This window comes from Bacteroides gallinaceum, assembly GCF_030373775.1.
GTDB classification, from domain to species: domain Bacteria; phylum Bacteroidota; class Bacteroidia; order Bacteroidales; family Bacteroidaceae; genus Phocaeicola; species Phocaeicola excrementipullorum.
Genome location: NZ_JAUDEN010000014.1, coordinates 1 through 57,671, shown reverse-complemented (window position 1 = coordinate 57,671; position 57,671 = coordinate 1). Strand labels below are relative to the sequence as shown.

The following is a 57,671-nucleotide window of genomic DNA, read 5'->3' as shown; positions in this document are numbered from 1 at the left end:
CTGCCATAGTTTTCTTATTTACCTTTTTGTTCTTCTTTTTGTCATAAATCAGTCTTCCAGACACCCTTGTCTGAAAGAGCACCCAAAATTAAGGTATTCCATTAACAGAAGCAACAATTGTTCATTAAAAAATACAGACGGCACAAGGCTTTTAAGCCTTATTGAACTAAAGAAAATTAAAATTGACAAGATTCATCCCTTTCTGTCCGCACGAAATACGGAACAGAAACGGCTGCTTTGAGATTAGTTTGCAGGAATCAGTCGGGGAATCCGGACGACTGTACCTACGGGCACATTGTCTGGATCGGGAATGTTTTTTCTGTTATATCTTGCAATATAAGGCCACAGCTTGCGGTTTCCGTAGAAACGCTGAGCCACTTTTGCTAGTGATTCTCCCCTGCGCATGACGTATTCTGCGAGCGTTTCTTTCATCTCATATTTTACGGTGTCAGACAACGGCTTGTTTTCTTTTGCCGGTATAGCGGCCTGCTCAGGTGCCGGCTGCTCCGAGGCGCTTTCCGGAACATACTCTAACGCCAGGGTGTCGCTGCTTGCGCTTTCATCCATTCCCGTTTCCTGGCCTTCAATGTATCTTATGACAGATTCCGGAATATACCTTCTTCCCGACACCAAAGCCCATACGATACTTCCTCCCAGCAGCACGCCGGCCAGCAATATGACAGCCAGCATACACCAGGGGATGCGAGGCTGTTTTTCCTGTTTTGGCTTTTCGGCTGCATCCGCTTCCGGAGCTGTTTCAGAAACAGGAGTTTCTTCCGGCTCACCCTTCTCGCGCACCGGTTCGTCCATATCGTCAAAATGTACCCCTTCTTTTAGTTCCACCGATTCAAATTGGGAAAAAGGCCTGTTGATTAAACTGCGCAATGAATCATCCGGAACAAAAGAAACGTCAGAATCGATAAGTTTAAATGTGCCCAGTCCCTTGATTTTTACATACTTGTCCTGAATAAGTGCATTTTTGACGGCTGCAAAAAAAGTGCCGGCGAATGCATCGCTTCCATTCTGCGGCATCAAGCAATGCATTTCGGCAGGAGCAGCGCCTGACTGAAACTCAGACTTAAAGACAAGGTTCAAGCTCGGAGGAACCAGATAGCGTTTGCCTGTGACGGGATCAACCGTAATGTGTTCAAGCGTTTTTTCCACTTCAAACAAGCCGAGCCCTTCCACAGCCACGGTTTTTCCTTCCTGCAAATCCATCGTCATTGCATCTATCAGAGAAGCCACCGAATGTGAAGCTTCCTCTTCCGTATATCCCAAATGCCGGGACAGCTCGCCTATCAGTTCTCCGTTGTTCATACCCTTATTCAACTAGCGTGGCATACAGATCGAAATCGTCCGCATCCACGATCTTGGCCATATGGAATGATCCTGTGTGCAGCAGATGGCCATCGGCTGCCTTTATCAGGACTTCCGGATCCACTTCCGGCGAATCAAACTCTGTCCGTCCGATATAGTATTCTCCCTCCTTGCGGTCTATGATAACCTTGAATGTCTTTCCTATTTTCGCATGGCTCAGTTCGCCTGATATTTCCTGCTGAATAGCCATCAGTTCGTCCAGACGTTGCTGTTTCACTTCCTGAGGAATTTCGTCTTTGTAGTGTCTGGCCGAATAAGTGCCTTCTTCTTCCGAATAGGCAAACGCACCCATACGGTCAAACCGCACCTTCCGCACAAAGTCCTTCAATTCATCAAAGTCCTGTTCGGTTTCTCCGGGATACCCCACCATCAGTGTAGTACGCAGGTGAATGCCCGGCACTTCTTTCCTGAACCGCTCAATCAGCGCGTAAGTTTCGGCTTTGGTCACATGCCTCCTCATTTTCGACAGCATATTGTCACTGATATGCTGGAGCGCGATATCCATGTATTTGCATACGTTGTCGTTCTCCCTCATCACCCTGAATAAGTCTTCGGGGAAATGAGCCGGATAAGCATAGTGCAGGCGGATCCATTTCACGCCCGGAATCTGCGCCATGCGTTCGATCAGCTCCGGAAGCATCTGCTTTTTGTAGAGATCGACTCCATAATAGGTCAGTTCCTGCGCAATGACCTGAAACTCTTTTACTCCCTCTGAAACCAAAAGCTTGACTTCCTCGAGAATTTCTTCCATCGGCCTTGAAACATGATGTCCGGTTATGATAGGAATGGCACAATAGGAACACTTCCGGTCACAGCCTTCCGATATTTTCAGATAGGCGTAGTGTTTCGGTGTAGTCAGATGCCGTTCAACCGCAAGTTCCGGACGGAAAGCCTTACCCAGATCACTGATCAGCTCATTCCAGTTGAACTTCCCGTAAAACTTGTCTACTTGGGGGATTTCCATCTGAAGATCTTTCAAATAGCGTTCCGAAAGACAGCCCATCACATACAGCTTCCGCAGCCTGCCTTCCTCTTTTGCCTGGCAGAACTCCAGAATCATGTTGACAGATTCTTCCTTTGCGTCACCGATGAACCCGCAAGTGTTGATTACGGCAATCTCCCCTTGCGGACGCTCACTGTCGTGAGTCACCTTATATCCGTTTGCTTCGAGCTGCTTCATCAGCTTCTCCGAATCCACCAGATTCTTTGAGCAGCCCAAAGTGATGATGTCAATTGTGTTTTTTCTCATTTTTCCGTTGTTCCAAATAATGAATCCACGAACTCACGGCGCCGGAAAATCTGCAAGTCTTCTATTCCCTCGCCCAGTCCGATGTATTTTACCGGAATCTTGAACTGGTCGGAAATGCCGATAACGACACCTCCCTTAGCTGTTCCGTCTAGTTTAGTAATAGCCATTGCGTTTACCTCTGTGGCCAGCGTGAACTGCTTGGCCTGTTCAAAGGCGTTTTGTCCTGTCGAACCGTCGAGCACAAGCAGCACTTCGTGCGGAGCGTCGGGAACAACCTTCCGCATTACATTTTTGATCTTGGTCAGCTCGTTCATCAGTCCCACTTTGTTGTGCAGGCGTCCAGCCGTATCAATGATAACCACATCCGCGTTGTTGGCGGCGGCAGAACTGAGCGTGTCGAAAGCCACGGAAGCCGGATCAGCTCCCATTTTCTGTTTGATGACGGGCACTCCCACACGTTCTCCCCAAATCATGAGCTGTTCTACAGCCGCGGCACGGAATGTGTCGGCTGCTCCCAGATAAACCGACTTTCCGGCTTTCTTGAACTGGTAAGCCAGCTTTCCGATGGTGGTGGTCTTTCCCACCCCGTTGACTCCGACAACCATAATTACGTATGGCTTTTTGCCGGCAGGAACGCTGAAATCGTCCGCGTCTACCGTATTGTTTTCCGTAAGCAGCGCTGCAATTTCCTCCCGAAGGATATTGTTGAGTTCCTGCGTATTCACATACTTGTCCTTCGCCGCCCTCGCTTCGATGCGTTTGATAATCTTCAGCGTGGTTTCCACCCCGACATCAGAGGTTATCAGCACCTCCTCCAGATTATCCAGCACCTCATCGTCTACTTTTGACTTTCCGGCTACGGCACGGGCTATTTTTCCGAATACACTTTCTTTTGTCTTAGACAAACCTTTGTCTAACGTTTCCTTCTTTTCCTTGGAGAAAAAACTAAAAAATCCCATACAGTTGTCTTTTTATATTAGCGATACAGCATGTATCATACCGCAAAGATAAGCAAAATACACATATTTTAGAACAAATCGGCACAAAATTAAGATTATGCCCTGAGAATTAAAAAAAGGCATGCCCTGCTGGGGACATGCCTTTTTCATCTCGGCGTATGTTTGCCTGATAATTATTTCTTCAAGAATTCCTGTACTTTTTCGTTAGGAACCATCTGTTCATCAAAAATATAAGCGCCTGTTTTCGGAGACTTAACCATTTTGATAACCTTCGTATAAGAACGACCTTCCTTTCCGGTCTGGAGGGTTGCGACTGTTTTCTTTGCCATAGTCTCTTATTATTTAATTTCTTTATGAACTGTTACTCTTTTCAAAATAGGATTGTACTTTTTCAGTTCCAATCTTTCAGTGGTATTTTTTCTATTCTTAGTTGTGATGTAACGAGAAGTGCCCGGCATACCACTATCCTTCATTTCGGTGCATTCAAGGATTACCTGTACTCTATTACCTTTAGCTTTCTTTGCCATAGTCTTTCTCTTCTTTTAATTAACCAATAACTTTGATGTCTTTCCAATTGCAGAAACCTTTGGCAACCGCATCGTTCAGCGCAGCGTCAAGGCCCTTCTTGTTGATAATACGCAAGCCGTTAGCACTTAATTTCAAGCTAATCCAGCAATCTTGTTCTACATAGTAGAATTTCTTTGTAAACAAGTTCACATTGAACATTCTTTTTGTTCTTCTTTTTGAATGTGAAACATTGTTGCCTACAGAGGCTTTTTTTCCGGTAATTTGACAAATTTTCGACATTTCTATCTAGTTTTTATAGTTTTATTTCATGGTTCCTTAAAACGGAGTGCAAAGTAAGCCATTTAAATTGACATACACAAGTATTTTGCAAACAAAATACACTTTTACTCCTCATTTTCTTGCTTTTGACACAATTCGAGCAACAACTGCAGGGTTTTTGCCGTTGCAGCCTGTATGTTTTTGTCACGTCCTTCATCGTCTGTGAGCTTGGCGGTCAACACCTTTTCTTTGTTTCCGGCGGCCACCCAAATTGTCCCCACGGGTTTGTCGGGCGTTCCCCCTCCCGGGCCGGCGACACCCGAAGTGGCTACGGCATAATCCGTATGAAGCACTTCCATCGCTCCGTTTACCATTTCGACTACAGTTTCTTCGCTCACGGCTCCTTTTGCTTCGAGCGTTTCTTTCTTCACGTGCAGAAGCTCTTCTTTCACTTCGTTGGCGTAAGCCACCACCCCGCCTTTATAGAAACGAGAACTTCCCGGAACCGCTGTAATGATGGCGGCCACATTGCCGGCCGTACAGCTCTCGGCTGTAGACAGCGTGAACCCTTCTTTCCAGAAGTATTCACTGATCAACTTGCTTAATGTTTTGGTTTCTACTGACATAAACGTATGTTCTAAATAAGTTTTACTTTATTGTCACCCGCGAGTATGCAGGTGCGTCTATCGGGCAAAATTCCTTGTCCTGATACTTGAAATAGCCGGTTATGGCAATCATTGCCGCATTGTCGGTGGTATATCCGAACTTCGGGATGAAAATGTTCCAGCCATATTTTTCGGCATGGGTACGGAACGCGTTGCGCAGCCCGTTGTTGGCCGACACTCCTCCTGCCACGGCCACCTCCTTGATACCCGTGTCTTTCACAACTTTGCGGAGCTTGTCCATAAGAATGTCGACAATGGTCTTTTCCAGCGATGCGGCAAGGTCGGTCTTGTGATGTTCCACAAAGTCGGGATCTTCTTTCACCCATTCACGCAGCGAATAAAGAAACGAGGTTTTCAGGCCGCTGAAGCTATAGTCATACCCCGGTATGTGCGGTTTGCTGAATGCAAACGCTTCCGGATTTCCCTGGCGCGCCAGTCTGTCGATAATCGGCCCGCCGGGATAGCCAAGCCCCATCACCTTCGAGCATTTGTCGATTGCTTCTCCTGCTGCGTCGTCGATGGTCTGGCCGAGCACCTGCATGTCGTTGTACGCATTCACGCGGATGATTTGCGAGTTGCCCCCCGACACGAGCAGGCAGATGAAAGGAAATTCCGGCTGATGAGGTTCTTCGTCCTTTTCCTTTATGAAATGTGCCAGGACATGCCCTTGCAAGTGGTTGACTTCGATCATCGGAATACCCAATGCCCGCGAAAATCCTTTGGCGAACGAAACGCCGACGAGCAGAGAGCCCATCAGTCCGGGACCTCTGGTAAATGCTACGGCGCTGAGTTCTTCCTTTGCCACTCCTGCACGCTTCAGCGCCTCGTGCACAACCGGCACGATGTTCTGCTGGTGCGCGCGCGAAGCAAGTTCGGGCACTACGCCCCCATATGATTCATGCACCGCCTGGCTGGCTATGACGCTCGACAGCAATACGCCGTCTTTGATGACTGCAGCCGAAGTGTCGTCGCACGATGATTCTATACCTAATATTATAATGCTCATTGTTTTTAATATGTCAAGATTTCAACACCATTTTCCGTCATCACAAAAGTATGTTCCCATTGCGCGGAAGGCAGTTCGTCTTCCGTCACCACAGTCCAGCCGTCTTCTTCATCAATGAACACCTCCCACGTGCCCATGTTGATCATCGGCTCGATCGTGAACACCATGCCTGGAACAAGCAGCATGCCGGTACCTTTCTTCCCGTAGTGCTCAACGTCTGGTTCTTCGTGAAACTCAAGTCCGACCCCATGTCCGCACAGGTCGCGCACCACTGAAAATCCGTTTTTCTTCGCATGCTTTTCAATCGCATGCCCCAAATCGCCGACAAACGAGAAAGGCTTGGCAGCCTCCATCCCTATTTCCAGGCATTCCTTAGCCACCCTTACCAGCTTTTCTTTCTCGGGAGTTGTTTTTCCGATAATGAACATGCGCGAAGCATCGGCATAATACCCGTCAAGAATCGTCGTGCAGTCAACATTGATGATGTCGCCTTCCTCCAGAATCTCCTCGTCGTTCGGTATTCCGTGGCACACCACTTCGTTGATTGAAGTGCAGCAGCTCTTCGGAAAGCCTTCGTAGCCCAGACATGCCGGAATGGCTCCGTGGCTCACCGTATAATCGTACACGAGCTTGTCAATCTCAGCCGTGCTCATTCCTGCGTGTATTTCTTTCTCTACCAGATCAAGAACGGCCGTGTTTATCACGCCGCTTCTCCGTATGCCCTCAATCTGTTCGGGCGTCTTGATCAACTCACGCGACGGCACAAGGTGTCCTTTATTCTGAAACGACAGCACTTTCTTGTCAAGTTCGGTGAGCTCGGCTCCTTTGGGAACCCTCCAGTTTATCTTGCTTTTTCTCATACATTTCTATCAAATGGTCATGCAAAGTTATAAGAAAAAAATGGAATAAAAGCCTAATCTCATGCAAAAACGAGGCGACCCGGCCAAAAATCCGGCGGATAATGAATACACAAAGGGATGAAGGCTCACTTTCAGGATTCCATGTTGCAGACATGTTTCGGCAACGACGCGGGATTAGTCTATTTCAAACATATAATGTCCCAAATGTATGATATGGCAAATTCTATTTCTAAATAATTATTTAAATTCTTGCAATAATGGAAAATTGTTTTTATTTTCGCTATGTCAATAACAAATTACAACAAACTACAAAATTTTCAATCTATGATGAACAAGAATCAAATCGGAGAAAATGCAGGCATTGTATGGAAGCTCCTTTCCGACAATGCACATTGGGACTATGAGAAGCTGAAGGATGCTTCCGGATTATCCGACAGAGACTTGAATGCCGCCATCGGCTGGCTTGCACGCGAAGACAAAATAGACTTCGACATTGACAACGGTCACGACAGACTATTCCTTCACGTAAATGTCTATATCGGCTAAATAAAAAGGGTATGCCGGCCGAGGGGAAGGGCTTCGGGCATACCCTTTTCTTTTTGTTGTTTCAGATGATTTTCTTCACCGTGACTCCGGGGAAGTCATGGAGGAGAAGGAGCAGCAGCCCTTCTTCATCCAGTTGCTTGGCTTTTATGACAAGCGTTACGCTATACTTCATCTTTCCGTTTTCCACCACTTTTTCCATTTCATACGATGAGATGCGGAAGTTCTTTCTGCTGAAGTCAGACGACACCTGCTTTACCACATCTTCATTGTCTGCAATGAATTCCACGATCATGTTGCGCATGCCGAGGCTCTTGAAACACCTGCTCAGCACTTCCAGACCAATCAACGCGAGCACGGTGGCCGCCACTCCGATTCCATACATGCCGGCTCCGATCGCAAGGCCGATGCCTGCCGTGGCCCATATGCCCGCCGCCGTGGTCAGTCCCCTGACGATCTGTTTCTGAAGCAGTATGATCGTTCCTGCCCCGATAAAGCCGATTCCGCTCACCACTTGCGCGGCGATGCGGCTCGGATCCAGGCGCACCAGATCCTTTTCGAGCACGTCGGCAAATCCGTACTGCGAAACGATCATCATCAGCGCACTTCCCAAGGCCACCAGAAAGTGCGTGCGGTAGCCCGCTTCCTTGGCGCGGTACTCACGTTCAAGTCCGATCAAAACTCCCATTACTCCTGCCACAAACAGGCGGAGGATAAAGTCTGCATAAACGTTCATAAGTCTATCTTATTTGAGTTGTTTCGAAAGATACGAAAAAAAATGCAGAATCCATCCGTGTCTGCCGGTAAAAATGAGTGCCGACTGAAAGCCGAAGTCATTCGGCATCCTGCGCCCGGAGGTGGATAATCTCAAAAAGTTTTTATAACTTTGCCCCACTTTTCCAAAAACTGAACAATGTACATATTCCGATCCATACACGAAATAATCAATACCGTCGCCGCATCCAGGACGCTGCTTACCGAAATGTTCGAGAAACGGAAAACCTTATCTTTCCGCTATTCCGATGCGCTGGCACTCCTGAAAGACGACGAAAACCGGCTGAAGCTGCTTCTTGAAAAAGAAGTGATACGGCAGAACGGAAACTTCGTGGAACTGGACGCACGGTTCATGGACTTTTTTGAATTGCTGCTAGAAGCGAACGAGGAAATCAATACGGCGGTTATCGACGAGAACATCGAATACCTGCACGAGCTGATGGACTATTACGCCAAGGAGCGGATTCCTTCCCGGAAGGAAAGCTACGTGCGGAATATCAAGATAACGTTCCGGAAAATCGCACGCACCACAATCCGGAACATCATGAACCTGCAGACCAGCATAGACCACGCGTTCAAACACGAGCCCACATACCAGATAAAAATCGCAAAGCTGGAAAACCTCGACAAGAAGCGGATCAACATACAGCGGCTCATCGACACGACCGAAAACCTGATCCTGCACGACGAAAGGAAATTCTTTCAGGAGGCCACGGACGAGGAGCTGAAACGCATCCTGCTCGAACTGAGAAGCGAACTGCAGCTTTCGGCTCACAGCCTGATACGGGCGCAGCAGGACATCATCAACTACCTCAACCAGATAAAGAGCCAGGTGATTCTGGTAGAAAAGATCAGAAAGGTGAAATACCTGCACGACACGTTCGAACTTCGCGCCAAAAGCAACCTTACAGAGGTGGTGGAACGGGAACATTCGGTGCTGCTGGAAGGCAATCCGCCGTCTTCGTTCAAGCTCTCGCTCGGATATTTGAGCGGCGACGAGGCACGCCCGGTGATTCTGAAGGTGCTGAAGAATCTGCAATACCGTGAAACCGCACGCAGCAACGAAGCGGGAGCTTTCAGCGAAGAAGATATGGAGGCCGCCGCCGTCTATCAGGAAGCCATCGATCTCGATGAAACGGCAGGCTGTTATATCCAGGCGCAAGCACAGGCTTTATGGAATCATCCGGAGAAAGATCCCGAAGATTTGTTCTCTTTCCTCATGCGTTATTCTTTTCCGCGTGAAGTGGACGACCGGGAACGCACGACGCTGTTCTGCCAGATCGTTTCGCTCTACGAAAACCAGTTGCGCATTACCGACCGGTACGGCGTGTACAAAGAATACGAATATGCCAAAGTATATCCGGCATAATCTTTATATCGACTTATTCAAACAACATCAATGGAACTGAACATTAGAATTCCCGACCATACATCCGCCATTTTCGACTACCTGCAAAAAGGGCAGTTTGTCTGCTCGAACAGTTGCAGCGAGTCGGTCCGCGACATGTATGACATGATTGACGACGATTACGACGCGCTTTCGCTGTTCTTCTCTCAGATAGGCTATACGCTGGAGCGAGGAAACGAATACTTTTATTTCTCACGCACGGAGCCGAGGGCTACGCTCGAACAGAAAATCCTGAGGGCTTACTATTGGATTGATGTGCTCGACCTTTTCAAGACCTATGATGAAACGTTCGGCGCGGGGTTCCGCTTCCAGCCCGAACAGATTCTGGTGGAGGCAAACATCAACGCCACGCTGCAGAACAAGCTCGACGGCATGAGAAAGCATTTCTCTGACAGAGATGTGCGGAAGGAGGTGCTCGACAACATAATCCGCCTGCTTGTCAAGGAATCGTTCATCGAACTGGAAAACGAGAAGAACAACACCTACAAGGTGCTGAGCTCGTGGCATTACCTGGAGCGACTGATAGAAAGCATTCAAATTTATGATGACACAGAAGAAGACAATGAGAAACCTGAATAGAATCATATTTATAAACAGTGCAAACATACCGTATGCCGACGATATCTATCTGGACGGCAACGTGCATTTCATCGGAACGCAGGGCGTGGGCAAGAGTACAGTTCTGCGGGCCATCCTTTTTTTCTATAACGCCGACACACAGAAGCTGGGAATCCCGGTGGAGAAGCAGAGCTATACGGAATACTATTTCCCTTATTCAAACTCGTATATCGTGTATGAGGTGGCCACAGAGCATGGCTTCTTCTGCATTCTCAGCTTCAAGTCAATGGGAAGGGTCTGCTACCGCTTCATCGACTCTCCGTACCGCAAGGAGTTCTTTATCGATGAGAACCGGACGGCATACAGCGGAACCGACCGTATCCGTGCCGCCCTCGATCAGGCTGAAGTGGACTATTCGCGCATCATCTACACGTACGATGAATACAGGAACATTCTGTACGGAAACGGAAGCGACCCCGAAATGGACCGTTATGCGCTGATGGAAAGCAGGCAGTATCAGAATATTCCCCGCACCATACAGAATGTGTTTCTCAACTCCAAGCTGGATGCGGAGTTCATCAAGAAGACCATCATTTCTTCGATTAACGAAGACGAAACGGCCATCGACCTGAACACGTACAAGGAGCATCTGAAGAATTTTGAAACGCGGCTGCATGATGTGGAAGAATTCCAGAAACGCGAAACGCAGAAACTGGTGAAAGAAATCACTTCTCTTTCACGTCAGGTGTCGCGCCAGCAAGCTGCCCTGGCACAAGGATGCCGCGAACTTGCCGCAGCTCACCGCAATGCGGTGGAGGCACTGCCGCAATGGACGGAAAAGAAGCGGAAGGCCGAAACCGAACGGAACGGATTCATCGCACGCCGGACAATGCTCCAGGAACAGTCGCGCCAGCGTTGCGACAAGATGCAGGAAGAACTTGCCGTGCTGAACAACGAATTGCAGAAGGCGGTGAAAAAGGAGGAAGAATACGCAGTCCAGCAGATCGGATCGGTCATCGAACGTTCGGCAAGAAAGGATGAATGGAAAAACCGGAGGCAGGGACTCACCGAAGAACAGCGCATACTGACTTCGCATTATACGGAAATATCAACCAAATACAAGTCGCTCGTTCAAAACCTCGACCAGCAGTGGAACAAGATTCACGAGGCGAAAATCAGGCAGATCGAAGAATTGAACAACGACAGCAACAGGCGGATCGAAGAGGCACGCCGCCAATATGAGGCGGATACGGAAGCGGTATACCAGAAATTCGAGGAGCTTTCGCTCCAGCTGCATCCCGAAAAGAGCGCCGGACAGAATGAACTGACTGCCCTGAACTATCAGATGGAATTGTGCAGGAAGGAACGCTACTTCGAAAAAGAGCAGGAAGAGCTGAAACACCGCATCCAGTCGTACACGGGGCTTCATGCGAGCAAGCGCAACCGCATTGAAAATTCTCAGCTGGTCATCAAGGAGCTTACCTTGCAGTGGGAAGAGGAGCTGCAGAAAGGGCTGAAGGAGAAAGACGAGGAGATGATGCGCCTCCAGGCCGAGCAGCATAGCCTGCGCCCGAGAGTGGACGAGCTTGAGGTGTTTCTGAGGAACAGCAAACGCACGCTGCAGGGATGGCTCAAGGAGCATAAGAAAGGATGGGAGGACAACATCGGGAAACTTTGCGACGAATCCATCCTCTGGCAGACTGATCTGGCTCCGCAACTGGCGGCAGACGGCGGGAACTCATTCTACGGCATCAATCTCGCGCTTGACGCTGTAGACAGGCACATCAAGTCGATCAACGATTATCAGGCGGAAAAAGAAGCGGGCGAATGCAGGCTTAAGGAAATAGCTTCTGCCGTCGGTCGCCTGCAAGAGGAAAAAGAAATGCTGGCCGACCAGTTGAAGGCTAAGTACCAGCCCAGAATCAAGGAACAGAAAGACATCATCAGCCTTCAGGAATATGAGATTGAGAAACTGGAACAGCAGTACCAGCAGGATATGCTTGACCTGGAGGAATGGAAGAAAAAGGCAGAGGCCGAATGCGGAAAGAAACTGGAGGCTCTGCAGCAGAAAAAGACGGGACTGGCGGCAGAATTGAAGCGGATCGACGAAAAGCTGGGAGGACTGAACGAAGAAAAGAGCAGGGAGCTTAACCGGCTGAAGCAGGAATGGAACGCGCTTCAGCAGCGCATCGCCGGTGAAAAGCAGCGGCTCGCGGAGTCGGTCAAAAAGGAGGACGAAGATGAAAAGAGGCGCATCAGCGCGGAGAAGGCGGAATACGAGTCGCAAATGAAGCAGGAACTCCATTCGCAGGGGGCTGATACGGAACGCCTCCAGCAGATAGCGGGGCAGCTGCAGGACATCGACCGGGAACTGCTTTTCATCAAAGACCATGCCGCGCTCATCATCGAGTACCGGAAAGACAAGCGCGACCTGATCGACAACATTCCGGAATGGAAGCGCAGGCGGGACGCGCAGAAGCAGGAGCTTCACCTGGAGAAAGAAAATCTGAAAAAGGAAACGGCATCGCTTCAGGAAGATATAGACCGGCTGGACAAAGAGGCGCAAGCGGCCGAACAGGAAGAGGCGCGTCTGCTTGCCGACCAGGAGGCTTTCGGCAAGATCCCCGCATACGACTGGTTCAAGGCGCATCAGGATATTTTCAGCGAAGACAGCCGTTATCCGGGAAGCACGGCCGTACCCCAGAAGTCATGCACAGAGCTGATCGCCGAACTGAACCGCGCAGACAACCAGTATCTTGTGCTGCAGAACCGTTTGCGCAAGGAGGTGAATCTCTTTACCGGACATTTTGACGAAGACAATACGTTCAAGTTCCAGACCAAATTTACCGACGACTGGGAATATGTGCGCTTTGCCGACGAGCTTTATGATTTTGTGGAAGAGAACAAGATCAGCGAGTTCGTGCGGCGCATCAACAACGAACACTCGGACATCTTCAAGCGGATCAGCATGGACGCTTCGATGCTCACAGCTTCGGAAGATGACATCCAGCATCTGATCGGCATGGTGAACAAGGGTTTCCAGACCTGCAACTTTGTAGGTGTCATCCAGTGCATCGAGATGAAAGTGGAAGAAAGCAGCAACCGAGTTGTGAACAGCCTCAGGGCGATCCACAAATACTATTCGGAGCATGCCTACGACCTGATCCCCGGCACCAACCTGTTTTCGTCCGAGAACGAACAGCTGGTGAAGCAGGAAGCCATCGCCCTGCTCCGCGATTTCATCAAAGAGATCCATGCCTGCCGGTATGATTCCGTCCGCCTGTATGATTCGTTTGAGCTGCGTTTCCGCATCATCGAGAACGACAATGACACAGGGTTTGTAGAGAAACTGTCGAATGTGGGATCGGAAGGAACGGACATTCTGGTGAAGGCAATGATCAACATCATGCTCCTGAACGTGTTCAAGGAAAGCGCATCGAGAAAGTTCAAGGACTTCAAGCTGCACTGCATGATGGATGAAATCGGGAAACTGCATCCGAACAACGTGAACGGTATCCTGAGATTTGCCAACGACCGGAACATCATCCTCATCAACGGTTCGCCTACCGAACTGAACAGGGATGCCTACAAGCACGTGTATCTGCTCACCAAGGGCGCGCAGAGCAAGACACGCATCGTACGCCTGATCTCCGACCAGAAATTGTAGTTGTCCGGAAAGGCCCGCGGATTTGCGGAAACCGGGGCAAAAGACGCAGCTTTTCCGAAAACAGTCTTTATCTCCAGTCTGGAGATATGTATCTTCAAGCTGGAGATGCATGTCTTTAGGCTGGAGATTTGCATATCCAAGCTGGAGATAAAGATTCCCTGAAAAATTATTTTCTTCTCCAAAAGCCTGCATTCTTATTTTTATTCTTATATTTGCAGACGACAAAACAAAGGGGTGCCCTACCGGACGGGCTGAGATCATACCCTACGAACCTGATGCGGTTAGTACCGACGAAGGGATTGTTCGCTAAAGTTTCTTTTCTGATTTTCCCGTCCTTCTGCGCCTCTTTGCAGTTTTCATCCTTAAACCCAACTGATTATGAAAGTATTGGTAAATAACAAAGAAACGGAACTGGCGGAAGGAAGCACCGTTGCCGACCTGGCCCGCCAGCTGGAACTGCCGGCTCAAGGAGTGGCAATCGCACTGCACAACCGCATGGTGCCGCGCACGCAGTGGGAAGAACAGACATTGCAGCCGGGCGACAGCCTGGTGATCATCAAAGCTGCATGCGGAGGGTAGAAAATGGAACTTCAGTTCATTACACATTTCACCGCCAAGTATTCTTATTCTGACTCGGCACGCATTGCCCTCGAAGGAGGGTGCCGGTGGATTCAGCTGCGCATGAAAGACGCGGATGTGGAAGAAATCGAAAAAGAAGCGCTGCGCATCCAGCCGCTCTGCAGGGAATATGGCGCGACATTCATCCTTGACGACCAGGTGGAACTGGCGAAAAAGATACATGCCGACGGCGTGCATTTAGGAAAGCATGACATGCCGGTTGCCGAAGCGCGCAGGATGCTCGGAAAAGGCTACATCATCGGAGGAACGGCAAACACGTTTGAGGACGTGAAGGCGCACGCTGAAGCCGGAGCCGACTACATCGGATGCGGACCGTTCCGCTTTACCACAACCAAGAAGCAGCTCAGCCCGATTCTCGGACTGGACGGATACCGCGAAATCATTGCGCGCATGAAAGAGGAGGGAATCTCCCTGCCTGTCGTCGCCATCGGAGGAATCACCTATGATGACATCCCGGCTGTCATGCAGACCGGCGTGTCGGGCATTGCCCTGAGCGGCTCCATCCTGCGCGCGGAAGATCCTGTGGCCGAAACGCGCAGAATTGTTTCGCTTGTCAGCCAGACAGCAATCTGAACAAACAACAACAAAACATAAACAGATAACCGAAATGAAAAATTTAGTCATTGCCGGCAAGGAATTCGGCTCACGCCTGTTCCTTGGAACCGGAAAATTCAACTCCAATGAAGTGATGGAAAAATCCATCCTGGCTTCGGGAACAGAAATGGTTACCGTGGCCATGAAACGTATCGAACTTGACAACAAAGACGATGACATGCTGAAGCATATCGTACATCCGCATATCCAGCTGCTGCCCAACACATCGGGCGTGCGCACTGCTGAGGAAGCTGTATTCGCCGCCCAGATGGCACGCGAGGCGTTCGGCACCAACTGGCTGAAGCTGGAGATTCATCCCGATCCGCGCTACCTGCTGCCGGATTCGACCGAAACGCTGAAGGCTACCGAAGAATTGGTGAAGCTGGGCTTCGTTGTGCTCCCCTACTGCCAGGCTGACCCGACTCTGTGCAAACGCCTGGAGGAAGCCGGCGCGGCTACTGTGATGCCGCTGGCCGCACCGATCGGCACAAACAAAGGACTGCAGACGCGCGACTTCCTGCGCATCATCATCGAACAGAGCAACGTGCCGGTGGTTGTTGATGCCGGAATCGGCGCTCCGAGCCATGCAGCCGAAGCAATGGAGATGGGCGCGGCGGCCTGCCTCGTAAATACAGCCATAGCTGTGGCCGGAGATCCGGTGGAAATGGCAACAGCCTTCAAGGAAGCAGTCATTGCCGGACGCCGGGCATACGAAGCCGGACTGGGAATCCAGACAGAAAACTTTGAGGCTTCGGCTTCATCTCCACTCACCGCATTCTTAAACGATTAACGATAACCTTCAAAATCTCTCCGATATGGAAAAAGACAACAGAGCCTACGCACATGCAGAGAAAGCCTACATGCAGGGAACAATATTTCCGTTTGTCAAGGTGGGCATGCAGAAAGTGAACCTCACCCCTACCGTTACCGTAGTGGACGGAAAGAAAGTGACAACTCCCAATGCGCCGGTCTATGTGTATGACACGAGCGGACCGTTCAGCGACCCGAACATTGAGGTCGACCTGAAAAAGGGATTGCCCCGCATGCGCGAAGAATGGATCATTTCGCGCGGTGACGTGGAACAGCTGCCTTCCGTCACCTCAGCATACGGCAAAATGCGCCGTGACGACCCGTCGCTGGACCACCTGCGCTTCGAGCATATCGCCCTGCCCTACCGCGCAAAAGCCGGCAAGTGCTGCACGCAAATGTATTATGCGAAACAGGGCATCGTGACTCCGGAAATGGAATACGTGGCCATACGCGAAAACATGAACTGCAAGGAGCTGGGCATCGACACTTATATCACTCCGGAATTCGTGCGCGACGAAATCGCGGCAGGACGTGCGGTGCTGCCTGCCAATATCAACCACCCGGAAAGCGAACCGATGATCATCGGACGGAGCTTCCTCGTGAAAATCAACACAAACATCGGAAATTCTGCCACAACTTCAAGCATCGACGAAGAAGTGGACAAAGCGGTGTGGAGCTGCAAGTGGGGAGGCGATACGCTGATGGATCTTTCTACAGGCGACAACATACACGAAACGCGCGAATGGATTGTGCGCAACTGTCCCGTGCCGGTAGGAACCGTACCTATTTATCAGGCACTGGAGAAGGTGAACGGCAAAGTGGAAGATTTGACTTGGGAGATCTACCGCGACACGCTGATCGAGCAGTGCGAGCAGGGAGTAGACTATTTCACCATTCACGCAGGCATCCGCCGGCATAACGTGCATCTGGCCGACAAGCGTCTTTGCGGCATCGTGTCGCGGGGAGGTTCCATCATGAGCAAATGGTGCCTGATACACGACCGCGAATCGTTCCTCTATGAACACTTTGATGACATTTGCGACATCCTTGCGCAATACGACGTGGCCATTTCTTTGGGCGACGGCTTGCGTCCGGGCTGCATTGCCGACGCGAACGATGAAGCGCAGTTTGCCGAACTCGACACGATGGGCGAACTGGTGGTGCGCGCATGGGAAAAGAACGTGCAGGCGTTTATCGAAGGCCCGGGACATGTGCCTATGCATAAGATCCGCGAAAACATGGAACGCCAGATCTCGCATTGCCACAACGCGCCATTCTATACGCTCGGCCCGCTTGTAACCGACATCGCTCCGGGATATGACCACATCACTTCGGCCATCGGCGCTGCGCAGATCGGATGGCTGGGAACTGCCATGCTGTGCTACGTCACTCCCAAAGAGCACTTGGGACTTCCCAACCGTGAGGATGTGCGCACAGGAGTCATTACCTACAAGATCGCCGCTCACGCCGCCGATCTAGCAAAAGGACACCCCGGCGCACAGATCCGTGACAATGCCTTGAGCAAGGCTCGCTATGAGTTCCGCTGGCGCGACCAGTTCCACCTGAGTCTGGATCCCGAACGGGCATTGGAATATTTCAATGAGGGCCGCCATACCGACGGTGAATACTGCACGATGTGCGGACCGAACTTCTGCGCGATGAAGCTCTCAAGGGATCTTGCTTCAATCAATAACAAACAATAACATTGATAACGGAATGACCGGCAAAGGGAGTCCGGTCATTCCGCTACCGACCGCAAACTTTTAATTGTTCATTCACAACATGTTTAGTGACGAATTAGAAAAAATAAGCTGGGAGAAGACAACCGAAGCCATCTATTCGAAAACCGAGGCGGATGTGCTCCGCGCTCTCGGCAAATCTCATTGCGACGTGGATGATTTCATGGCTCTCATCTCGCCGGCTGCCGAAAAATACCTGGAGCCGATGGCACGGCTCAGCAGGAAATATACGGAAGAACGCTTCGGAAAAACCATCTCGATGTTCATTCCGCTGTATCTCACAAACTCATGCACAAATTCATGCGTATATTGCGGATTCCATATCAGCAATCCGATGGCGCGCACCATTCTCACTGCCGAAGAAATCGAAAACGAATACAAGGCGATCAAGAAGCTGGCGCCTTTCGAAAACCTGCTGATCGTGACCGGAGAGAATCCGGCCAAAGCGGGCGTGCCGTATCTGGCAAAGGCGCTCGATCTGGCAAAGCCTTATTTCTCGAACCTGAAGATTGAAGTGATGCCGCTCAAGACAGAAGAGTATGCCGAACTTGTGAAGCATGGAATGAACGGGGTGATCTGCTTTCAGGAAACGTACCACAAGGAGCGGTACAAAATTTATCACCCGCGCGGCATGAAGTCGAAATTCGAATGGCGCGTAAACGGCTTCGACCGGATGGGACAGGCAGGAGTTCACTCCATCGGAATGGGCGTGCTGATCGGACTGGAGGACTGGCGCACGGATGTCACCATGATGGCATACCACCTGCGCTACTTGCAGAAACATTACTGGAAAACAAAATACAGCGTCAACTTCCCGCGCATGCGCCCTGCCGAAAACGAAGGATTCCAGCCGAACGTCATCATGAGCGACAAAGAACTGGCGCAGGTTACTTTTGCCATGCGTATCTTTGACCATGATGTAGACATATCCTATTCAACCCGCGAACCGGCTTATATCCGCGACCACATGGCTTCGCTGGGCGTGACGACCATGAGTGCAGAAAGCAAGACGGAGCCGGGAGGCTATTACACCTATCCGCAGGCGCTGGAGCAGTTCCACATAAGCGACGACCGCACAGCGGCTGAAGTGGAAAAGGCTTTGAAGGCCGTAGGGCGCGAACCCGTATGGAAGGACTGGGACGCCTCGTTCGATCATGTGTCCCACATCCGCCCTGCAGCAGTGCACGGCTGAAAATAGACGAACAGCAAAACCCAACCAGAGGCACCGGAACGCAAGCGGAGAAACGAAGGAGGCTTGCGCCTTTGCGCCTCTGGTTCCAACACGTAAAGAAACATGCTCATGAACACACTATCCCCACACGAAAAAGAACGCTACAGCCGGCAGATTCTGCTTGAAGAGATAGGCGATGAAGGCCAGCAGAAGCTGAAAGAAGCAAAAGTGCTGATTGTCGGTGCAGGCGGGCTGGGCTCGCCCATAGCCCTTTATCTGGCAGGAGCCGGAGTCGGTCACATCGGCCTGGCAGACGACGATGTGGTCAGCGAAAGCAATCTCCAGCGGCAAGTGCTCTATTCAGAAGCCGAAACGGGAATGATGAAGGCACTCTGTGCGCAGAAACGGCTGAAGGCCCTGAACCATACCATTCAGGTTGAAGCTTATCCTGAAAGGCTGACACCCGCCAACGCTGCCCGGATCATCGCCGAATATGACATCGTTGTAGACGGATGCGACAATTTCGCCACCCGCTATCTTATCAACGACACGTGCGTGCAGCTGAACAAACCTTATGTTTACGGCGCTATCCGTGAGTTCGACGGGCAGGTAGCCGTTTTCAACCATCAGGGAGGACCTACCTACCGCGACCTGTTTCCCGATGAGGAAGGGATGTTTGCGCAGCCGCACCCGTCGAAAGCTGTTCTGGGGGTTACGCCCGGCATCATCGGGTGTGTGGAGGCCAACGAAACCCTCAAGCTTATTCTCGGATATGGAGATACGCTGAGCGGAAAACTGTGGCACATCAACCTGAAAACGCTGGAAACGCACACGATTTCCCTGTAAACATTAGGATAATTTGGGCAAGCGTATTAACTTTGCGCGACTTTTTACGAATTTGAATGAAACTGATAGTTATCACAACCCCCAATTATTTTGTCGAAGAAGACAAAATTCTTACGGCTTTGTTCGATGCAGGGCTGGATATTCTTCATTTGCGCAAGCCGGATACGCCGCCTGTCTATGCAGAGAGGCTTCTGACACTGATTCCGGAAAAATACCGCAAACGGATCGTCGTGCACGACCACTTTTATCTGAAGGATGAGTATAACCTGAAAGGAATCCACCTGAACCACCGCAATCCGCTGGTTCCCGACAACTATACCGGGCACATCAGCGCATCGTGCCACACGCTTGAAGAAGTCATGGCCGACAAAAAGACCTGCGACTATGTGTTCTTGAGCCCTGTCTTCGACAGCATTTCGAAGGAAGGACGCCATGCTGCCTTTACTCCGGAGGGAATACGCGAGGCGGCGGCAAAAGGCATCATCGACAAGAAGGTGATCGCATTGGGCGGAGTGAACGAAGAGAACATGCTGCGTATAAAGGACTTCGGATTCGGAGGAGCCGCCGTTCTCGGCGACCTGTGGAACAAGTTCAATCCCGCTTCCGACTATAACTACCAGCCTCTCCTGGCCCACTTCAAGAAGCTGAAGGAGCTGGCAGACTGAATCCTGCAACAAATTTCTGTCCGATAACTTGTCTGCTTGACAGAAATGGACTAACTTTGCATCATTATAAGGCAATATATCTATATAATCAAATGAGCGCAACAACACCTTTTAAAGTATTCTCGGGTACAAATTCGAGATACCTTGCTGAAAAGATCTGCAAGAGCCTGGGATGCGAACTGGGCAACATGAACATCACCCACTTTGCCGACGGCGAATTTGCAGTATCTTACGAAGAATCAATTCGTGGACAGTATGTATTTCTGGTACAGTCGACCTTCCCGAATTCAGACAACCTGATGGAACTTCTCCTGATGATTGACGCGGCGAAACGCGCCTCTGCAAAGAGCATCATCGCCGTTATCCCGTATTTCGGCTGGGCGCGTCAGGACCGCAAAGACAAACCGCGCGTTTCCATCGGCGCAAAACTCGTGGCCGACCTGCTGAGCGTGGCTGGAATCGACCGTCTGATTACGATGGACCTGCATGCCGACCAGATTCAAGGCTTCTTCGACATCCCTGTCGACCACCTGTACGCTTCAACCATCTTCGCTCCCTACATCCAGTCACTCAATCTGGAGAATCTGGTTATCGCAACGCCCGACGTAGGCGGATCGAAGCGTGCCAGCACCTATGCGAAGTTCCTTGACGTGCCTCTGGTGCTGTGCCACAAGACACGCGAGAAAGCAAATGTCGTGGCTTCCATGCAGATCATCGGAGATGTGAAGGACAAGAACGTGATTCTGATCGACGACATGGTCGACACAGCGGGAACCATCACCAAGGCGGCCGACATCATGAAGGAAGCAGGAGCACGTTCCGTGCGCGCAATCGCTTCACACTGTGTCATGTCGGGCCCGGCTTCAGAGCGTGTACAGAATTCGGAACTGGAGGAAATTGTCTTTACCGACAGCATCCCCTACTCGCTCCGTTGCGCGAAGGTGAAACAGCTTTCCATCGCCGACATGTTTGCTGAAACAATCCACCGCGTGATGACAAACGAATCCATCAGCTCTCAGTATCTGATCTGACGGAAGCGGAATCAAACAACATAACATACAAGGAAGAGGACGTGCCGAAACTTTTCTCTCTGGCACTTCCTCTTTTCTTTTAGAAACTGTTTTGAATTTATCGTGTGCTGATTTGGGATGAGTTTTTGAGGCATTTCCGTTTGTGTGATGAGGAAGATAGCGGGCTATCTGACGAAGAACAGAAGCGGAAAAGACCAAAAAATAGCCCAAAGCACACACGAAAACGAACACATCAAGCCAAGAAAAACTTTTTGGAGAAATTCAAAACAGTTTCTTAATCTCCCTGCACTTCTATGAAGATTCTCTGGCTCGACCTCAACAGTTCATACGCACATTCTTCACTTGCGCTGCCCGCGCTTCATGCGCAGGTGATGAACAACACCGGATGCAAGTGGGAAGTGGTATCGGCAACCATAAACGAAAATCCGGGAATGATAGCCGGGGCTGTCGCCGGACTCAAGCCCGACCTTGTAGCAGCCACCTGCTGGCTCTTCACTCACGAAGCGCTGATGCACATACTTGCAAGAGTGCATGCGCTGCTTCCCGCCTGCGCAATGGCACTGGGAGGACCCGAATTTCTCGGCTGCAATGAACGCTTTCTCAGGCAAAACCGCTTTGTCGACGTTGTATTCAGGGGAGAGGGGGAAGAATCTTTTCCGCAATGGCTCGATGTGTGGCAGGAGAAAGAGAAATGGACGGACATAAAAGGGCTGTGCTACCTCGACGAAAAGGGGGCGTATCACGACAATGGACTGGCGCGCGTCATGCACTTCGACCGCCTTGCCCTGCCGGAAGAGAGCCCCTTCTTCAACTGGGGAAAACCGTTCGTGCAGCTCGAAACGACACGGGGATGCTTCAACACATGCGCTTTCTGCGTGAGCGGAGGAGAAAAGCCGGTGCGCACGCTGCCCATCGAAGTCGTACGGAAACGGATTGAAACCATCAGCAGCCACGGAATAAAGAATATCCGCATCCTTGACCGCACGTTCAATTACAGCAGCCGCCGCGCCAAAGAACTGCTCGGCCTGTTCCGCGAGTTTGCCGGCATCCGCTTCCATCTGGAAATACATCCGGCACTGCTTACGGAAGAGCTGAAAGCCGAACTTGCATCGATGCCGAAGGGACTGCTCCATCTGGAAGCCGGCATACAAAGTCTGCACGAAGATGTACTCGCTGCCTCACGCAGGGCAGGCGATCTGAACAGTTCGCTCGAAGGGCTCCGCTACCTCTGCTCACTGGACAACCTGGAAACGCACGCCGATCTGATTGCGGGACTTCCGCTGTACCATCTGCAGCAGATTTTTGACGACATCCGGACGCTGGCGTCCTACCATGCCGGCGAAATCCAGCTGGAATCACTGAAAGTGCTGCCGGGAACCGAAATGCGCCGCCGTGCCGCAGAACTGGGCGTATGCTATTCTCCGCTCCCTCCCTACGAAGTGCTGCAAACACGTGAAATTACACCGCATGAGCTTCAGGCAGCCCGGCAACTGTCACGGCTGATCGACGGATTCTACAATGCAAAAGCGTGGCAGCAGATAACCCGCAGGCTCATTCTGGGAGAAGAAGATTTTCTGAAGCATTTGCTGGAACACCTCATCGCGAGGGGGGTAGCCGACCAGCCGCTGGGACTGGAACGTCGCGGAGTTATTCTCTACGAGTTCTGCCGCAGCCATTACCCCGCTTACCTTACCGGCGTTGCGCTGGCATGGATCGAAGCCGGCATGTCGCTCAAAAAGGCTCCTGCCGAAAAGGTGCGCACCAAACACGTTGCGCCTCCCCCGCAATGGGATATCCGGTTCGGGACATACAAAAAGGAGATGCGCCTGTGCTGTCTTTCCGATCCGGCATCCGGCTGCTGCTACTGGTACGGATTTGAAACCGAGAGCCAGCATCCGCTTCCGGTGTTCAAGGCCGTTTCGCCGGCAGACGGAGGCGAATTTTCCGGCCAGGCAAGCCATTGAAAAAACGGGCGGTCACCGAAGAAAGCCTGAATATTTTCGGATAAAACTGGAAACCACAACGTGGTTTATACAAACCGCATTGTGGTTTTTGCAAACAACACTGCCGTTTATACAAACCACAATGCGGTCTGCAGTTCTGAACAGGCAGCAATGGCATTTTTGCGCGCAGATTGTGCTGTTTCTATTGCATATTTCATTTTTTTATTCCAATTTTGTAATGCCCGCTCCCTTCAGGAAAGCGGCAAAAGCAGCAAACCCTTTAATAGAAAAGACTATGAGAAAGAATTTCGGCGCAAAGCCTTTAAGCTATCCCCAGCCTGTATTCATCATTGCCACATACGATGAGAACGGAACTCCGGACGCGATGAACGCGGCATGGGGAGGCATCAGCGAAATGAACGAAATCAGCCTGTGTCTGAGCGCAGGCCACAAGACAGTGAAGAACCTGCTGAAAACCGGTGCGTTTACGGTAAGCATGGCCGACGTGCCTCACGTGGCAGCCTGCGATTATGTGGGACTCGTATCCGGGAATAAAGTTCCCGACAAGTTTCAGCGGGCCGGTTTCCACGCCACGAAGTCGGCTTTTGTCAACGCCCCGCTTATCGACGAACTTGCCGTTGCGCTGGAGTGCAAGGTAAAAGACTACAATCCGGACACGTGCATCTTGAGAGGGGAAATCGTAAACGTCAGCGCAGACGAGCGTGTGCTTGACGAAAACGGCAAAGTGGACGCGGCAAAAGTGGCTCCCATTGTATTTGATCCGTTCAACAACGAATACCTGAGAATCGGCGAAAAGGTGGGCAAAGCCTTTGCGGAAGGCAAAAAGCTGAAATGACATGAGCAGGCGGTCCTCATTCTTGACCGCCGCCCTTCTCGGCTTTTGTCTGGCCGGATGCGGGAAAGTCAGAAGGCCTCACCTGCTCCCACCCCGTCCGACCGGGCGTTTTCCGCAACCGGATAACAGGCGGAAGCCTAATGCCGGTCCTTAAAAAATGACAGTCTAAACGCATTGTTTTTGAGAAAACATTTGTTTTCCTGACAAAAAAGCTATACTTTAGAAGCAACTTATCACTTTAAAAGTTATTATTATGAAAAAGTATGTAGCAGAACTTGTCGGAACAATGGTTCTCGTACTGATGGGATGCGGCAGCGCCGTATTCGCAGGAGGAGTGGCCGACACAGTGGGTGCCGGCGTCGGAACAATCGGAGTTGCAATGGCCTTCGGATTATCCGTGGTAGCGATGGCGTATACAATCGGAAACATATCGGGGTGTCATATCAATCCTGCCATTACACTGGGGGTATGGCTGTCGGGAGGAATGAAACCGAAACGCGCGCTGATGTATATGCTCTTCCAGATTGTGGGTGCAATCATAGGCTCGCTGATTCTGTCGCTGCTGGTTTCTACCGGCACACACGACGGCCCTACAGCAACCGGCTCAAACACGTTCGACCCGGGAAACATCGCGCAGGCCTTTATCGCTGAAACGGTGTTTACCTTTATCTTCGTGCTGGTTGTATTGGCCACAACCGACCAGAAGAAAGGCGCCGGAAACTTTGCCGGACTCATCATCGGACTTACCCTCATACTGATCCATATCGTATGTATCCCCATCACCGGAACATCGGTCAACCCGGCACGCAGCATAGGTCCGGCACTGATGGAAGGCGGACAGGCCATGGAACAATTGTGGCTCTTCATCGTCGCTCCGTTCCTGGGAGGCGCAATCAGTGCAGGCGTGTGGAAGTTTCTGAAGACCGACGACTGAAATGTATCCGGGAAACAGCCGGACAACTGCCAATAAATGAAGGTGTGTTCCGATCAGAGAAACCAACGTCGGAACACACCTTCTTATATCCCGCAGCCGGAGGCTTCGGTCAGAACAGCGTCGTGACTTCAATTCGGCTCAGCGTACTGTTTATCCGTTCTACATGAATCTGGGTATGGATCCGCTCGCGCAGACTGTCTACATGACTGATGATGCCGACCTTCCTGCCCCCCATCTGATGCAGCCGCTCCAAGGCATCCATCACGGTGTTCAGGTAATCGCTGTCGAGCGTGCCGAAGCCCTCGTCGATGAATAAGGTGTCGACCGACAGACTTTTGCGGTTGAGGGAAGAAAGTCCGAGCGCCAGCGAGAGCGAAATCAGAAAGCTCTCTCCGCCGGAAATCGTGGATGTCGGACGGCATACGCCGCCTTCATATTCATCACGGAGCAGGATTGTCAGCGATCCCGGCTGGCATTCCATCCGGTACCTGTCGGTCAGACGCGCAAGGTAGTGGTTGGCACCCGAAAGCAACTGTCTGAGCACATAGCTTTGCGCTATATTGCGGAACTTTTTCCCGTCAGCGCTTCCGAACAAGGCAGACAGCCTTCCCCATCCTTCCGCTTCTTTCCGTCTGGCCTCAATCAGCTCTATCAGATGCTTCATCCGTCCGGCATTCTCGGCATTGTCCTTCTGTTTCTGCGAAACGGCTCCCAGCTGGCGAGTCAAGTCAGACACATTTGCTTCCAGCCGCACCATTTCTGCAGCGAGAGATTCCTCTGTTGCCTCTTCGCTCATTTCAGGCCGTATGCCCAAATGCGCTTCCAGCTCATCGGCGGCGCGCCGCATTTCCGTCTGCCGGGCAACCAGGTCCTCATCCAGCTTCCGAAGCTTTTCCCTTTGCTGTTTCACCTCCTCCGGGCTGCGCAACGCCAGCTGCTCCAGCCTGCCGCCGGAAATCTCGGGATGCGAAGCAAGAAAATCCGCCAGCTTCCCTGCCGCTTCCTCCGCCCGCTGACGCGCCTGCAAGAGCCTGCTTTTCCCTGTCGCTACAGAAACGAGCAGCGCGTTCCAGCGGCTGCGCATACCTTCAAATCGTTCCGCTTTTTCGGCATGAAGCTCCTTCCATCCCGGTTCCCTGTCGAGTACATTCTTCCTGATTTCATCAACAACCTCCCTTTCCTGCACATATGTGTCCATCAGCTGTTGCAGGGATGTCCGTTTTTTATCTTCGGCGACATAGTTCCGTGACTTCATGTCCAGCTGGCGCATGAATTCATCCGGACTGTCTTTTCGGAGCTGCTGCCATGTCTCGGATGCTACCAGCGGAACGATATGCTTTTCCATATCCTCCGATGCGCTCAGCTCGCGGGCAACCGCATTCTCCCGGTCACGGATGTCAGCGTCCAGCCTCGCCAGTTCTTTTTCGGCAGCTTCCTTTTCGCTCCGTGCGGTTTCGGTTGCGCGGGCCAGGCTGTCTTTCACCTTCTGCAGCCCCATTATCTTTTTATGCAATTCATTGACCTCACCCCAGCGTGCCATCAGTCCATCGTGAACCGCCGATTCCGTCTGAAGCAGATGTCCGACCGCTTCCATCTTGTTTTCCGCATCAGACACTTCCGGATAGGCTGCACATAACAGAACCGCATTCTGCGCTTCCCCGAAGAACTTCTCGGCCTGCTCCTTCTTTTTCTGCTGCGATTCCGCCAACCGGACATGCGACAGATAGTCCGCTTCGTTCCGTTGCAGCTTGCCGGTCACCTCTTCAAGCTTCGCCCTGCTCTTGTCAAGCTCCTTCTTTACCGGTTCAAGCACCGACACGAAATGCTCGTCCGGTTCAAGCGGCGACAGAATTTCCCGTCCGCAGACAGGGCACACATCTCCTGCCGACAAACGCCTCCGCGCTTCTTTTGCCCAATTCTCGCAAGCCATTTCCTGCTTGTCGTAGATTTCCTGCATTTTGTCCGCTTCTGATTTTGCGGAAGCCACTTCCCCCGCCAGACCTTGCCGGACTTCTTCAAGCGATTTCAGTTGCGCTCTCAACTCATCCAATGTTTTTTCCGCTTCGTCAAGCTGAGTTTTCCGCTCATTCAGACGGGCAACCGCTTCCTTCAGCGTTTCCAGTTCGGCCATACGCTTTCCGGATTTCTCCAGATCAGCTTTCAGTGCATCAGCCTGCATGGCTTCCAACTGTCTGCCGAGCATGTCGACCTCCGCCTGCTTCCGTTGTTCTTCCTCCCTGGCTTTCTCATGGAGGCTGTTCTTTTCCTCAAGCGTCGCCGCCTGCTTCTGACGCTGTTCTGCCAGCTTCTGCCGTCCGGCCAGCCCCTCTTTCACTTTCCGCTGCGAAGCCAGCAGCTGCCGCTCAAGCGAAATGATGGCCTGCGACTGGCTGTACATTTCCTCAAAACATTTCTCTTGCGCCAAGAACGCTTCGGTCTGTGCAATAAATCCCTTCACGTCATCGATTTTCCGGTCGAGCCCTTGCCTGCAACCCAACAGGCTCATGTACTCCTTTTCAAGAAGATTCAGCTCAGCTTCAGCCTCCCGGACAACGCCTTGCTGTTCCTTCTGTGCGGCAAGGCATCTTCTCGCCTCCTCCGTGATGTCCCAATCGGCAACCAGCCTCCGGCTCTGCCTGCACCCTTCCGACTCCAGCTCCTCTTGCATTTCCCGGCAAGCCCTCACCGCCCTTTCGCTTTTCATTTCCAGAGCCTTCCGGTCTTCCATCCACTTTTTCCGGACGGTTTCCCGGGAAAGATCCGCTTTTTCCTGTTTCAGCCGGCTGTCGAGCCGTTCCGCTTCCTCCTGCAACGCCTTCAGTTCCTCTTCAGAAAGCAGCACAATCCCTTCCGTCCTCGCCTGCAAATTCGCCAGCTCGGCCTTCATTTCATTCTGTATGGCATAAATCTCCCGGCTTACCTTCGAATAAATCTCGGTTCCCGTCAGTTTCTCAAGGATATTCGACTTGTCTTCTTCCTTGCTCTTGAGAAATTTGGTGAACTCCCCCTGTGCAAGCAGCGTTGTCCGGCAGAACTGCTCGAAAGAAAGTCCGATTCTCCGTTCAATCTCCTGCCTCGTGTCGGTGGCGCGGGCAGTTATCTGCATCCCGTCTTTCTCCGATAAAGTCCACGATATGCGCTGAATCCTTCCGTTGCGGTTTCCGCGCGCTCTCGCCACACTCCATTCGGCCACCAGTTCATGCCCGTCAGAATCTGCAAATTCCAACGCGACAGATGCGAGCGTACTGTCACGGCGCATCAGTATGCGCGGGTCGCTGATACCAATGTCGTCAGACTGTCCTGAAAAGTCGCTGTCATAAAACCGTTCGTTCGCCGACTGCACCAAACGCGGAGTCGTATTATAGAGAGCCAGGCAAATGGCGTCGAGTATGGTCGACTTGCCCGCCCCGGTCGGACCGCAAATAAGGAAAATGGCATCCTGTCCCAACGGTCCGTTTTCGAAATCAATCTCCGCCTGTTCGATGGAAGCGATGTTCCTGATCGTTAATTTCTGAAGTTTCATAAATGACTGATTTAGTTTTTGCTGCACGGAGGCAGTCAATCGCCGGCTTCCTTCACCCTACGGACAGCCGTGTCCAGCATCACGCGCAAATCTTCACCCATATCCTGTCCGTACTTGTCCTGATAGTAGACCGATGCCACCTCCTGAGGCGACAGAGTCAGCAATTTGTCCGCATCGATAATGTGCAGGCGTTCTTCCTGTTCCGCAGAAACGCGCTCCCATTTGTATCTGCAGAAGCGGCATTTCTTTCCGCTCACAATCCGGTTCGCGCGCTCCATGCAATAAGCCGGAGGAACGTCCGCTATCCGCACAAACAGTTCGATGTATGCCTTTTCCTCGTCGGGCACAGCCTCCAGCAGTTCCAATGCCTCCTCTATCGGAACCGCCTTGTCCGGAATTACCTTCAGAGGCCATTCCGTAGCCAGCGGAACTGTACGGATTGCCGGGATGGACCCGTGCGAGTCCAACTCGACAATGCTGACGGAATGCACATAATCTTCATCGAAACTGACGGCTACAGGCGAGCCGGAATAACGCGCACGTCCTCCTTTCAAGGTTTGCGGGCAATGGATATGGCCCAAAGCCAGGTAATCGTAGCCCGTTCCCAGGACGGCGATATCAGTATATTCCATGCCTCCCCTTCCCTCATCGTGTCCGGTCACGTCGCTCCCCGTTACGGCCAGATGCGCCGTCATTACCACCGGAACACCGCTGCTGTTCCGTCCGGCAACTTCATCGAGCAAGGTCTGGAAGAATGCCTGCTGACGCTCCAGCCTCGGCAGGTCCCCGCCAAGTGCCGGGAAGTTCTGCGGAAACACATGCGGGACAGCCGCCACATAGCCTTTCAGTTCCCCGCCGCTCCCTTTTATCTCCACGATATGGCGGTCGAGATTGATTTTTCCGTCTTTCCTTTCAATCTGCCCGATAACGGACACGCCCGCATACTTCCACAGATTAGACGCTACTTCCAGTTTGGAACTGCTGTCGTGATTGCCTGCCGTCACCACGATCTGCATCCGGGGACATGCGTTGTGTATAGCGAGCAGCGCGTCGGTAAACAGACGCTGGGAGGCAGCCGAAGGATTGCTGTAATGGAACACATCTCCGCTTACAACCAATGCGTCGGGCTGCTCCTCCCTCACGATTCCGGCCAGTTGCGACAGAAAATGCCGGTGTTCCTCTGTCCGGTCGTACTCATAGAGCAGATGTCCCAGATGCCAGTCGCTGGTATGAATGATCTTCATCCGTCACAGTGTTTTGGGAGGATACATCGCATTCCACCATGAAGCGTCATCTTGCAGCCATTTGGCAAACCATGCAAAGATCGTATTCTGCCACAGGATGCGCCGGCTGTAGTCGCGGATGTGATGGTTCTGCCCGTCTACAACCACCAATGCCGTTTCACGTCCCAGAAGCTTCAGGGCCGTATACATCTGGATACTTTCGCCTACCGGCACATTCGTGTCGACTGATCCATGGAGGAAGAGCAGCGGCGTATGTATCTTGTCGGCATTATAGAGCGGACTGTGGTCCACAAACAGTTCGGGGTTCGCCCACGGATAACTGTTGGCACCCGAAACCTCACTGTACGAATAGCCCCAGTATCCCTCTCCCCAATAGCTGGTGTGGTCGCTGATCCCGGCATGTGATATCGCCGCAGCAAAGATATCCGTCTTCGTCTGAAGATACTGTGTCATGAAACCGCCGTAAGACGCTCCAAGGCAGCCTATCTTCTTGCCGTTGACATAGGGATGGGCATTCACGAACTTCTTCGTCCCTTCGATGATGTCGTCGGCCACATAATCGCCGAACGTATTGACATGGCGCGCCGAAAACCGCTGTCCGAAACCGGTCGCCCCGCTCGGCTGGACGACATAGACCACATAGCCCTGCGCCGCATAAGCGTGGAACGGATAAAGCGTATCGAAGTTGCGGCTCGTCGGACTGCATCCGCCGTAATAGTAAACGATCATCGGATATTTCTTGCTTTCATCGAAATAAGGAGGCAGGTAATATCTTCCGTAAATGGTGTCACCTCGCGAGCTGACAAAGTTCCAGTCTTCACATCTGCCCAGCCGTATGCCTTTCAGCAGCTTTTCGCTCAGATCCTCCCGCAACTCCGCCTTCTGCTTTTTCAGGTTCATGGTATAGATGCGGTGAGAGTTTGCGGCACTTTCGCCGTAGAATGCCATCACAGGAGCCTTGTCTGCCAGTGAGAAAGCAAGCACCATCTCTTCCGGCACATCCAGCAGGGCAATCTTTCCGCTCGAAGGATCAAGCCGGTACAGCGAATAGCAGTCCCTGTTTTCGGCCGTGAAATAAATCTGTCCGTCCGACAGGTTCCACTGCACACTCCGGACGCTCGGATTGAACGTGCGTGTAAGCGGAGTCACCTTCCGGTCGGCAACATTCATCAGAAACAACTGGCTGTCGATCATGCTCGGTGTCTGTCCCTTTTCCACATTCATCCCCACGCCGCCCAGCGCTTCGGGAGATCCTTGTATCAATACCTGCCGGGCATCGGGAGCAAACAGCGCATGGCTTATGAATCCGTCCTCCTCAACCAGCGTGTCAACCTCCAGCGTCTGCATGTCCATCCGGTATACAGAGAAAAGCGTAGTGGGGCGTTTGCCCATGCGGTGAGTGGAAACCATCAGCAACGCTTCGCGTCCGTCGGCAGAAATGTCGCTCACCCACGCGTTTCTGTAGCCGAAAGTCAACGGCTGCATCAGCCCCGACTTCAAGTCGTATTTCGCCACATACGTGCGGTTTCTCCATCCCGGCTGGCGGTCGTCCGGATCAATTACCTCATAAATTTCCTGCCGCTCTTTCGGTCCCTCCTGCACAAGCGTATAAAGCAGATAGTCTTCTGCCGGCGAAATGCTGAAATTCCCTTCCGGAAGACCTTCGGCAATCACCCGCTCGAATCCTGTCGCCGGACTGACGCTGACGAGCTGCCTTCCGGAAACGCCCTGACGGACGAAATAATAATCTCCCGAAAGCGGCATCCAGCGGATCGCGTCAGAGCGCCGTGCCACTTCCTTCCCCGTAAGCGTTTCCTTCACGCAGTATACGGTTTCCGACCTTCCCTCTTTCAGACTGGTGAAATAAGTGACAATCAGATACTTTCCGTCGGGCGACACCTGCACGCCGGCACACTTGGTTCCGTGCATGGCATCGGCCAGCGTATAGAGGCGGCTCTGCCCCTGGTGCAAAGAAAATTCGCCGTCCGAATCAACAGACACTTTGGGCTTGACCGATTCGCCCGGAGCAGACAGGTATTTCAGCACCACTTCGTGCGTGCCCGGTTCAAGCGCCATTTCCTGTTTGTCTGTCAGCTTTCCGTCAACATACAGCTGCCAGTCCTTCACTTCAGACACATTGAACTTCGCTTTTCCGTAGGCCGTATTCTCCAGATCAAACTGCATCAGATGCAAAGCATAGCCTTCGGCAGGCGCAGAAGGCAGCTTGTCCGCATCCGATACGGGAGCCTGGCCTACAGCGTCAAGCGACAGAGGGGTTTTCAGCAAACTGGCAGCGGACCAGGCTTTCGCGTTGACATCCGTACTGTCTACCAGCAGCGGACGGCTGACAAGATAAGGTCCTGCATACCTGTATGAAGTGATGTCCAAGTGTCCTTTCGCCTGCACGGTCAGACTCAGTCCCAAGGCGCAGGCAAATAAAAATTCTTTTTTCATGTCGATCTATCTGTTTTTTATGGCTGTATAAAATAAGGAAATGAATAATCCCAATAATCCCTACAAAGATAACGTTTCTTTTCAAGAAGCCCGTTGTCCGCCGGATTATCTTACAAAAATAAGCAGATTTGAGTATTCCCGCTGACGGTCAGAGAGCTTGGCTTTGGAGGCTTCGGCTATATCCTCTTGGAAGATGGTATCGGCAGGAAGCATGTTCGGCTTAAATAACTATGTGTTATTGTTTTTTCACAGTAAACTCTAACTTCTGAAGCCCCTTTTTATGGACATTCGCAAGGATCAGTGCATAATGGACCTCTTCACCGGACTGCATGGATTGAATACGGGCAAACTCATCTTCGGGTATAACATCCTTGAACATCGGACCGGATGATCCGTTGCGTACCAAACGAATCTCATCAGTAAACGGAGACAGGACAAACGAATAAATAGCCATGTAAGGCACGGACTCAAATTTCACCCAATTCGGATCTCCTTTGTCAAGGACATCTTCCAGCCATATACGCGCTGCATCATAGGATGGCAGCGATGAGCCAGAACCGTCATCATAGAGTATTTTACCATTTCCGTCGACAATATATCCCTTGCTGACGGCATATTTCTCAAAAGGACACAAATCATGGTATTCGATATCTTCTTCTGACGTTATCTTCTCATCAACCGGAACTTCCGGTTCCGTGACAACTCTATCCTCAAGAATATGGATAAGTGAATATGTACGGTCGGAAGCATCCGCAGGTGGATTTGCAAGGATTGTCCGTTTTACTGAAAGATAATATTCGTGTCCTCTTTCATAGGTAAAGCCCTCGATGCTGTTGAATCCAAGAGGCTCCCATACTCCGGGATTATCTTCCGACATGACGAGCATACACTCAATGGGCTGTTCGCTGCCGAAAACAGAGCTGAAACCTGTTTCCGAAGAAACGGACATTCTGATTTCCTTAACCGCATCTTGGGGCTCATCATCACTGCAAGCTGATATCCCCAACACAGTAACTAACAGAAATGAAATGATTAACCTGTTCATATTCTAACTACTATATTCTTGATTGACTCTATCAAAATGTTAACTATATAATGAAAACGTGAGCCAACTATGCCATCTGAGCGTGCAATTTGAAAATTTCCTATGTTTCCAAATACTCGATGCGCATAACGCTTCTTTGATTTATCATATGTCTTGGAAAGAGTTCCTCTCACTAAATACAAAGATAGCGAATTTCCGTTATACACAATCTTATTTAAATAAGAATCAGTGGTTTTATACCTATTTCTCCATAGCCGTATTTTTGTCCTTCATTTCTTATATTGCTGATATTCAGCAGTAAAAAATTCTCTCACATGGAAAAGTATTCCGTGCTTTGGGAATAGCTACCGCCACATTGGATTTAGGTCCGGAAGGGAAAGTCGCTTTGTGGCAGGAATGAAAAATACAAGGATAAAGAGGGTGTCAAAACAAAATTTGGCTATCAAAAAGCAATGTCATGGGAACGAAGCAAAACATGCAGCATGTATCAGCTTATGTTTCCGAAATTGACTTTGCTGAACGTTGTTTCTTCGCTTTGTTCATTATTCCGTCCGGATTCATCCGTATTTAAACGAATTCCGCTATATTTGTATCTGCATAAACAGCGGAGAAGCTCTGTCCGTACAGATTCCGCCTGTTTCAAAAACAGATTCATGTCATGAAAAAAAGAGTGAAAACCTATCAGACAATCCTGCTGGCTCTGCTTCTGGCAGCAAGCAGTTGCGGAACAACAAACACCGGAGCCATCCTGGGAGGGGCTTCGTTGGGAGGCAATGTAGGCAGTGCCCTGGGAGGGCTTATCGGTGACAGCAGGCATGGCTGGAGAGGCAGCTACCGCGGCTCGGCCATCGGAAGCATCGCAGGCACACTGGCAGGAGCCGCCATCGGAGGTGCACTGACAGCACCCAGGCAGCGTGACAAGTCGGAAGACGGAGTTTATCAGCACGAGCAAAGCCAGGAACCGGCCTATTCGCCGGCGGCTCCAGTCCGCCAGCAGAGTTTCTACACCCTGCAAATACGCAACATCCGTTTCATCGACGAAAACCGGAATCATATCATTGAGGCAAAGGAAAACAGCAAGGTGATATTTGAAATCATGAACGAAGGCAGCGAGCCGGCATACAACGTGATACCCAGCGTCACCGAAACGACGGGGATGAAAAATATCCACATCTCGCCTTCCATTATGGTTGAAGAAATCCTGCCGCACAACGGAATCAAGTATACGGCAACCATCAGTGCCGGAAAAAGGCTGAAAGACGGGAACATTATCCTCCGGCTTGCCGTCACCGACTCTTACGGGCAGGAATACGCTTCGCAAGAGTTTTCTCTGCCCACACAGCGGTAAAGGGCAAGGAGCACCGCTATCTCTCCCTCTCCGCAAGCAGGCATTCCGCTTCTCTGACCATATCCGCAGGAATACTGAAGCGGATATCTCCGGCATGCGGGTTTACCGATGCGATGAAATGCGGCCATTCCCTGCGATAGACCTCTTTCATGTGGCGGTTGGCGATGTCCGTTCCCCTGAAGCTGTATGTCATGTTGGCCAGCCTGTCGCACAGCTTGACAAAAGGAGCATAAGGCGTTTCGCGTATGCCGGCATAATAATGCGCTCCCGCACGTTCATCACGGGTTCTGCCTTTGTCGTTGGTAAGCGCATAAACGATTTCGGCAGCCGCCAGCGCCTGCCGTGTGTCCATAAATGCCTCTGCCTCTTTCCTGACGTCATTGTAGGTCAGGCGGGCATCCTCAATACTGTCGTGGAAATAAGCGCCGAACACCACCGGAATGATATCTTCCTCTGAAGACACGACCTCGTGGCCGTATTCCATGGCAAAGTCTGCAACCATCGACAAGTGAAACCCGTAAGGGAACTTCCTGTCGTACTTCTGGTTTACCGCTTCGTGCAGCATACAGGCCCTGTCGCAGATGCGGCCGAGTGTATCCGCATGGGCCCGCAGGCAAATTCCGAACTGTTCCTTGTTCATAATCCAGCCGTTAAAGAAATACACTGATCAGAGTCTTAAACAAAAGAGCCACAGAGGTAGACATCGGATTTCAAATGCATCATACCCTGTGGCTCCATATCCTTTTTTCAGCTACGGCGCACCCGCGTCATAGAAGATTTCATCAATAAGCGCGCGCAAAGAGCACACGGCGTGCGGAAGGCTTTCCTGTAAGCATGTCCACGCCCGGAGTCAGGCTCTCTTCGTCAGCATCGAAAGGCAGACAGCGGATGGTAGCTTTTGTTTCTTCCTTGATACGGTCCTCCGTTTCCGGTGTACCGTCCCAGTGAGCCAGAATGAAGCCGCCCTTCTCGATCTGTTCCTTGAATTCTTCGTAAGTGTCTACCTTGACAATATGTTCGTTGCGGAACTTCAGCGCTTTCTGGTAAATGTTTTCCTGGATTTCCTCCAGCAAGTTCTTTACATATTCTTCGATGCCTTCGCACGAACGGGTTTCCTTTTCCAGCGTATCACGGCGCATAACCTCGATGGTATTGTTTTCCAGGTCACGTCCTCCCACAACCAGACGCACGGGAACTCCCTTCAGCTCGTAGTCGGCAAACTTGAATCCCGGACGCTTGTTGTCGGCATTGTCGTACTTCACAGAAAGACCCATTGCACGGAGTTTGCTTACAATTCCTTCTACCTTGGCATCAATCTGCTTCAACTGTTCGTCGTTTTTATAAACCGGAACAACGACAACCTGGATAGGAGCCAGATGCGGAGGCAGAACCAGTCCGTTGTCGTCCGAATGTGTCATGATGAGCGCTCCCATCAGACGGGTAGAAACTCCCCATGACGTAGCCCATACATAATCAAGCTTATTGTTTTTGTCAACGAACTGCACGTTGAACGCTTTTGCAAAATTCTGTCCGAGGAAGTGGGAAGTCCCGCACTGCAATGCCTTTCCGTCCTGCATCAGGCCTTCGATTGTATAGGTATCCAAAGCTCCCGCAAAACGCTCGTTCGCCGATTTCACACCCTTGATAACCGGCACGGCCATATATTTCTCTGCAAAATCGCCATAAACGTGCAGCATTTTCTGTGCTTCAGCCTCTGCTTCCTCGCGGGTGGCATGAGCCGTATGCCCTTCCTGCCACAAGAATTCCGCCGTGCGGAGGAACAGACGGGTACGCATTTCCCAGCGCACAACGTTAGCCCACTGATTGCACAGGATAGGCAGGTCGCGGTAAGAGTTGATCCAGTTCTTGTAAGTGCTCCAGATGATGGTTTCGGAAGTCGGACGGATAATCAGTTCTTCTTCCAGTTTGGCAGCCGGATCTACAATGACTCCCGAGCCGTCTTCCGCATTCTTCAGACGGTAGTGAGTGACTACCGCACATTCTTTCGCGAATCCTTCTACATGCTCTGCCTCACGGCTCAAATATGATTTTGGAATCAGCAAAGGGAAATAAGCGTTCACATGTCCCGTTTCCTTGAACATCTTGTCCAGCTGCTGCTGCATTTTCTCCCAGATTGCATATCCGTAAGGCTTGATGACCATGCATCCGCGCACCGCTGACTGTTCGGCCAGATCCGCCTTCACGACCAGGTCATTATACCACTGTGAATAGTTTTCACTTCTTTTGGTCAGGTCTTTTAATTCTTTTGCCATAACTTTTATGTTGTTACATTTACTTTTTATCTTTACAAACCGCAAAATTAGTAAAAAGATTCATTCTGCGGCCTATTTGAGGATGGATTTATTCAAAACGGATGGATTTAGCCGGATGAATTCGGCTGATCAGGTACGACGGCCCCACCAGCATCAGCACAGAAACAAGCAGCGTGCATATATTCAGCAGAACCACCCAGCCCAAGTGAAGTTCAACGGGAACCGCACTGACATAATAGGTGGCGGGATCAAGTTTCACCGGTTCAAGGAAATACTGTATGCAGCACAATCCCAGTCCGACGGCATTTCCCCAAAGCATTCCCCTGCCGATGAGAAAGACCGAAAAAGTCAGAAAGATTCTTCTCACCGATGCATTGTCAGCTCCAAGGGCCTTGAGCACGCCGATCATATTGGTGCGTTCGAGAATAATGATCAGCAGTCCGGAAATCATGGTGAATCCGGCCACTCCTGTCATTAGAATCAGAATGACCCACACGTTCGTATCAAGCAAATCCAGCCATGCAAAGATCTGCGGATAAAGCTCTTCAGCCGTGCGCGAACAATAAGGTTCTCCGTAACGGTCGGTTTTGTCCCCCAAGGCTAAACGCACTTCATCGTTCACGGCACCGGTCTTCCCGTATTCGCCGACACCAAGTTCAATACCGCCTGCCTGGTCCGGAAGCCAGTTGTTGAGCCGGTTAACCGTGTACAGATCCGTGATAAGAAAAAAATCGTCGAAAGCGGAAAAATTTGTCTGAAAGATACCGGAAACAGTCAGCCTCCGTGCGCGGATATTATCTTCCACAAAGTACGTGAACATACGGTCGCCCAACTTCAGCGAGAGCTTGTCGGCGACGGAACGGGAAACAAGCACTGAATTGCTTGCTGCCGAATCCGAGAACGCGGGAATGGCTCCTTCCTGCAGATGAGCCTTCAAATAAGTCCAGTCGTATTCTTGGGCCACCCCTTTCACAATCATTCCCTGAAAATTGTCGGAGGTCATGATCATTCCCGGTTTCGTGGAAAACCGCTGCACATGCGTGATCCCGGAAATCCCCCGGAATACATCAAGCAGGCTGTCTTCCGCCACAATCGGATTCACCTGGTACAGATCCGCTCCGTCGATACCGGAAACCACGATATCCGCCCCCATGCCTATCACTTTGTCGCGCACCTGATGCTTGAAGCCGATGACAACCGCCACCGAAACGATCATCACAGCCAGCCCGATCGCAATGCCGGCCATCGCAATGCGGACAGCCGGCTTTGACACCTCTTCCTTTCCTTCTTTGCTGCGGTAAATCCGCCGGGCTATAAAGAATTTCCAGTTCATGGTCAGTCGTCTACTCGGCCGGGATATGCCTCAAGCGCCTTGCGCAGAATAAACAGTGCGCGCACCAAATCTTCTTTTTTCAGCACGTATGCCACACGCACCTCGTTCTTTCCTCCTCCGGGCGTCGTGTAAAAGCCGCTGGCAGGAGCCAGCATCACGGTTTCGCCTTCATAGTCAAACTCCGACAGACACCATGCGCAGAATTTTTCGCAATCATCCACCGGCAGCTTGGCAACTGTATAAAAAGCACCCATCGGGATGGGAGAATAAACACCCGGGATACGGTTCAATCCGTCAATCAGACACTTGCGCCGTTCCACATATTCGTCGTAGGTTTCACGGCTGTATTCTTCCGGCTCGTCCAAAGAAGCTTCTGCGGCAATCTGGCCAATCAAAGGAGGACTCAGCCGTGCCTGGCAAAACTTCATCACGGCCTTGCGCACCTCTTCGTTCTTCGTTATCAGTGCTCCGATGCGGATGCCGCATTCCGAATAACGTTTTGAAACAGAATCAATCAGCACCACGTTCTGCTCGATTCCCTCCAGATGGCAGGCAGAGATATAAGGAGAACCGGTATAAATGAATTCACGGTACACTTCGTCGGAGAACAGGAACAGGTCGTATTTCTTCACCAGGTCGCGGATTTGGTTCATTTCCCGGCGCGTATACAGATAGCCGGTCGGGTTGTTCGGATTGCAAATCAAGATTCCCTTGGTGCGTTCGTTGATCAGTTCCTCAAATTTTTCCACTTTGGGCAAGGAAAAGCCTTCATCGATGGTAGTCGTCACCGTGCGTATAACAGCGCCTGCGGAAATGGCAAACGCCATATAGTTGGCATATGCAGGCTCCGGAACAATTATTTCATCTCCCGGATTCAGGCAGCTGAGGAAAGCGAAAAGCACAGCTTCCGAACCGCCCGTCGTAATGATGATGTCGTCCGGGTCCAGATGAATGTCATATTTCTCATAATAACCGACAAGCTTTTCGCGGTAGCTGCGGTATCCCTGGCTGGGACTGTACTCCAGCACCGTGCGCTTGATATTTCGAATCGCATCGAGGGCCGCTCGGGGACTGGGAAGGTCAGGCTGACCGATATTCAGATGGTACACTTTGATTCCTCTTCCTTTTGCAGCTTCAGCCAGCGGAGCCAACTTGCGTATCGGCGACTCCGGCATTTCAGTTCCTCGAATGGATATATGTGGCATATTTTTATAAATTATTTGTTTTTGAAATGCAAAGATAACTTGATTGCCGTAATTTAGCAACAATACGTTTGAAAAATTAAACAGAATGCGGATATTCATTTACTTTAACTCCTTTTCAGTTAACCGTTGACTGCTTTTCAGAAAAAAAGCCGTATGTTTGCTTCAGAAACAAAAAACATCAATAGGTATGAATCTTTATCTTATTATATTCAATGCCGATACTTACCGGAAAGAGCAAGTGTATGAGGCCCATAAATCGCTGTTCGTGGCGCTCGAAAAATATTTCACGCTGCATCTGGTCAACTATACTCAAACCGACGATATCCCTTCAAATGCCTATAAACTGGCTTTCATTGCCAGCGGAGGAGTAGAGAGCGCTGTGGTGCGCAACTTCAGCCTGCTCCCCTATCCCATCACGCTGCTTACCGACGGCTCAAACAACTCATTGGCCGCCGCACTTGAAATATCGGCCTGGATACGGACACGCGACATGAAAGTGAAAATTATCCACGGACATCCCGATGAAATGGTGAAACAGGTGCTGCTTCACCACAAGGCTTTCGCCGCCAAACGGAGCCTGAAAAACAAACGCATCGGAGTGGTGGGCACACCGGCTCCGTGGCTCGTTTCAAGCCATGTCGACTACCTGCTCGCCGGACAGCGCTGGGGAGTGAGCTATGTAGATATCCCCATCGAGGAAGTGGAAAAGAACTTCTATAACACGACCGATGACGAAATCGGCATGGAAGCGTCCAGACTTGTTTCACGCGTGAAAGCCATTCAGGACGTTACTCCCGAAGACCTGTACAGAGCAATGAGGCTGCACAAAGCGGTGAAGGACGTATGCACGAAGCATAAGCTGAGCGCAGCAACCGTATCCTGTTTCTCGCTTATTCAGACATTGAAGACAACCGGATGCCTGGCCCTTTCGCTCCTGAACGACGAAGGCATTCCTGCGGGATGCGAGGGCGACCTGCAGTCGATCATGACATTGCTTATGGTGAAGGAACTGACCGGACAGCCGGGGTTCATGGCAAATCCTTCGTTCATCGACACAAAGCGGAATGAAGTGCTGCTGGCCCACTGTTCCATTCCCACAACAATGACAGACGAGTTTATCATCCGCACCCAGTTTGAATCGGAAACAGGAATCGGCATCCAGGGAATCATGCACGAAGGTGAAGTGACGCTGTTCAAATGCGGGGGAGAATGCCTGGACGAATATTTTGTATCTGCCGGATATCTTACCGCAAACACCAACCTGGTGACTTGCTGCCGGACTCAGGTAACGGTCAAGCTCAACAATCCCGTAAGCTACTTCCTGCAAAACCCCTTGGGCAACCATCATATTCTCATTAAAGGGAACCACACGGAGGCCATCCAGGAATTTATGCAGCAGAACCGGTGCAAGCAGCGCGAATGACGGATTTTTGCATAAATTATTTCGCTGTTTCATTATTAGTCGTATCTTTGTAGAACAGATACGGCCGATGTCCCGTTGCCTTGCAAACGGAAAAAGTTTGTGAAAACAATCCGTCACTTCAAATGCTGCGGTTCTGTCTTGACGACTTTTTTACAGTGCAGCAAGACTCCGGACACGTTCCTATTCATTAATTATAAAACGAACAGACTATTACGAAACAATTATGATGCATAACTGGTTTGAATGCAAAATCCGTTACGAAAAAGTAGCCGAAAACGGCATGAACAAAAAAGTGACGGAACCCTATCTGGTAGATGCGCTCAGCTTCACGGAAGCCGAATCGCGCATAATTGAAGAAATCACTCCCTTCATAAGCGGCGAATTTACTGTCGCCGACATCAAGCGGGCGAATTACAGCGAACTGTTTCCTTGCGAAGAAGACGCTGCCGACCGGTGGTTCAAGTGCAAACTGTATTTCATCACACTGGACGAAAAAAGCGGAACAGAGAAAAAGACGGCAACCAACGTACTGGTACAGGCCGCCGACCTGCGCGATGCCGTAAAGAAACTCGACGAAGGCATGAAAGGGACAATGGCCGACTATGTAATTGCATCAGTGGCAGAAACCGCTATCATGGATGTATATCCTTATTCGGCCGAACCGGACGTAAAGCCGGAATTTCCCGAAGCGGACAAAAGATAACAGATAAAGACAGATTGCCATGGACATTCAGAAAAACATAAAAGAAGTGCTTGCGCAGCTTCCTCCGCATGTCCGCCTGGTAGCTGTTTCCAAGTTTCACCCCAGCGAAGCGATCGAAGCAGCGTATGCGGCAGGACAACGGATCTTCGGCGAAAGCAAGGAACAGGAGCTGAACCTCAAGCAGGAAGTTCTCCCCAAAGACATCGAATGGCATTTCATCGGACATCTGCAAACAAACAAGGTGAAATACATCGCTCCTTACATCGCCATGATTGATGCGGTGGACTCCTACAAACTGCTGGCAGAGATCAACAAGCAGGCTGCCAAATGCGGACGCGTAATCCCCTGCCTGCTGGAGATCCACATCGCTGAGGAAGACACCAAATACGGTTTCACTTTCGACTCGTGCAGGCAGATGCTGGACGAAGGCAAATGGAAAGAACTGACGAATGTGGCAATCAGCGGAGTGATGGGCATGGCGACAAACACAGATGACGAAGCTGAGATATGCAAGGAATTCGCGCGTCTGCACGACTTCTTCAACGAGCTGAAGAATACTTACTTCAACGGCATCGATACCTTTAAAGAAATTTCGATGGGCATGTCGCACGACTATCAGCTTGCCGTCAGGGAAGGAAGCACAATGGTACGCGTGGGCAGCAAAATTTTCGGTGAAAGAGTCTATTGACCGGAAGATTTCACACAAGGCATTGCCGGAAACCGAGAAGCAGAACAGCGTCAAGGCAACCGCCGGCAACGCTGTACAAACCTGCGATGGAGAGTAAAATGACAATTTAATACCATAAACACATGCTACAACTGAAAACGACTTTTGCGGGGCTATCGCTCGAGAATCCGATTATTGTCGGGAGTTCCGGACTGACAGACAGCGCAGAAAAAATCAAGGCAATTGAAAAAGCGGGAGCTGGAGCTGTCGTACTGAAATCAGTGTTCGAAGAACAAATCAAGGCAGAAAGCGGACACATGGACGGATATGGTTCGCCCGAAGCGGAGGATTACCTGCAGACGTATGTACGCTCACATGCGCTGAGCCATCATGTAGACCTTATCAGAGAAGCTAAAAAAAGTTGCCGGATTCCGGTCATAGCCAGCATCAACTGCTACAGCGACAGCGAATGGACAGATTTTGCGCGGCTGATGGAAGAGGCTGGCGCTGATGCGCTGGAACTGAACGTGCTCTCGCTGCAAACAGGAAAGGAATATGCCTACGGCAGTTTTGAACAGCGGCATATCGAAATCTTGCGTCACATCAAAAAAGCCGTGAACATTCCGGTCATATTCAAGCTGGGAAGCAACTTTACGAACCCGGTCGCGCTGGTCAATCAGCTCTATGCCAACGGGGCGGCCGCCGTGGTTCTGTTCAACCGCTTCTACCAGCCAGACATCAGCATCGACAGTCAAAGCCTGACTCATATCAGTGTGTTGAGCAATCCGCATGAACTGGCAGAACGCATACGCTGGACAGCCATCGCTTCGGCAGAGGTGCCGCAGCTGGATTATGCCGTATCCGGCGGAATATATGACGGGAAGGGCATAATAAAAGCAATTCTCGCAGGAGCTTCTGCTGTAGAAATTTGCAGTGCGTTCTATCAGCACGGATTGGAAGAAGCAGAAGCCATGAAGCAGACATTGGCTGAGTGGATGAAGGATAAAGGATATGAATCGGTAGCCAGCTTCAAAGGAAAGATGAATGCCTGCACCGTAGGAGAAGTCAATCCGTTCGAACGTACCCAGTTCATGAAGTATTACAGCGAATACAAAGGGTAATTTTCAATATTCTGAAATGCCAAAGGCACAAGAGGATGCGATGGTACTCACCGCCGCTTTTCTTGTGCCTTTGCATTCAAGGCTTTCTATATCCGGATTGTTTTCTGCTCTGGCCTGCACGTTATCTTTTCAGCAAGCCCACTTTCAGATTCAGCTTGAAATAGTAAGTCCCGTTTTCACGCTCCAGATACCCGTACCTGTCCTTCTCCGTAGAGCCTTTTTCAAGACGTGTATTGAAGAACAGAAAATCGGCAAACGTCTGTCGGAATGCACGCTGATAGCAAAGCACTTCTCCGTTTCCGGTCACAAACAGCATCCCGCCGATAGCCGAATCGGTTCCATTGTACAATTTTGCCGGACGCATGCCGGACGCTATCGCCAGCAGAAACTCCTTGACCTTATATTCATAGAAGCCATGTTTGCTGATCAGTTCATCCTTTATTTTAAGCGGATTAACTTTCTTGATTTCTTCTGTAAGTTCGGACACTCTGGTGATTCCGTCAAGCCACATCAGACGTGTCATTTCTCCCAGCAGACGGCCCATATGCAAGTCAATCATCGACACGTTGCTGCGGAAAATTTTGTCGGCCACGTCATTGTATTTCAATACGCCTCCCAAACGCTCAATCATCAGCATCCGGGAAATCACATCGTCCTCCTCGCCCGTTGCATTGATTTTATTGATGGTCGGCGAAGAAAATTTAACTCCCGTCTGCTCAAACTTGAAGTTGGCAGCACGCCCCCCGTCAAGCAGAGGAAACATGACACCCAGGCGGGAACGCACGGAAAAGCCCACCAGAGGCGCATTTTCCGAATAAAAAGCAACGCTCAAGTCCGTACGGTCTTCAGTTTTCGCCTCCATATCGTAAATCAGCACCTCATCCAGAAACTCCTCCACCCCATCCGGAGAAGTCACTTCATCTCCTTGGGTATTCCGGATGCCGTCCAGAATCAAGTCCGCCACAGTTGCAAAGTCTTCACGTGGAATCCGCTTGTCGATATTCTCTCCCTGTATGCGTATCTCATCCTTTTCCACGATATAACGCCGGATACCGTCGTGTTCCACGCGCTGCACCATCGCCACAGGCAGACACTGAGCTACATTCTTCTTAACATCGGGAGTGCCGGAATATACATGACCGTCGGCCAACAGGCGGAAAAATGCATACAATTCCCCCCATTCTCTTTTGGTTGCTTCAAATGCCATTTTCTTCTACATTTTTTAATTCAGCGCAAAGGTAAACAAAAAAGCCTGTTAACAAAAGCGCACCACACCATCCAATTCCATAAAAAAAGTTATTCACGCGTTTTTTACAGCTCCCTTATTTGCGAATAACGGAAAAGTCCGTATCTTTGCAATGTGTTTTTCATAGTATTAGATTTAAGGTTAACAAAGGTTGGAGTACAGCGGTACTCCTTTTTTTATGTCCGCCCGTCTGGATATTCTTCCGAAAAAACTTTCTGATTCTGATTTTTAATGTAATTTTGCGAACCAAATTATCGTATATCTTATGGAACAACCCCAACTGAACGAACACAACAAGCAGGAATATCCTCCCATGCATACATGTGAGCATATCGTGAACCGCACGATGGTCAATCTTTTCGGATGCGGACGCGCTGTTTCCGCCCATATCGAACGCAAGAAAAGCAAACTCGACTTTGCTCTGCCGCAGGCCTTGACGGACGAAGATATTGCACGGATCGAAACAACCGTGAACGAAGTCATCGGCCGCCACCTGGACGTGACAACCGAATTTATCACACAAGAGGAAGCCGCCGCTCGCTTTGACATGAAAAGACTTCCCGAAAACGCTTCCGATACAGTACGTATAGTCAAAGTGGGCGACTATGACGACTGCCTTTGCATAGGCGCACATGTGCAGAACACTTCCGAAATCGGCACGTTCAAAATCATCAGCCACGACTATAAAGACGGAATCTTCCGCATGCGCTTCAAACTCCTGTGATATGGCAAGGAAGAACAAAAAGCAATCTGGAGGAGGCCTAAAAGGATTCATTCTGCTGGCGGCGGTTATTGTCGGGGCACTCTACATCCACCAGAACGGAGAGAAAGTGTTCACGCCCGAAACGGCTAAGGCTATAGAGAATAAAACCGGCACTGCCGAAAACGCTGGAACAGAAGCGGGAGATGACGGCTTCTCCCTGCAACTGGAAATCCCGAAGACAATCAGGAAACGGAATGAAATTGTAATCGGGCACGTGGGCTACACCGTATCATACAATGATGTCTATAAAACGCCGAACTGGGTGGCGTGGGAACTGACAAGAAAGGAAACTGCCGGTGACGAAGGGCGTACCAACAAGTTTCTGCCGGATCCGAAACTGCCCGAGCCTCGTGTCGTAACGTCCGACTATACCAATTCGGGATACGACCGCGGACACATGGCTCCTGCCGCCGACATGAAATGGAGCAAACAGGCGATGAAAGAGTCATTTTATATGAGCAACATCTGTCCGCAAAACCGGAAACTGAACCGGGACGACTGGGGCGACCTGGAAGAGAGCTGCCGCAAATGGGCGGAGAAATACGGGACGGTCTACATCGCCTGCGGACCTATTTACGATACAAAGTCGCCTAAGCGTATTGGAGAACACAAGGTTGCTGTCCCCGACCGCTTCTTCAAAGTGGTACTGATCTACAACCGGAAAAATCCGATTGCCATGGGATTCCTTTTTGAAAACAAGGCACATCACCAGCATCTGAAGAACTACATGGTAACAGTAGACCAGGTAGAAGAAGCTACAGGTCTGGATTTCTTCTCTAAAGTGCCCGACAGCATAGAGAAACGCATCGAAAGCACCATACCTGAAGGCATTGACTTCTGACATTGCTTTTCATCACAGGATTGCACGGGTCTGTCTGTCCATGCCGTGCAATCCGTTCCGATTGTCAGACCTGTTCGCTTGATTTATGTACCACAAGCTACTGTCCCACTTTCTCCGCCAGCGTTTTCACCAGGCGGTTATGATCGCGCAAATCGTTGCGCAAACTGTATGAGCCGTCCTTGTCTACCAATACGTAGGAAGGAATGCCATCTATGTGGAATTTCTTGCAAAGATAGTTCCATTGCTCGTCATTCAAACGGAAATGTTTGCCCTTGATGCCGGGAATCATGGTCTTATACTTTACAACAGGCGATGTTTCATTGGCTATATAAATCCATACCAGCCTGTCACTCTTCAGTTCCGTGTCTTTCAGAGGCTCGATTGCCTTGATCGAGGCACGGCAAGGCCCGCACCACGTGTTCCAGAAATCCACAAACACAACCTTGCCCTTATAAGGAGCCACAATGGCATCGAACAAGTCTTTTACAGGTACATCGGGAGTGTGCTCGATAACCGCCTTGTCTTTTACGGCTTCTAGCTTCGCGGCAATGTCTTTCTGCATCGCTTCCAATGCCTCGACATAAAAAGCAGAATCTTCCGGACCAAAGACTTTCAGGTCGGCTTGCGTCAAAGTGCCTTTTTGAACCTTGTCAACAAGAAGCACATATTTTCTCAGAGAAGGAATCAGTCCCGTCCGTATTCCGGCCGTTTCCATCCATGCTCCATCCGAATATACGACATTCCCGACATAATCAGAAACTTGCGCTCCCATCAGAAGCTGCGGATTATTCACATCAAACAGCTTGCAGATCTCCGCCTGGTCTTCCGGCTTCATCGGTTCAATGCCCTTTATCGGATTGCGGTTCCATTCATTGTGCATACACCGGTAATTATGTTCGCGGAAGTAATTGCCGCCCAGCATCGCCGCAACGGCTTCTTCCTGCAATGACAACTGCATCCATGCTTTCATAAGCGGCGGCAGGCTATCGGCTGCAATGCTGTCCGACAAAGCCTTATAAGTATCGGTAACGTGTGCAGCATAGGCTTTCGATGTCATCCTGTAATCTGCAAACTTGCCGTTATAAAGGTTCATAGACCATACAGGCCAATCCGTCCGGCTGGAGATCAGATTGTTCAGACTGGCATACGTGCCTTCGGCATAAAGGGATCTGAAAGGTTTTGCAACCGCTCCTTTACGGCGGGATACGATACGCTGTCCACTGCCCCGCTGGTCTATATAAACAACAGCATGTTCCCCGGGAGCCACCTGTATGCTTCCGGTCATGGGCAACAAAACCTCAGCCGGGCCATATTGCCGGAATTTGAATATTGCCGTATGCGTTGCCGAATCAACGGGAGCAGTATATTCCTCTTGCACGCCATTCAAGGTGTTTACATATATATTCTGCTCCGTTCCCAATTCTTTCCGATGATGAAGCAGTCGCACCTCGAGCGTAGTTTCACCGCTCTTGAAAACAGGTTCAGGCATCGGAGCATTACCATCCAGCTTCAAAGCTTCGGCAGGAATGCCTTCAGGAATGTCATAGGTTTCCTTCCCCGTCAGATCTACGCCGAACAGCTTAAAGCAATCAGCACAGTCCGACTCGATAAAATCAAACGAACGTGTCCGCTTGGGCAAGGGCTGGAAGAAAAGCATGAAAGAAGCCTCTCCCGACTCGGGCATCCAGAACAGCGAATCGGGCGTGATGCCTTGCGCATCGGTCAGCGCATATTTCTCACCTTCTGCACGAAGATACGTCTTCGAATCGATACGAATCCAATAGTGCGGCCGGAAATACGCATTGACATGCACTACCGTAGCGGTGTCGTTCAGCTCGACTTTGGCAATGTCGAGCGTTGTTGTGTTGGCACTCTCAATCAGCGGGAAATCCACAGTCTTCGGTCCCGTATGGCAAGCCGTCAGCATCAAGGCCGGCAAAAGCGATGCCACAAATGTACAGTTGATTTTCATTGTTTACACTTATTTAATAAATCAGTCATATCATTACTTCAGTCACGACCTGTCCGTCGAACAGGTTAATGATGCGGTCGGCATAGCTGGCATCGTGCTGCGAATGAGTTACCATCACGATGGTGGCCCCCTCCTTGTTCAGTCTGGTAAGCAGGTCCATCACTTCCTTGCCGTTCTTCGAATCCAGGTTGCCGGTCGGCTCATCGGCAAGAATCAGTTTGGGATTGGCCACCACCGCACGGGCAATCGCCACACGCTGCTGCTGTCCTCCCGAAAGCTGTTGCGGGAAATGCCTGGAACGGTGAGCTATTGCCATACGATCCATAGCCTCTTCCACTCTGCGCTTACGCTCGGCCGCCGGTATGCCCATATAAAGCAAGGGCAGTTCGATATTTTCGTACACGTTCAGTTCGTCAATCAGATTGAAACTCTGGAACACAAAACCGATGACTCCCTTGCGAAGCGACGTACGCTGCGACTCGGTGTATTTCGACACCTCCACACCGTTCAGGCAATATGCTCCGCCGGTCGGATTGTCCAGCAGTCCCAGAATATTCAGCAAGGTCGACTTGCCACACCCCGAAGGACCCATAACCGCCACAAACTCGCCTTCTTTCACTTCAATACTCACATTGTGCAACGCCCAAGTTTCCACCTCATCCGTGCGGAACACTTTCTGCAAATTTACTGTTTTAATCATAATATAAGTGCGCAAAATTAAATAATATCATTAGAAGCACAGATTTTCGCAGATTAATGCAGATAATCAGCACAATAATCTGAGAAAGTCCGTGTTAGCCTGCGTTTCTGAACAGACCGGTTTTGTATAAACTGATTCTCAACATCTACTTATCTCTATGGCTTATTCTTTTTTTATCGTATCGGCCGGATTTATCCGCATCAGCTTTATTATCTGCCACCCTATCGCCATCGCAGTCAACAAAGCCATGACCGCAAACAGAATAACGCCCCACTCCCATCCATACACAGATTTCAGTGAAGATCCTTCCAACAGATTGGCCATAGCCAGTTTCAGCAGCGGATAAACCAACAGATACATGAGCAGAAACATCGTTATGTATGACTTGGCAAATAACATGGCAATATCCCTGTACGAAGCTCCGTTGATTTTCCGGATGGCCACTTCTTTCCGGCGGGTTACAGCGTCCATCGAAATGGAAGAATACATACTGAGTATCACCAGCATCAGACTGACCGCAGCCAATATCCACATCACCGCTTCAAGCGTATCCATCATCGAATATACGCTCCGGCTGCCGAACTTATATACGTCCAAGGGCAAAGTGTATGGAACATGCTTCTGGCAGACCGCTTTTACCTTCCCCATCACTTTATCCGCATCCTGCCCGGAGGCAACTTTCAGCAGCCAGGTCTTGAAATCCTGTGCCGGGAAAAAGACAGAACCTGCAATACGACTGTTTCCCGTTACATTCTTGTACAGTTCTTCATAAACTCCGGCTATCTGATATGCCTTGCCGTCCAGCCTGATCATCCCCTTTACATGCTCATGCCGCATAAGCTCCGCAACGCTTCTGCTGACGTAGACAAACCCTTCGGTTTCCGTTTCCAATGCCTTTCCTTGCAGGGGGATATGGAAAAAACTGAAATAGTTCGGATTGCCGGCCATCACCTTGAGCCTGACTTCCGTACTGTCCTGCTTCATGAAAGTGATGAATCTGTAAGAAAGCATTCCGTCATCAGAATCCTCATTGAGGGAGGTCTGCCCTTCAATTTCCGGCATACGGTTGATTTCCGCATGTATTGCGTCCCAGTTATTCCGGATAACAGCCGTAGTCATGTCTATTGCAATGATCCGGTTTTCCTCTACCTTTCCCGAAGGATAATACAGCCGGCTTCCCAGTTCATCATACGACAGCCGGACAATAATCACAGCTCCGAGGAATCCCATGGACACAAACAACTGTATGCAAATCATCACACAGCGGAATCCATGCCTCCGCCCGTTTGTACGGATCCGATTGACAAGATTCACCCGGCGTACACGCCACACCGGACAAGCGACAATGAACAGACAGATGAAAAGAACCGCAAGATAAAGTCCGCCCTGCACCAGATAACAGTCTTCCAGCACAAACCAGCCCATGTTTTCTTCGGGCAAAAACGGAAAGCGGGAAACCAACAGCTGCAAGCCTTCAAGCAAGACCTGCGACAGCAGGAAAGCAAAAGACAACATGCAGAACACTTCGACAAAAAGCAGACAAAATACGCCCTTCATGTCTGATCCCATACTTTTGCGCAGGGCCAGCTCATGCTGGCGGGCATAAAACATCTGGAAAGTGAACTTCAGGAAAGTGATCAGTCCCGACACCAGAATCAGGGAAGCGAGAAGGAGAGCCAAAATCTTCGCGATTACCGTATTCGTCTGCCCGCTTACCGGCGAAGCGTCAACTGTCACCGTCTTTCCTTCCTTGTCCCACGCTAGCCGTTTCAACGTTTCGTCCAGACCGGACAGCATTTGCCCTTCCGGAATGAAAGCATGAACCTGCAGCCAGGCATACGGCTGCAGCTCAAGCGGGAAATAACAATCCGCATCCAGATTCAGTCCGTCTTTAGGCACATCCGCCACGTTCACTATCCGGTAATCCCTTATTCCGTTTTCCGGCATGAAGGAAGCAAGGCGCACAACCATACCTATGGGACTTCCTCCCCGGGCTATCCTTTCAGCAAACTCAGACGAAACAACAATCTCATCCGCCGACTTCGGCAGAAAATTTCCATACAGCAGCGGCAGGTTGAAATAACGGAAAAAGGAACTGTTCGTCACTTTATACCGTACAATATACGGCAGGCTGCTCCCGTCTTTTCCGATGACATCCGCATCCGTGCGCATTGTAGCGGAGTGGACGGAAACCGAATCCAGTATTCCTTCCGTACGGAAAAGCAGTTCGTCCACATCCGCCAGAGCAAACGGCATGTCACCCCCCGTTTCTTTAGTGAATGCCATGATGCGGACATACCGTTCGTGTTCCGGCAATCTGCTGTAAGCGTCTGCCATACGGTCGACAAACAGATATGCCAGACTGAACACGACAATGCCCACAGCCAGACATAAAGCAGAAATCATGCTCTGCACCTTATACTTCCACAGATTCCGTACCGCTATTTTCAAATAATGTCGTATCATCATACTCCGTTTTTTATTCTTTCTTTATCATTTCTGCCGGACTGATGCGGGCAATGCATACAATGCGGGTCACAACCGTCAGGGTTGTAACCGCGGCCACAAACAGAAACACGCTTATCCAGAACCAGGCTCCATACTGAAAAAAGATACGGTACATCTGCCCCCAGTATCTCATGAATCCATAAAGCAGCGGAAAAACCAGAAGAGCCGTCATCCCGCCTATCCCGATATAGGTGCGGGCAAAAAGCCACATGATCTGCCTTGCGCTTGCACCATGCACCTTGCGGACGGCAACTTCCTTGCAGCGGCTCTCCGTATCAACCGTTATGGCCGCATAAACCCCTAAAAGCGTAAGGGTCACACATACCGCTGCCAAAAAGAGAATGACGCCTTTCAGCATGCTTTCTATCCCCTGTTGCGCTTCAATGTCATCCAGAAAAGTAGTGATGCGAGGTTCTATCGTATGAGGCAAGGCTTGCCGCAATAGTCCGTAAACATACACGCGCACTTCGTCTGTCTGTCCTGCATGGCATTTCAGGTAACAGTGCCCCACATACTGACGAAAATCGGCAAGCTGGAATACATATCCTTTCTCAGCAAACGCCCCTCTGTATGCATCCGTTACAAAAGAACTGCTTATTCCGGTCACTTTATAGCCTTCGTTGTAATACCCGTAAAGCGTAGTGCCTAAAGGCACCTGCTGAAACTTTGTGCGCAGCTCCTGTGCGAAAGCCTGATCTATCACCAGTTCGTTGCCGGTATCGGGTATTTTGCCTTGCAGCATGGGAATATGCATAAACCGGAAAAAGTTTGGAGGTACGGAAAGAATATTGACCGGAGTTTCCTCCTTATCGCGCCGGGAATCCGGCTGGATATAGAACACATTGCCGGAGGCACCCTGTGTATAATCAACGTCTGACAACAGGCAATCTTCCACCCCGGCACATTGTTTCATGCGCTCTATCAAGGCAAGCTTTTCCGCCTGCTCCATAAACGGGTAATCCAAGGGGATGCTCAATATCCTGCTTTTCTCCTGACGGGTCAACGTACCGAAGAGTGCCGATGTGGTTTTATCTGCCTGCAGATAGAGTGCGAAAGACAAGGTGACAAATATCCAACAAATGAAATACTGGATGGCAAGCATGATGTTGCGCACCCGATGCTTACCCCGTCCGATACTTATGCCGCGGATGCCTGTCTGGATATTTATCCGACGTGTACGTGCCACAGTAAACAAGCATACACCCAAGCTGCCTGCCAGCACCAGCAGCAGATATTGGGCACACTGGTATTGCAATACTTGGACATCAACAGCAAGTTCAAAGTTCATCACAACGATGTGCAATACGGGTGCCAACAACTCTATCAGGACAAAGACCAACAGGAAAGCTATCAGCACCGTCAGTGCCGCCTGAACAAATAATTGCCCCAACAGATGTGCGTTGCCTCCCCCGAATACTCGCCGGAGACTGTACTCGCCGCTGCGTGCCAAGAAAGTCCCCACCTGAAAATAAAAGAAATTGAGCAACCCCACCAAAAGCACCAAGCTCCCGATAATGCCGGCAATCCACACGATATACATCGTACCACCGTACTTCCAATAGGCATAACCTAAAGGACGGACATGCACATCGAACTCCCTGCCGAACATCTGCAAACCCAATCCCTTGGTGCGAAGGTCTGCTTCCAGTTCCTTCCGGCTATCTTCCCCTCCTTTCAGCAATACATAACCCATACCTCCCGTCACGTCCTTTCCCTTCCATTGCAGCCTCCCATCGCTATCATTCAACACCAGCATGGCGAGAGACTGCATATACGTAAAACTATTATTGGAAGGAATATCTGCCATCACCGCCTGCACGGTATAGCCGATGCCACTGTTCGCACCCGCAAAGGCGAACCTCAACGTGGTGCACAAACGCTTTCCGATGGCATCCTGCAAGCGGTTGCCATAGATGCGCCGCGCAAAGGTTTCCGACAAGATGACCGCATTAGGCGTATGCACGGCAGCTTGCCACGAACCCGCCAGCACATCCACACCGAATACTTGACGGAAACACGTATCTACTTCCATACATAGCATCGGGTCGAACGGCAACATCTCGTCGGGCTTCACTTCTATCTCAAACGAACGATAGCCAGGATACCCCAGGTATGTAAAGGCTTCTGCTTCCATCCCGTTCAGGATACGCAACTTATCTATCAGTTCCGGAGGCACTCCAGCCAAATCTGTCGCTCCTTGGGGTTCCTTCATCGCAATCTCGCCAATACGCTCTTTCTGAGGGAAGCATTGGTCGGTTGCCCACATCAGCCGACATACATACAGGCAAATGCTGAAGCACAACAAACATACCGCCAGCCCCACGATGCCAATCGCGCTCTGCACCTTGTACTTCCACAGATTCCGTACCGCTATTTTCAAATAATGCCGTATCATTTTAGTTTATGAGTTTTTTAAGTTTTATGATCATACACAACGCCCTACATCTGCAGGCTTCCCGTCAGTTGTTTTCCGACCTCATCACCTCTGCCGGATTGATGCGCGCCGCCTTGCCCACCTGCCACCAGAGCGTGCCCAACGAAATCAGCCCTACCAGCAGCAACGCCACGATGAATATCCATGCCGAAAGCGGTGCCTTCAGCACAAAGCTCTCGGTGTAACGGCTGATAATGAACCAGGCCAGCGGAACCGCCGCCGCAAACGAAGCAAGCAGCACTTTCAGGTATTTTCCGCCAAGCAGCCAATAAAGGCCAGCCAAGGTAGCGCCGTTCACCTTGCGGATAGCGATTTCACGGTAACGCCTGCGGATGTCGAAGAGCGAGATGCCGAACAGCCCCATGCACGACACCACGATGGCGATAAAGGCGAACACCGAATAGACCGTAGCTATCTTGCGGTCGTGGGCATACTGTTCTTTCACCACATCCGAAAGCCATGCATGGTCGAACTCTTCGGTTCCGTAGATTTCCTTCACCGTGCGGCGCAGGTACGCCAGCAGCTCTTTTTCCTTGCCCGGGTGTACGGCGATGGAAATCTTGCCACGTTCGTATCCTCCACTTATGACATAAACAATGGGCTGTACGCCACCGGTCAACTTACCGAAATAGCAATCGGCAATTACCGCCGCAACGGGCATCAGTTCCAACCCACCCTTCTTTACACTGCCATCAGCTCCAAAAAACATCCAAATAGGAGTTTCGGCCCTGACAAACGCTTCTTCCCTATCGGCATAGCCGAATAGTTTCATGGCTTCCTCGTTCAATGCTATCTCGCTACGGGTTACGTCACGTATCTCATCCGGCAAGTCGCCATCAAGCACTTTCAATCCGTAAAAATCAAAAAAAGCTGCAGGAACAAACAATGCCTTCACCGCTACCTTTTTATCCTTTTCATTAAAATAATTTATTTGAACTTCAGAAGTGATTTCATTAAACGAACTGCATATCCACGAATCAATGTACGGACACTCGTCCAATGCCTTCCGGATCCTTTCGATACGCTCGTTACGTGATTTTCTCCGCTCGTCCGTTTCATTCCCGTAATTCCAGTTTTCTTTCTGCAGATCTGCCTCCAATATTCCTTCCGTGCGGAACCCCGGAGGCGTATTGATCAAGAAATCAAAATGACGGTTGAAATAGACAGACAAGACTACAAGCACCACCGTAAAGACATACTGGATGCCCAGCAACACCGCACGTGAGGCAACGGAATAGCGCACCGGCACATTGCGCATGGAAACGACAGGCGAACGATAACCGTACTTGATATAAGGATAAGCCGAAGTGAGCAAAGGCAATGCCACAAGAACGCCCGACGACAGCCATCCGTCGAACCAAGTGTAGCTTACCGGCTCTCCCAACAAACGCTCTACCGGAACTGCTGTAACCTCTATCAGCACCCATGCCACGAAGAGCGAGGCAAATACCAGCGCGAAATTTTCCAGCCAGATTTCCACGAAAAGCGAAGAACGCTTCAGCCCCAACACCTTCTTGATGCCATATTCGCGCCAACGCTTCACCAGCGTCACCATATAGAGATTGATAAAGTTCAAGATGCCTACCGCCAACAACAAGATTATCACTCCCGACAAAATCAGCAGGTAAGACTTGTCGCCGTGGTTCATCAACGATTTCTCCACGACAATGGAAGGATCGAAATAAAACTGTTTCCAAGGAATAAACCGGTAACGCATAGGACCGGAATATTTCGTATCGCGATAAATGCCGCTCACCTTGTTTATCGCATCCAAACCGACACCCGGCAATACGCGGACCATTTCGATACTCATCCGGCTCCAATCCTGCAAACCGCGGGAAACCAACACGTCGAATTGCCAAACGGTTTTATTGGAAGGGCTGTCTATCACTCCTTGCACGACAACAGATATGCCATCGTAAACCAGCACCTTTCCAAGAGGATTCTCCCGTCCGAACAGTTGTTCGGCAAACTTGCGGGTAAGGATGCCTCCCTGACTGCCTTGCATCGCCACAGTCCCCGCCACTACCGGATAAGCGAAGAAACGGAAGAAGGTAGAATCTACCGCCAGCATATCGGCATTGTAAGTGCGGTTCTCATACAAAATATGTGTACGCTCATTGGGAACAACCAGGCAGCGTTCCGTTACCTGCCCGTCGGCAAGATAAACCGAATCCATATACATTCGGGCACTGGGACACCAATTGCCGTGCACGTCTGCCAGCGGCAACACCACCGTTTCCGGATGAATGCAATTAGCGTCCACCGTAAGTTCGCGGTGGATGTAGCGCAGCAAGATGATGCTGCAAGCCAGGCTGAACGCCAGCCCCGACAAGCTGATGAGGGTATAGGCCCTGGCGCGCGTCAGATGACGCAATGCGTATCGTAATGTCTTCATATAGCTTCTTTAACTTCTTCTTCAAAACACCAATTCTTCGGCATCGCCAAAGTTATCATATCCCGTGGTAATAACCCAATCTCCAGGCTGCAAACCTTCGGTTATTTCATATTGGCGGGGATTTTGGCGGCTGATGGTTATCGGAACCTTCACCGCCCTGGTGCGGTCGGCATCCAGCTTGAATATCCAGTTGCCTCCCGTCTGCTGATAGAAGTTGCCGCACGGAATCACCACAGCCTTTTCGGGCTGGCCCAGTTCGATCTGCACGCGGAAGCTTTTGCCCAGCCGCACGTTGTCGGGCATGGCTCCGGTAAACACCAGGTCGACATCGAAGGTGCGGTCCTTCACTTCCGGCACCACCTTGCTCACACGGAGCGGATAACGCCTGCCCTGATAAGTCACCGAAGCGGGGAGCCCTGCCGTTATCCGGTCGACGTAGTATTCGCTCAGTGCAACATGAATCTTGAACTGGTCCAGCACCTTCACCTCGGCGATGTTCTCGCCGGAAGCCACCTGCTGGCCGGGCGTCACCTTCACGAAGCTCAGCTGCCCGTCGACGGGAGCGCGCACCACCAGATCTTCCGTCCTGCCCAGCGAACGCTCCCACTTTTTCCGTTCCCATTCCCTGTCGTTGAGCAGCAGCTCTTTGCGGATTGCCGTCATAACCGAATCGCTTTTCAGCCCTTGCAGCTTGAGGCGAGTCGACTCCAGTTTGTAGCGGTATTCGTCGGCCGATACCTCCAGCTGCGCCTTGCTCCGGACGCCCATCCTGTATTCTTCTTCTTCGAGCGCGAAACTCTTTCTGATTTTGCTCAGCTCGTATTCCGCCTCCAGTGCCTGCTGCTTGAGCGTGAGTGTCTTCTGCTCCATTTCAATGGTCTTTTCCTCATACGAGATGCGCTGTTTTTCCCACTCGTCGCGCTGGTCTTCCAGATCGCGCATCAGATCGGGGTTGGTCAGCGTGAGTATGGTGTCGCCCTGTTTCATCAGACTCCCCTCTTCCGCAACAATGCGTTCCACATTGCCGCTCTCGCGCACGTTGACCATGAGGGTAAGAATGGGGTGAACCACTCCTTCCACATCTACATACTCCAGAAACTCATCGTTTTTCACTTCGGCCACCTGCACCGATTCCGGATCAATGCGCAGCCTGCGCGGACCGGAAGCAAGCACCGTTGCATAAACAAGCCCGCCCGCTACGACTATACCTGCCGCCAGGCGGTAGCGGTAGCGCACATACCAAGGTTTCTTTTCTAGCTTTATATCCATTTTTCTATAACAATTTGCTGTAAAACAAACAGTTGCCACATCCTCAATTCCGGATGTCCTGCCATCTTTATCTCTTCACTCCAGTGATACGATCTCTTCATTGCAGTGATACGATATCCTG

48 protein-coding genes and 1 riboswitch (1 of these 49 running past the window's edge) are annotated in these 57,671 nt (G+C 50.7%); of the genes, 22 read left to right on the top strand and 26 right to left on the bottom strand.

Features of this window, described 5'->3' with window-relative positions:
• From QUW60_RS09060 to map, 10 genes are all read right to left on the bottom strand, one after another.
• A protein-coding gene (locus tag QUW60_RS09060; RefSeq protein ID WP_289559984.1) for an AAA family ATPase crosses the window boundary here: on the bottom strand, window positions 1-7 show its beginning. It extends 989 nt beyond the left edge of the window; only the first 7 of its 996 coding nucleotides appear in the window; its start codon is at window positions 5-7; the stop codon falls past the left edge of the window.
• Between the two features lie 236 nt (window positions 8-243).
• Entirely contained in the window at window positions 244-1,317 is a 1,074-nt protein-coding gene (locus tag QUW60_RS09055) for an HU family DNA-binding protein (protein WP_289559982.1), read from the bottom strand.
• A 4-nt stretch (window positions 1,318-1,321) separates the two neighbouring features.
• Window positions 1,322-2,626, bottom strand: a complete 1,305-nt coding sequence (gene rimO, locus QUW60_RS09050; protein WP_289559980.1) for a 30S ribosomal protein S12 methylthiotransferase RimO — start codon at window positions 2,624-2,626, stop codon at window positions 1,322-1,324.
• Window positions 2,623-3,585: a signal recognition particle-docking protein FtsY gene (gene ftsY, locus QUW60_RS09045; RefSeq protein ID WP_258337408.1), complete on the bottom strand. Its 963-nt coding sequence runs from the start codon at window positions 3,583-3,585 to the stop codon at window positions 2,623-2,625. Before ftsY ends, rimO begins: the two co-directional genes overlap by 4 nt.
• A gap of 173 nt (window positions 3,586-3,758) precedes the next feature.
• Window positions 3,759-3,914: a DUF4295 domain-containing protein gene (locus tag QUW60_RS09040; RefSeq protein ID WP_258337407.1), complete on the bottom strand. Its 156-nt coding sequence runs from the start codon at window positions 3,912-3,914 to the stop codon at window positions 3,759-3,761.
• 9 nt (window positions 3,915-3,923) lie between these two features.
• Entirely contained in the window at window positions 3,924-4,112 is a 189-nt protein-coding gene (gene rpmG / locus QUW60_RS09035) for a 50S ribosomal protein L33 (RefSeq protein WP_005841291.1), read from the bottom strand.
• Window positions 4,113-4,131: 19 nt separating this feature from the next.
• Window positions 4,132-4,392 carry a 50S ribosomal protein L28 gene (gene rpmB, locus QUW60_RS09030; RefSeq protein ID WP_258337406.1) on the bottom strand — a complete coding sequence of 87 codons (261 nt, stop codon included), beginning with the start codon at window positions 4,390-4,392 and terminating at the stop codon, window positions 4,132-4,134.
• Between the two features lie 104 nt (window positions 4,393-4,496).
• On the bottom strand, window positions 4,497-4,997 hold the full coding sequence (locus QUW60_RS09025) for a CinA family protein (protein WP_289559976.1): 501 nt from the start codon (window positions 4,995-4,997) through the stop codon (window positions 4,497-4,499).
• Between the two features lie 22 nt (window positions 4,998-5,019).
• Window positions 5,020-6,042 carry a tRNA (adenosine(37)-N6)-threonylcarbamoyltransferase complex transferase subunit TsaD gene (gene tsaD / locus QUW60_RS09020; protein WP_258337404.1) on the bottom strand — a complete coding sequence of 341 codons (1,023 nt, stop codon included), beginning with the start codon at window positions 6,040-6,042 and terminating at the stop codon, window positions 5,020-5,022.
• 5 nt (window positions 6,043-6,047) lie between these two features.
• Window positions 6,048-6,902, bottom strand: a complete 855-nt coding sequence (map, locus tag QUW60_RS09015; protein ID WP_258337403.1) for a type I methionyl aminopeptidase — start codon at window positions 6,900-6,902, stop codon at window positions 6,048-6,050.
• Window positions 6,903-7,229: 327 nt separating this feature from the next.
• Between map and QUW60_RS09010 the strand changes: the two genes are divergently transcribed.
• Window positions 7,230-7,448, top strand: coding sequence for a winged helix-turn-helix domain-containing protein (locus QUW60_RS09010; RefSeq protein WP_258337514.1), 219 nt, complete (start codon window positions 7,230-7,232; stop codon window positions 7,446-7,448).
• Between the two features lie 61 nt (window positions 7,449-7,509).
• On the opposite strand, the gene QUW60_RS09005 is transcribed toward QUW60_RS09010, so the two are convergent.
• Window positions 7,510-8,181 (bottom strand): MgtC/SapB family protein, encoded by a 672-nt coding sequence (locus QUW60_RS09005; protein WP_258337402.1) that lies wholly within the window; start codon window positions 8,179-8,181, stop codon window positions 7,510-7,512.
• Window positions 8,182-8,358: 177 nt separating this feature from the next.
• On the opposite strand from QUW60_RS09005, the gene QUW60_RS09000 reads away from it, so the two are divergent.
• From QUW60_RS09000 to QUW60_RS08935, 14 genes are all read left to right on the top strand, one after another.
• Window positions 8,359-9,588 carry a hypothetical protein gene (locus QUW60_RS09000; RefSeq protein WP_258337401.1) on the top strand — a complete coding sequence of 410 codons (1,230 nt, stop codon included), beginning with the start codon at window positions 8,359-8,361 and terminating at the stop codon, window positions 9,586-9,588.
• A gap of 30 nt (window positions 9,589-9,618) precedes the next feature.
• Window positions 9,619-10,206, top strand: a complete 588-nt coding sequence (locus QUW60_RS08995; RefSeq protein ID WP_258337400.1) for a condensin complex protein MksE — start codon at window positions 9,619-9,621, stop codon at window positions 10,204-10,206.
• Window positions 10,190-13,852, top strand: coding sequence for an ATP-binding protein (locus QUW60_RS08990; RefSeq protein ID WP_289559972.1), 3,663 nt, complete (start codon window positions 10,190-10,192; stop codon window positions 13,850-13,852). The genes QUW60_RS08995 and QUW60_RS08990 overlap by 17 nt, the downstream gene beginning before the upstream one ends.
• A 220-nt stretch (window positions 13,853-14,072) precedes the next feature.
• A riboswitch (TPP riboswitch) is annotated at window positions 14,073-14,168 on the top strand.
• 62 nt (window positions 14,169-14,230) lie between these two features.
• Entirely contained in the window at window positions 14,231-14,431 is a 201-nt protein-coding gene (thiS, locus tag QUW60_RS08985; RefSeq protein WP_258337398.1) for a sulfur carrier protein ThiS, read from the top strand.
• Window positions 14,432-14,434: 3 nt separating this feature from the next.
• Entirely contained in the window at window positions 14,435-15,064 is a 630-nt protein-coding gene (locus tag QUW60_RS08980) for a thiamine phosphate synthase (protein WP_258337397.1), read from the top strand.
• A 34-nt stretch (window positions 15,065-15,098) separates the two neighbouring features.
• Window positions 15,099-15,875, top strand: coding sequence for a thiazole synthase (locus QUW60_RS08975; protein WP_289559969.1), 777 nt, complete (start codon window positions 15,099-15,101; stop codon window positions 15,873-15,875).
• A gap of 25 nt (window positions 15,876-15,900) precedes the next feature.
• The gene (gene thiC, locus QUW60_RS08970) at window positions 15,901-17,598 is read left to right on the top strand and encodes a phosphomethylpyrimidine synthase ThiC (RefSeq protein WP_289559967.1); all 1,698 of its coding nucleotides are present in this window, start codon (window positions 15,901-15,903) and stop codon (window positions 17,596-17,598) included.
• 79 nt (window positions 17,599-17,677) lie between these two features.
• Entirely contained in the window at window positions 17,678-18,826 is a 1,149-nt protein-coding gene (gene thiH / locus QUW60_RS08965) for a 2-iminoacetate synthase ThiH (protein WP_258337394.1), read from the top strand.
• 108 nt (window positions 18,827-18,934) lie between these two features.
• Complete coding sequence (locus QUW60_RS08960; RefSeq protein WP_289559965.1) at window positions 18,935-19,651, top strand: HesA/MoeB/ThiF family protein; 717 nt, start codon at window positions 18,935-18,937, stop codon at window positions 19,649-19,651.
• A gap of 56 nt (window positions 19,652-19,707) precedes the next feature.
• The gene (locus tag QUW60_RS08955; RefSeq protein ID WP_258337392.1) at window positions 19,708-20,316 is read left to right on the top strand and encodes a thiamine phosphate synthase; all 609 of its coding nucleotides are present in this window, start codon (window positions 19,708-19,710) and stop codon (window positions 20,314-20,316) included.
• A gap of 92 nt (window positions 20,317-20,408) precedes the next feature.
• Window positions 20,409-21,347 carry a ribose-phosphate pyrophosphokinase gene (locus tag QUW60_RS08950; protein WP_258337391.1) on the top strand — a complete coding sequence of 313 codons (939 nt, stop codon included), beginning with the start codon at window positions 20,409-20,411 and terminating at the stop codon, window positions 21,345-21,347.
• Between the two features lie 293 nt (window positions 21,348-21,640).
• Window positions 21,641-23,311, top strand: a complete 1,671-nt coding sequence (locus tag QUW60_RS08945) for a B12-binding domain-containing radical SAM protein (protein WP_289559961.1) — start codon at window positions 21,641-21,643, stop codon at window positions 23,309-23,311.
• A gap of 274 nt (window positions 23,312-23,585) precedes the next feature.
• On the top strand, window positions 23,586-24,146 hold the full coding sequence (locus QUW60_RS08940; RefSeq protein ID WP_289559959.1) for a flavin reductase family protein: 561 nt from the start codon (window positions 23,586-23,588) through the stop codon (window positions 24,144-24,146).
• A gap of 253 nt (window positions 24,147-24,399) precedes the next feature.
• On the top strand, window positions 24,400-25,080 hold the full coding sequence (locus tag QUW60_RS08935) for an MIP family channel protein (protein ID WP_258337388.1): 681 nt from the start codon (window positions 24,400-24,402) through the stop codon (window positions 25,078-25,080).
• Window positions 25,081-25,189: 109 nt separating this feature from the next.
• Here QUW60_RS08935 and QUW60_RS08930 read toward each other — a convergent pair whose 3' ends face one another.
• The 4 genes from QUW60_RS08930 to QUW60_RS08915 form a co-directional block, all read right to left on the bottom strand.
• The gene (locus tag QUW60_RS08930; RefSeq protein WP_289559957.1) at window positions 25,190-28,603 is read right to left on the bottom strand and encodes an AAA family ATPase; all 3,414 of its coding nucleotides are present in this window, start codon (window positions 28,601-28,603) and stop codon (window positions 25,190-25,192) included.
• Between the two features lie 35 nt (window positions 28,604-28,638).
• The gene (locus tag QUW60_RS08925; protein ID WP_258337386.1) at window positions 28,639-29,847 is read right to left on the bottom strand and encodes an exonuclease SbcCD subunit D; all 1,209 of its coding nucleotides are present in this window, start codon (window positions 29,845-29,847) and stop codon (window positions 28,639-28,641) included.
• Between the two features lie 3 nt (window positions 29,848-29,850).
• Window positions 29,851-32,301, bottom strand: coding sequence for a S9 family peptidase (locus tag QUW60_RS08920; protein ID WP_289559954.1), 2,451 nt, complete (start codon window positions 32,299-32,301; stop codon window positions 29,851-29,853).
• A gap of 235 nt (window positions 32,302-32,536) precedes the next feature.
• Window positions 32,537-33,346 (bottom strand): DUF4377 domain-containing protein, encoded by an 810-nt coding sequence (locus tag QUW60_RS08915; protein ID WP_289559952.1) that lies wholly within the window; start codon window positions 33,344-33,346, stop codon window positions 32,537-32,539.
• Window positions 33,347-34,004: 658 nt separating this feature from the next.
• Here QUW60_RS08915 and QUW60_RS08910 point away from each other — a divergent pair.
• Window positions 34,005-34,694: a glycine zipper domain-containing protein gene (locus QUW60_RS08910; protein WP_289559950.1), complete on the top strand. Its 690-nt coding sequence runs from the start codon at window positions 34,005-34,007 to the stop codon at window positions 34,692-34,694.
• Between the two features lie 16 nt (window positions 34,695-34,710).
• Here QUW60_RS08910 and QUW60_RS08905 read toward each other — a convergent pair whose 3' ends face one another.
• From QUW60_RS08905 to QUW60_RS08890, 4 genes are all read right to left on the bottom strand, one after another.
• On the bottom strand, window positions 34,711-35,334 hold the full coding sequence (locus QUW60_RS08905) for a hypothetical protein (RefSeq protein ID WP_258339308.1): 624 nt from the start codon (window positions 35,332-35,334) through the stop codon (window positions 34,711-34,713).
• Between the two features lie 142 nt (window positions 35,335-35,476).
• Window positions 35,477-36,967: a proline--tRNA ligase gene (gene proS / locus QUW60_RS08900; RefSeq protein ID WP_258339309.1), complete on the bottom strand. Its 1,491-nt coding sequence runs from the start codon at window positions 36,965-36,967 to the stop codon at window positions 35,477-35,479.
• An 88-nt stretch (window positions 36,968-37,055) separates the two neighbouring features.
• Window positions 37,056-38,300 (bottom strand): ABC transporter permease, encoded by a 1,245-nt coding sequence (locus QUW60_RS08895; RefSeq protein ID WP_258339310.1) that lies wholly within the window; start codon window positions 38,298-38,300, stop codon window positions 37,056-37,058.
• A gap of 2 nt (window positions 38,301-38,302) precedes the next feature.
• On the bottom strand, window positions 38,303-39,505 hold the full coding sequence (locus QUW60_RS08890; protein ID WP_258339311.1) for a pyridoxal phosphate-dependent aminotransferase: 1,203 nt from the start codon (window positions 39,503-39,505) through the stop codon (window positions 38,303-38,305).
• Window positions 39,506-39,692: 187 nt separating this feature from the next.
• On the opposite strand from QUW60_RS08890, the gene QUW60_RS08885 reads away from it, so the two are divergent.
• The 4 genes from QUW60_RS08885 (at window position 39,693) to QUW60_RS08870 (ending at window position 43,419) form a co-directional block, all read left to right on the top strand.
• Window positions 39,693-40,928, top strand: a complete 1,236-nt coding sequence (locus tag QUW60_RS08885) for a fucose isomerase (RefSeq protein ID WP_289559945.1) — start codon at window positions 39,693-39,695, stop codon at window positions 40,926-40,928.
• A 220-nt stretch (window positions 40,929-41,148) separates the two neighbouring features.
• Window positions 41,149-41,631 (top strand): DUF4494 domain-containing protein, encoded by a 483-nt coding sequence (locus QUW60_RS08880; protein ID WP_258339320.1) that lies wholly within the window; start codon window positions 41,149-41,151, stop codon window positions 41,629-41,631.
• A gap of 19 nt (window positions 41,632-41,650) precedes the next feature.
• Window positions 41,651-42,319, top strand: a complete 669-nt coding sequence (locus QUW60_RS08875) for a YggS family pyridoxal phosphate-dependent enzyme (RefSeq protein WP_258339313.1) — start codon at window positions 41,651-41,653, stop codon at window positions 42,317-42,319.
• 122 nt (window positions 42,320-42,441) lie between these two features.
• Window positions 42,442-43,419, top strand: coding sequence for a dihydroorotate dehydrogenase-like protein (locus QUW60_RS08870; protein WP_289559943.1), 978 nt, complete (start codon window positions 42,442-42,444; stop codon window positions 43,417-43,419).
• 121 nt (window positions 43,420-43,540) lie between these two features.
• Here the strand turns inward: QUW60_RS08870 and QUW60_RS08865 are convergent, their stop codons facing one another.
• Window positions 43,541-44,626, bottom strand: a complete 1,086-nt coding sequence (locus tag QUW60_RS08865; protein WP_258339315.1) for an HpaII family restriction endonuclease — start codon at window positions 44,624-44,626, stop codon at window positions 43,541-43,543.
• A gap of 304 nt (window positions 44,627-44,930) precedes the next feature.
• Here QUW60_RS08865 and QUW60_RS08860 point away from each other — a divergent pair, with 304 nt between their 5' ends.
• A complete protein-coding gene (locus QUW60_RS08860; protein ID WP_289559941.1) occupies window positions 44,931-45,389 on the top strand; it encodes an alanyl-tRNA editing protein in 459 nt (152 codons plus the stop codon).
• 1 nt (window position 45,390) lies between these two features.
• A complete protein-coding gene (locus tag QUW60_RS08855) occupies window positions 45,391-46,269 on the top strand; it encodes a DNA/RNA non-specific endonuclease (RefSeq protein WP_258339317.1) in 879 nt (292 codons plus the stop codon).
• Window positions 46,270-46,366: 97 nt separating this feature from the next.
• On the opposite strand, the gene QUW60_RS08850 is transcribed toward QUW60_RS08855, so the two are convergent.
• The 6 genes from QUW60_RS08850 to QUW60_RS08825 all read right to left on the bottom strand — a co-directional run bounded on the left by QUW60_RS08850 (window position 46,367) and on the right by QUW60_RS08825 (window position 57,550).
• A complete protein-coding gene (locus tag QUW60_RS08850) occupies window positions 46,367-48,241 on the bottom strand; it encodes a TlpA family protein disulfide reductase (RefSeq protein WP_289559939.1) in 1,875 nt (624 codons plus the stop codon).
• A gap of 25 nt (window positions 48,242-48,266) precedes the next feature.
• Window positions 48,267-48,941: an ABC transporter ATP-binding protein gene (locus QUW60_RS08845; RefSeq protein WP_289559937.1), complete on the bottom strand. Its 675-nt coding sequence runs from the start codon at window positions 48,939-48,941 to the stop codon at window positions 48,267-48,269.
• A gap of 162 nt (window positions 48,942-49,103) precedes the next feature.
• Window positions 49,104-51,410: an ABC transporter permease gene (locus tag QUW60_RS08840; protein ID WP_289559935.1), complete on the bottom strand. Its 2,307-nt coding sequence runs from the start codon at window positions 51,408-51,410 to the stop codon at window positions 49,104-49,106.
• A 10-nt stretch (window positions 51,411-51,420) separates the two neighbouring features.
• On the bottom strand, window positions 51,421-53,844 hold the full coding sequence (locus QUW60_RS08835; RefSeq protein WP_289559933.1) for an ABC transporter permease: 2,424 nt from the start codon (window positions 53,842-53,844) through the stop codon (window positions 51,421-51,423).
• A gap of 64 nt (window positions 53,845-53,908) precedes the next feature.
• The gene (locus QUW60_RS08830; RefSeq protein ID WP_289559931.1) at window positions 53,909-56,281 is read right to left on the bottom strand and encodes an ABC transporter permease; all 2,373 of its coding nucleotides are present in this window, start codon (window positions 56,279-56,281) and stop codon (window positions 53,909-53,911) included.
• Between the two features lie 21 nt (window positions 56,282-56,302).
• On the bottom strand, window positions 56,303-57,550 hold the full coding sequence (locus QUW60_RS08825; protein WP_289559929.1) for an efflux RND transporter periplasmic adaptor subunit: 1,248 nt from the start codon (window positions 57,548-57,550) through the stop codon (window positions 56,303-56,305).
• Window positions 57,551-57,671: the final 121 nt, after the last annotated feature.

Bases quoted from the DNA above. Each gene is read 5' to 3' on its own strand.
- QUW60_RS09055 (WP_289559982.1), bottom strand. From the start codon at position 1,317: ATGAACAACGGAGAACTGATAGGCGAGCTGTCCCGGCATTTGGGATAT.
- rimO (WP_289559980.1), bottom strand. From the start codon at position 2,626: ATGAGAAAAAACACAATTGACATCATCACTTTGGGCTGCTCAAAGAAT.
- ftsY (WP_258337408.1), bottom strand. From the start codon at position 3,585: ATGGGATTTTTTAGTTTTTTCTCCAAGGAAAAGAAGGAAACGTTAGAC.
- QUW60_RS09040 (WP_258337407.1), bottom strand. From the start codon at position 3,914: ATGGCAAAGAAAACAGTCGCAACCCTCCAGACCGGAAAGGAAGGTCGT.
- rpmG (WP_005841291.1), bottom strand. From the start codon at position 4,112: ATGGCAAAGAAAGCTAAAGGTAATAGAGTACAGGTAATCCTTGAATGC.
- rpmB (WP_258337406.1), bottom strand. From the start codon at position 4,392: ATGTCGAAAATTTGTCAAATTACCGGAAAAAAAGCCTCTGTAGGCAAC.
- QUW60_RS09025 (WP_289559976.1), bottom strand. From the start codon at position 4,997: ATGTCAGTAGAAACCAAAACATTAAGCAAGTTGATCAGTGAATACTTC.
- tsaD (WP_258337404.1), bottom strand. From the start codon at position 6,042: ATGAGCATTATAATATTAGGTATAGAATCATCGTGCGACGACACTTCG.
- map (WP_258337403.1), bottom strand. From the start codon at position 6,902: ATGAGAAAAAGCAAGATAAACTGGAGGGTTCCCAAAGGAGCCGAGCTC.
- QUW60_RS09010 (WP_258337514.1), top strand. From the start codon at position 7,230: ATGAACAAGAATCAAATCGGAGAAAATGCAGGCATTGTATGGAAGCTC.
- QUW60_RS09005 (WP_258337402.1), bottom strand. From the start codon at position 8,181: ATGAACGTTTATGCAGACTTTATCCTCCGCCTGTTTGTGGCAGGAGTA.
- QUW60_RS09000 (WP_258337401.1), top strand. From the start codon at position 8,359: ATGTACATATTCCGATCCATACACGAAATAATCAATACCGTCGCCGCA.
- QUW60_RS08995 (WP_258337400.1), top strand. From the start codon at position 9,619: ATGGAACTGAACATTAGAATTCCCGACCATACATCCGCCATTTTCGAC.
- QUW60_RS08990 (WP_289559972.1), top strand. From the start codon at position 10,190: ATGAGAAACCTGAATAGAATCATATTTATAAACAGTGCAAACATACCG.
- thiS (WP_258337398.1), top strand. From the start codon at position 14,231: ATGAAAGTATTGGTAAATAACAAAGAAACGGAACTGGCGGAAGGAAGC.
- QUW60_RS08980 (WP_258337397.1), top strand. From the start codon at position 14,435: ATGGAACTTCAGTTCATTACACATTTCACCGCCAAGTATTCTTATTCT.
- QUW60_RS08975 (WP_289559969.1), top strand. From the start codon at position 15,099: ATGAAAAATTTAGTCATTGCCGGCAAGGAATTCGGCTCACGCCTGTTC.
- thiC (WP_289559967.1), top strand. From the start codon at position 15,901: ATGGAAAAAGACAACAGAGCCTACGCACATGCAGAGAAAGCCTACATG.
- thiH (WP_258337394.1), top strand. From the start codon at position 17,678: ATGTTTAGTGACGAATTAGAAAAAATAAGCTGGGAGAAGACAACCGAA.
- QUW60_RS08960 (WP_289559965.1), top strand. From the start codon at position 18,935: ATGAACACACTATCCCCACACGAAAAAGAACGCTACAGCCGGCAGATT.
- QUW60_RS08955 (WP_258337392.1), top strand. From the start codon at position 19,708: ATGAAACTGATAGTTATCACAACCCCCAATTATTTTGTCGAAGAAGAC.
- QUW60_RS08950 (WP_258337391.1), top strand. From the start codon at position 20,409: ATGAGCGCAACAACACCTTTTAAAGTATTCTCGGGTACAAATTCGAGA.
- QUW60_RS08945 (WP_289559961.1), top strand. From the start codon at position 21,641: ATGAAGATTCTCTGGCTCGACCTCAACAGTTCATACGCACATTCTTCA.
- QUW60_RS08940 (WP_289559959.1), top strand. From the start codon at position 23,586: ATGAGAAAGAATTTCGGCGCAAAGCCTTTAAGCTATCCCCAGCCTGTA.
- QUW60_RS08935 (WP_258337388.1), top strand. From the start codon at position 24,400: ATGAAAAAGTATGTAGCAGAACTTGTCGGAACAATGGTTCTCGTACTG.
- QUW60_RS08930 (WP_289559957.1), bottom strand. From the start codon at position 28,603: ATGAAACTTCAGAAATTAACGATCAGGAACATCGCTTCCATCGAACAG.
- QUW60_RS08925 (WP_258337386.1), bottom strand. From the start codon at position 29,847: ATGAAGATCATTCATACCAGCGACTGGCATCTGGGACATCTGCTCTAT.
- QUW60_RS08920 (WP_289559954.1), bottom strand. From the start codon at position 32,301: ATGAAAAAAGAATTTTTATTTGCCTGCGCCTTGGGACTGAGTCTGACC.
- QUW60_RS08915 (WP_289559952.1), bottom strand. From the start codon at position 33,346: ATGAACAGGTTAATCATTTCATTTCTGTTAGTTACTGTGTTGGGGATA.
- QUW60_RS08910 (WP_289559950.1), top strand. From the start codon at position 34,005: ATGAAAAAAAGAGTGAAAACCTATCAGACAATCCTGCTGGCTCTGCTT.
- QUW60_RS08905 (WP_258339308.1), bottom strand. From the start codon at position 35,334: ATGAACAAGGAACAGTTCGGAATTTGCCTGCGGGCCCATGCGGATACA.
- proS (WP_258339309.1), bottom strand. From the start codon at position 36,967: ATGGCAAAAGAATTAAAAGACCTGACCAAAAGAAGTGAAAACTATTCA.
- QUW60_RS08895 (WP_258339310.1), bottom strand. From the start codon at position 38,300: ATGAACTGGAAATTCTTTATAGCCCGGCGGATTTACCGCAGCAAAGAA.
- QUW60_RS08890 (WP_258339311.1), bottom strand. From the start codon at position 39,505: ATGCCACATATATCCATTCGAGGAACTGAAATGCCGGAGTCGCCGATA.
- QUW60_RS08885 (WP_289559945.1), top strand. From the start codon at position 39,693: ATGAATCTTTATCTTATTATATTCAATGCCGATACTTACCGGAAAGAG.
- QUW60_RS08875 (WP_258339313.1), top strand. From the start codon at position 41,651: ATGGACATTCAGAAAAACATAAAAGAAGTGCTTGCGCAGCTTCCTCCG.
- QUW60_RS08870 (WP_289559943.1), top strand. From the start codon at position 42,442: ATGCTACAACTGAAAACGACTTTTGCGGGGCTATCGCTCGAGAATCCG.
- QUW60_RS08865 (WP_258339315.1), bottom strand. From the start codon at position 44,626: ATGGCATTTGAAGCAACCAAAAGAGAATGGGGGGAATTGTATGCATTT.
- QUW60_RS08860 (WP_289559941.1), top strand. From the start codon at position 44,931: ATGGAACAACCCCAACTGAACGAACACAACAAGCAGGAATATCCTCCC.
- QUW60_RS08855 (WP_258339317.1), top strand. From the start codon at position 45,391: ATGGCAAGGAAGAACAAAAAGCAATCTGGAGGAGGCCTAAAAGGATTC.
- QUW60_RS08850 (WP_289559939.1), bottom strand. From the start codon at position 48,241: ATGAAAATCAACTGTACATTTGTGGCATCGCTTTTGCCGGCCTTGATG.
- QUW60_RS08845 (WP_289559937.1), bottom strand. From the start codon at position 48,941: ATGATTAAAACAGTAAATTTGCAGAAAGTGTTCCGCACGGATGAGGTG.
- QUW60_RS08840 (WP_289559935.1), bottom strand. From the start codon at position 51,410: ATGATGATACGACATTATTTGAAAATAGCGGTACGGAATCTGTGGAAG.
- QUW60_RS08835 (WP_289559933.1), bottom strand. From the start codon at position 53,844: ATGATACGGCATTATTTGAAAATAGCGGTACGGAATCTGTGGAAGTAC.
- QUW60_RS08830 (WP_289559931.1), bottom strand. From the start codon at position 56,281: ATGAAGACATTACGATACGCATTGCGTCATCTGACGCGCGCCAGGGCC.
- QUW60_RS08825 (WP_289559929.1), bottom strand. From the start codon at position 57,550: ATGGATATAAAGCTAGAAAAGAAACCTTGGTATGTGCGCTACCGCTAC.